The 55645-nt window shown below is 66.4% G+C and carries 60 protein-coding genes and 2 pseudogenes; 16 read left to right on the forward strand and 46 right to left on the reverse strand.

From position 1 onward, the window contains the following. From A5686_RS07850 to fadD5, 5 genes are all read right to left on the reverse strand, one after another. Window positions 1–950: virulence factor Mce family protein (locus A5686_RS07850; protein WP_067932801.1), on the reverse strand; the 950-nt coding region annotated here is incomplete at its 3' end. Beyond that, window positions 947–2254 (reverse strand): MCE family protein, encoded by a 1308-nt coding sequence (locus tag A5686_RS07855; RefSeq protein WP_067932804.1) that lies wholly within the window; start codon window positions 2252–2254, stop codon window positions 947–949. The genes A5686_RS07850 and A5686_RS07855, both read right to left, overlap by 4 nt. A gap of 5 nt (window positions 2255–2259) precedes the next feature. Next, a complete protein-coding gene (locus tag A5686_RS07860) occupies window positions 2260–3129 on the reverse strand; it encodes an ABC transporter permease (RefSeq protein ID WP_067932806.1) in 870 nt (289 codons plus the stop codon). Window position 3130: 1 nt separating this feature from the next. Continuing rightward, complete coding sequence (locus tag A5686_RS07865) at window positions 3131–3946, reverse strand: ABC transporter permease (RefSeq protein WP_067932808.1); 816 nt, start codon at window positions 3944–3946, stop codon at window positions 3131–3133. A gap of 302 nt (window positions 3947–4248) precedes the next feature. After that, on the reverse strand, window positions 4249–5835 hold the full coding sequence (gene fadD5 / locus A5686_RS07870) for a fatty-acid--CoA ligase FadD5 (RefSeq protein WP_067932810.1): 1587 nt from the start codon (window positions 5833–5835) through the stop codon (window positions 4249–4251). Between the two features lie 170 nt (window positions 5836–6005). Between fadD5 and A5686_RS07875 the strand changes: the two genes are divergently transcribed. Then, entirely contained in the window at window positions 6006–6698 is a 693-nt protein-coding gene (locus A5686_RS07875) for a GntR family transcriptional regulator (RefSeq protein ID WP_067932812.1), read from the forward strand. 129 nt (window positions 6699–6827) lie between these two features. On the opposite strand, the gene A5686_RS07880 is transcribed toward A5686_RS07875, so the two are convergent. After that, the gene (locus tag A5686_RS07880) at window positions 6828–7268 is read right to left on the reverse strand and encodes an SRPBCC family protein (RefSeq protein WP_067932813.1); all 441 of its coding nucleotides are present in this window, start codon (window positions 7266–7268) and stop codon (window positions 6828–6830) included. An 84-nt stretch (window positions 7269–7352) separates the two neighbouring features. Then, window positions 7353–7838, reverse strand: coding sequence for a thioesterase family protein (locus A5686_RS07885; protein ID WP_067932815.1), 486 nt, complete (start codon window positions 7836–7838; stop codon window positions 7353–7355). Between the two features lie 14 nt (window positions 7839–7852). Between A5686_RS07885 and A5686_RS07890 the strand changes: the two genes are divergently transcribed. Further along, a complete protein-coding gene (locus A5686_RS07890; RefSeq protein ID WP_067933014.1) occupies window positions 7853–8965 on the forward strand; it encodes an alcohol dehydrogenase catalytic domain-containing protein in 1113 nt (370 codons plus the stop codon). Here the strand turns inward: A5686_RS07890 and A5686_RS07895 are convergent. The 10 genes and pseudogenes from A5686_RS07895 to A5686_RS07940 form a co-directional block, all read right to left on the reverse strand. Next, the gene (locus A5686_RS07895; protein ID WP_067932817.1) at window positions 8962–9900 is read right to left on the reverse strand and encodes an alpha/beta hydrolase; all 939 of its coding nucleotides are present in this window, start codon (window positions 9898–9900) and stop codon (window positions 8962–8964) included. The genes A5686_RS07890 and A5686_RS07895 overlap by 4 nt on opposite strands. Then, a pseudogene (locus tag A5686_RS26500) lies at window positions 9897–10535 on the reverse strand (NAD(P)-binding protein). Before A5686_RS26500 ends, A5686_RS07895 begins: the two are co-directional and overlap by 4 nt. Beyond that, window positions 10517–11245, reverse strand: a complete 729-nt coding sequence (locus A5686_RS07905; protein WP_067932821.1) for an SDR family NAD(P)-dependent oxidoreductase — start codon at window positions 11243–11245, stop codon at window positions 10517–10519. Before A5686_RS07905 ends, A5686_RS26500 begins: the two are co-directional and overlap by 19 nt. Next, entirely contained in the window at window positions 11242–11643 is a 402-nt protein-coding gene (locus tag A5686_RS07910) for a nuclear transport factor 2 family protein (protein WP_067932823.1), read from the reverse strand. The genes A5686_RS07905 and A5686_RS07910 overlap by 4 nt, the downstream gene beginning before the upstream one ends. After that, window positions 11640–12398: an HpcH/HpaI aldolase/citrate lyase family protein gene (locus A5686_RS07915; protein ID WP_067932825.1), complete on the reverse strand. Its 759-nt coding sequence runs from the start codon at window positions 12396–12398 to the stop codon at window positions 11640–11642. The genes A5686_RS07910 and A5686_RS07915 overlap by 4 nt, the downstream gene beginning before the upstream one ends. A gap of 7 nt (window positions 12399–12405) precedes the next feature. Next, the gene (locus A5686_RS07920) at window positions 12406–13374 is read right to left on the reverse strand and encodes a zinc-binding dehydrogenase (protein ID WP_067932827.1); all 969 of its coding nucleotides are present in this window, start codon (window positions 13372–13374) and stop codon (window positions 12406–12408) included. Between the two features lies 1 nt (window position 13375). Beyond that, entirely contained in the window at window positions 13376–14551 is a 1176-nt protein-coding gene (locus A5686_RS07925; protein WP_067933016.1) for a cytochrome P450, read from the reverse strand. A gap of 62 nt (window positions 14552–14613) precedes the next feature. After that, window positions 14614–15318: an NIPSNAP family protein gene (locus tag A5686_RS07930; protein ID WP_067932829.1), complete on the reverse strand. Its 705-nt coding sequence runs from the start codon at window positions 15316–15318 to the stop codon at window positions 14614–14616. A 4-nt stretch (window positions 15319–15322) separates the two neighbouring features. Continuing rightward, the gene (locus A5686_RS07935) at window positions 15323–15886 is read right to left on the reverse strand and encodes a hypothetical protein (RefSeq protein WP_067932831.1); all 564 of its coding nucleotides are present in this window, start codon (window positions 15884–15886) and stop codon (window positions 15323–15325) included. A 148-nt stretch (window positions 15887–16034) separates the two neighbouring features. After that, entirely contained in the window at window positions 16035–17204 is a 1170-nt protein-coding gene (locus A5686_RS07940; RefSeq protein ID WP_067932833.1) for a CaiB/BaiF CoA-transferase family protein, read from the reverse strand. Between the two features lie 97 nt (window positions 17205–17301). On the opposite strand from A5686_RS07940, the gene A5686_RS07945 reads away from it, so the two are divergent. Further along, on the forward strand, window positions 17302–17988 hold the full coding sequence (locus A5686_RS07945; protein ID WP_067932835.1) for a DUF427 domain-containing protein: 687 nt from the start codon (window positions 17302–17304) through the stop codon (window positions 17986–17988). Here A5686_RS07945 and A5686_RS07950 read toward each other — a convergent pair. From A5686_RS07950 to A5686_RS07960, 3 genes are read right to left on the reverse strand one after another with little or no spacing between them, the layout of a single operon-like run. Further along, window positions 17972–19147, reverse strand: a complete 1176-nt coding sequence (locus tag A5686_RS07950; protein ID WP_067932836.1) for an acyl-CoA dehydrogenase family protein — start codon at window positions 19145–19147, stop codon at window positions 17972–17974. The two genes, A5686_RS07945 and A5686_RS07950, sit on opposite strands and share 17 nt — an antisense overlap. After that, window positions 19147–20067, reverse strand: coding sequence for an LLM class F420-dependent oxidoreductase (locus A5686_RS07955; protein WP_067932838.1), 921 nt, complete (start codon window positions 20065–20067; stop codon window positions 19147–19149). Before A5686_RS07955 ends, A5686_RS07950 begins: the two co-directional genes overlap by 1 nt. Window positions 20068–20071: 4 nt before the next feature. Then, window positions 20072–20962, reverse strand: a complete 891-nt coding sequence (locus A5686_RS07960; protein ID WP_067932840.1) for an acyl-CoA thioesterase II — start codon at window positions 20960–20962, stop codon at window positions 20072–20074. Window positions 20963–21115: 153 nt separating this feature from the next. Here A5686_RS07960 and A5686_RS27880 point away from each other — a divergent pair. Next, window positions 21116–21205, forward strand: a pseudogene (locus A5686_RS27880) (SRPBCC family protein); the annotation flags it as partial. Window positions 21206–21373: 168 nt separating this feature from the next. Here A5686_RS27880 and A5686_RS07965 read toward each other — a convergent pair. Next, the gene (locus A5686_RS07965) at window positions 21374–22216 is read right to left on the reverse strand and encodes a carotenoid biosynthesis protein (RefSeq protein WP_231986316.1); all 843 of its coding nucleotides are present in this window, start codon (window positions 22214–22216) and stop codon (window positions 21374–21376) included. A gap of 237 nt (window positions 22217–22453) precedes the next feature. Between A5686_RS07965 and A5686_RS07970 the strand changes: the two genes are divergently transcribed. The 3 genes from A5686_RS07970 to A5686_RS07980 are packed head-to-tail and all read left to right on the forward strand — an operon-like array spanning window position 22454 to window position 24728. After that, window positions 22454–23281 carry an SMP-30/gluconolactonase/LRE family protein gene (locus A5686_RS07970; protein WP_067932844.1) on the forward strand — a complete coding sequence of 276 codons (828 nt, stop codon included), beginning with the start codon at window positions 22454–22456 and terminating at the stop codon, window positions 23279–23281. Window positions 23282–23296: 15 nt separating this feature from the next. Further along, window positions 23297–24130, forward strand: coding sequence for a thioesterase family protein (locus A5686_RS07975; RefSeq protein WP_067932846.1), 834 nt, complete (start codon window positions 23297–23299; stop codon window positions 24128–24130). Between the two features lie 52 nt (window positions 24131–24182). Continuing rightward, entirely contained in the window at window positions 24183–24728 is a 546-nt protein-coding gene (locus tag A5686_RS07980; protein ID WP_007769268.1) for a TetR/AcrR family transcriptional regulator, read from the forward strand. Here A5686_RS07980 and A5686_RS07985 read toward each other — a convergent pair. The 5 genes from A5686_RS07985 to A5686_RS08005 form a co-directional block, all read right to left on the reverse strand. Further along, complete coding sequence (locus tag A5686_RS07985) at window positions 24725–26065, reverse strand: FAD-binding oxidoreductase (protein ID WP_067932848.1); 1341 nt, start codon at window positions 26063–26065, stop codon at window positions 24725–24727. The genes A5686_RS07980 and A5686_RS07985 overlap by 4 nt on opposite strands. A 58-nt stretch (window positions 26066–26123) precedes the next feature. Then, a complete protein-coding gene (locus A5686_RS07990; RefSeq protein WP_231986317.1) occupies window positions 26124–26729 on the reverse strand; it encodes a DNA-3-methyladenine glycosylase I in 606 nt (201 codons plus the stop codon). Between the two features lie 213 nt (window positions 26730–26942). Further along, entirely contained in the window at window positions 26943–27683 is a 741-nt protein-coding gene (locus tag A5686_RS07995) for a glucose 1-dehydrogenase (RefSeq protein WP_067932850.1), read from the reverse strand. Window positions 27684–27699: 16 nt separating this feature from the next. Further along, the gene (locus tag A5686_RS08000) at window positions 27700–28800 is read right to left on the reverse strand and encodes a diacylglycerol kinase (protein ID WP_067932852.1); all 1101 of its coding nucleotides are present in this window, start codon (window positions 28798–28800) and stop codon (window positions 27700–27702) included. Window positions 28801–28961: 161 nt separating this feature from the next. Next, window positions 28962–29597 (reverse strand): TetR/AcrR family transcriptional regulator, encoded by a 636-nt coding sequence (locus tag A5686_RS08005; RefSeq protein ID WP_067932854.1) that lies wholly within the window; start codon window positions 29595–29597, stop codon window positions 28962–28964. A gap of 159 nt (window positions 29598–29756) precedes the next feature. Between A5686_RS08005 and A5686_RS27140 the strand changes: the two genes are divergently transcribed. Further along, window positions 29757–29882: a hypothetical protein gene (locus tag A5686_RS27140; protein WP_003874194.1), complete on the forward strand. Its 126-nt coding sequence runs from the start codon at window positions 29757–29759 to the stop codon at window positions 29880–29882. Window positions 29883–29945: 63 nt separating this feature from the next. On the opposite strand, the gene A5686_RS08010 is transcribed toward A5686_RS27140, so the two are convergent. From A5686_RS08010 to A5686_RS08025, 4 genes are all read right to left on the reverse strand, one after another. Beyond that, window positions 29946–31373, reverse strand: coding sequence for an NAD(P)(+) transhydrogenase (Re/Si-specific) subunit beta (locus tag A5686_RS08010; RefSeq protein WP_067932856.1), 1428 nt, complete (start codon window positions 31371–31373; stop codon window positions 29946–29948). Further along, window positions 31370–31699: an NAD(P) transhydrogenase subunit alpha gene (locus A5686_RS08015; RefSeq protein ID WP_067932858.1), complete on the reverse strand. Its 330-nt coding sequence runs from the start codon at window positions 31697–31699 to the stop codon at window positions 31370–31372. Before A5686_RS08015 ends, A5686_RS08010 begins: the two co-directional genes overlap by 4 nt. A gap of 9 nt (window positions 31700–31708) precedes the next feature. Beyond that, a complete protein-coding gene (locus tag A5686_RS08020; protein WP_067932860.1) occupies window positions 31709–32854 on the reverse strand; it encodes a Re/Si-specific NAD(P)(+) transhydrogenase subunit alpha in 1146 nt (381 codons plus the stop codon). 317 nt (window positions 32855–33171) lie between these two features. Next, entirely contained in the window at window positions 33172–33633 is a 462-nt protein-coding gene (locus A5686_RS08025) for a nuclear transport factor 2 family protein (RefSeq protein WP_067933020.1), read from the reverse strand. Between the two features lie 115 nt (window positions 33634–33748). Here A5686_RS08025 and A5686_RS08030 point away from each other — a divergent pair, with 115 nt between their 5' ends. Together A5686_RS08030 and A5686_RS08035 are read left to right on the forward strand one after the other, a co-directional pair. Continuing rightward, window positions 33749–34969: an acyl-CoA dehydrogenase family protein gene (locus A5686_RS08030; RefSeq protein ID WP_067933022.1), complete on the forward strand. Its 1221-nt coding sequence runs from the start codon at window positions 33749–33751 to the stop codon at window positions 34967–34969. Next, window positions 34962–35783 carry a tyrosine-protein phosphatase gene (locus tag A5686_RS08035; RefSeq protein WP_067932862.1) on the forward strand — a complete coding sequence of 274 codons (822 nt, stop codon included), beginning with the start codon at window positions 34962–34964 and terminating at the stop codon, window positions 35781–35783. The genes A5686_RS08030 and A5686_RS08035 overlap by 8 nt, the downstream gene beginning before the upstream one ends. 27 nt (window positions 35784–35810) lie before the next feature. On the opposite strand, the gene A5686_RS08040 is transcribed toward A5686_RS08035, so the two are convergent. The 9 genes from A5686_RS08040 to A5686_RS08080 all read right to left on the reverse strand — a co-directional run bounded on the left by A5686_RS08040 (window position 35811) and on the right by A5686_RS08080 (window position 45339). Beyond that, complete coding sequence (locus tag A5686_RS08040; RefSeq protein ID WP_067932864.1) at window positions 35811–36674, reverse strand: SDR family oxidoreductase; 864 nt, start codon at window positions 36672–36674, stop codon at window positions 35811–35813. Between the two features lie 59 nt (window positions 36675–36733). Continuing rightward, window positions 36734–38158 (reverse strand): aldehyde dehydrogenase family protein, encoded by a 1425-nt coding sequence (locus tag A5686_RS08045; protein WP_067932866.1) that lies wholly within the window; start codon window positions 38156–38158, stop codon window positions 36734–36736. Window positions 38159–38325: 167 nt separating this feature from the next. After that, entirely contained in the window at window positions 38326–39891 is a 1566-nt protein-coding gene (locus A5686_RS08050; RefSeq protein ID WP_067932868.1) for an LCP family protein, read from the reverse strand. Window positions 39892–40035: 144 nt separating this feature from the next. Continuing rightward, a complete protein-coding gene (locus A5686_RS08055; RefSeq protein WP_067932871.1) occupies window positions 40036–40977 on the reverse strand; it encodes a class I SAM-dependent methyltransferase in 942 nt (313 codons plus the stop codon). Between the two features lie 27 nt (window positions 40978–41004). Further along, window positions 41005–41946 (reverse strand): class I SAM-dependent methyltransferase, encoded by a 942-nt coding sequence (locus A5686_RS08060; RefSeq protein ID WP_067932873.1) that lies wholly within the window; start codon window positions 41944–41946, stop codon window positions 41005–41007. 74 nt (window positions 41947–42020) lie between these two features. Next, entirely contained in the window at window positions 42021–42656 is a 636-nt protein-coding gene (locus tag A5686_RS08065) for a TetR/AcrR family transcriptional regulator (protein ID WP_082947532.1), read from the reverse strand. A gap of 2 nt (window positions 42657–42658) precedes the next feature. Next, window positions 42659–43645, reverse strand: coding sequence for a pirin family protein (locus A5686_RS08070; RefSeq protein ID WP_067932877.1), 987 nt, complete (start codon window positions 43643–43645; stop codon window positions 42659–42661). A 146-nt stretch (window positions 43646–43791) separates the two neighbouring features. Further along, window positions 43792–44340, reverse strand: coding sequence for a Dps family protein (locus A5686_RS08075; protein ID WP_067932879.1), 549 nt, complete (start codon window positions 44338–44340; stop codon window positions 43792–43794). 87 nt (window positions 44341–44427) lie between these two features. Then, on the reverse strand, window positions 44428–45339 hold the full coding sequence (locus A5686_RS08080; protein WP_067932881.1) for a DNA-3-methyladenine glycosylase: 912 nt from the start codon (window positions 45337–45339) through the stop codon (window positions 44428–44430). 63 nt (window positions 45340–45402) lie between these two features. Between A5686_RS08080 and A5686_RS08085 the strand changes: the two genes are divergently transcribed. Next, window positions 45403–45801 carry a nuclear transport factor 2 family protein gene (locus tag A5686_RS08085; protein ID WP_067932883.1) on the forward strand — a complete coding sequence of 133 codons (399 nt, stop codon included), beginning with the start codon at window positions 45403–45405 and terminating at the stop codon, window positions 45799–45801. Here A5686_RS08085 and A5686_RS08090 read toward each other — a convergent pair. The 4 genes from A5686_RS08090 to A5686_RS08105 all read right to left on the reverse strand — a co-directional run bounded on the left by A5686_RS08090 (window position 45795) and on the right by A5686_RS08105 (window position 48653). Continuing rightward, the gene (locus A5686_RS08090) at window positions 45795–46175 is read right to left on the reverse strand and encodes a DUF427 domain-containing protein (protein WP_067932885.1); all 381 of its coding nucleotides are present in this window, start codon (window positions 46173–46175) and stop codon (window positions 45795–45797) included. The two genes, A5686_RS08085 and A5686_RS08090, sit on opposite strands and share 7 nt — an antisense overlap. A 48-nt stretch (window positions 46176–46223) precedes the next feature. Then, the gene (locus tag A5686_RS08095) at window positions 46224–47051 is read right to left on the reverse strand and encodes a class I SAM-dependent methyltransferase (protein ID WP_067933024.1); all 828 of its coding nucleotides are present in this window, start codon (window positions 47049–47051) and stop codon (window positions 46224–46226) included. A gap of 79 nt (window positions 47052–47130) precedes the next feature. Further along, window positions 47131–48150, reverse strand: a complete 1020-nt coding sequence (locus A5686_RS08100; RefSeq protein ID WP_067932887.1) for an NAD-dependent epimerase/dehydratase family protein — start codon at window positions 48148–48150, stop codon at window positions 47131–47133. Next, the gene (locus A5686_RS08105) at window positions 48147–48653 is read right to left on the reverse strand and encodes a nuclear transport factor 2 family protein (protein WP_067932888.1); all 507 of its coding nucleotides are present in this window, start codon (window positions 48651–48653) and stop codon (window positions 48147–48149) included. The genes A5686_RS08100 and A5686_RS08105 overlap by 4 nt, the downstream gene beginning before the upstream one ends. Before the next feature lie 88 nt (window positions 48654–48741). Here A5686_RS08105 and msrA point away from each other — a divergent pair, with 88 nt between their 5' ends. Next, a complete protein-coding gene (msrA, locus tag A5686_RS08110; protein WP_067933026.1) occupies window positions 48742–49254 on the forward strand; it encodes a peptide-methionine (S)-S-oxide reductase MsrA in 513 nt (170 codons plus the stop codon). A 39-nt stretch (window positions 49255–49293) separates the two neighbouring features. Here the strand turns inward: msrA and A5686_RS08115 are convergent, their stop codons facing one another. Continuing rightward, on the reverse strand, window positions 49294–50613 hold the full coding sequence (locus tag A5686_RS08115) for a cytochrome P450 (protein ID WP_067933028.1): 1320 nt from the start codon (window positions 50611–50613) through the stop codon (window positions 49294–49296). 142 nt (window positions 50614–50755) lie between these two features. Here A5686_RS08115 and A5686_RS08120 point away from each other — a divergent pair, with 142 nt between their 5' ends. Next, complete coding sequence (locus A5686_RS08120; RefSeq protein WP_067932890.1) at window positions 50756–51373, forward strand: TetR/AcrR family transcriptional regulator; 618 nt, start codon at window positions 50756–50758, stop codon at window positions 51371–51373. Window positions 51374–51478: 105 nt separating this feature from the next. Further along, window positions 51479–51691: a molybdopterin-binding protein gene (locus A5686_RS08125; RefSeq protein ID WP_067933030.1), complete on the forward strand. Its 213-nt coding sequence runs from the start codon at window positions 51479–51481 to the stop codon at window positions 51689–51691. 1 nt (window position 51692) lies between these two features. Here the strand turns inward: A5686_RS08125 and A5686_RS08130 are convergent, their stop codons facing one another. Both A5686_RS08130 and A5686_RS08135 read right to left on the reverse strand, forming a co-directional pair. Continuing rightward, window positions 51693–52577, reverse strand: coding sequence for an alpha/beta fold hydrolase (locus A5686_RS08130; protein WP_067932892.1), 885 nt, complete (start codon window positions 52575–52577; stop codon window positions 51693–51695). Between the two features lie 25 nt (window positions 52578–52602). Then, entirely contained in the window at window positions 52603–53832 is a 1230-nt protein-coding gene (locus A5686_RS08135; protein ID WP_067933032.1) for a sulfotransferase, read from the reverse strand. Between the two features lie 28 nt (window positions 53833–53860). Between A5686_RS08135 and A5686_RS08140 the strand changes: the two genes are divergently transcribed. Then, window positions 53861–54436, forward strand: coding sequence for a TetR/AcrR family transcriptional regulator (locus A5686_RS08140; protein WP_067932894.1), 576 nt, complete (start codon window positions 53861–53863; stop codon window positions 54434–54436). Continuing rightward, window positions 54433–55536 carry a DUF1214 domain-containing protein gene (locus tag A5686_RS08145; RefSeq protein ID WP_067932896.1) on the forward strand — a complete coding sequence of 368 codons (1104 nt, stop codon included), beginning with the start codon at window positions 54433–54435 and terminating at the stop codon, window positions 55534–55536. Before A5686_RS08140 ends, A5686_RS08145 begins: the two co-directional genes overlap by 4 nt. Window positions 55537–55645: the final 109 nt, after the last annotated feature.

The following is a 55645-nucleotide window of genomic DNA, read 5'->3' on the forward strand; positions in this document are numbered from 1 at the left end:
ATGTCGCAGGCGTAGAAGTTCACGAAGTCCCCGTAGGAACCGATGGCACGCCCGATCATGTTCAACGCCGTCGGCACCTTCTTGAGGTAGTCCTGCAATTGGTCCTGCTGATCGATCAGCGGCTGTTGTACCGCATCCAGGTAGTTCAGCGTCTGGTGCAGCAGCCCGCGGTCCTCGGCCAGCAGGTCGGCAACCGTGCCGGCGGCGTTGCTGATGTGTGCGGTCCCGCCGGCCAATTGGTCCCCGTGGTCCTTCAGACCGGTGATCAGCACCTCCAGGTTGTTGATGGTCTGGTCGAACTGCTGCCGGTGCCGAACCGTCGTGTCCAGGACCGTGTTCAGGTTCTTGATGACCTCGCCGATGGCCTGGTCGCGCTCACCGAGCTGGCTGGTCAGCTGGGCGGTCTGGTCGAGGATGTCGTTGATGGTGCCGCCCTGCCCCTGGAAAACGGTGACCAACGCACTCGCGATGGTGTTGACCTTTTGCGGGTCGAGCGCCCGGAACAGCGGCTTGAACCCACCGATCAGGGCATCGAGGTCGAGTGCCGGCTGGGTGCGTGACACCGGAATGAATCCGTTGGGCGGCAGAACCTTGTCGGCCCCTTCGCCTTGACCGCGCTTGAGTTCGAGGTAGCGATTACCGATCAGGTCGAGGTAGCGGATCTGGGCGGTCGTCGACTGGTACAGCGGGATGGAGCGGTCGACGTTGAAGTTCACCTTCGCCCGCTTGCCACCGTCGACCAACTCCACGGTGTCGACCTTTCCAACCTCAACCCCGGAGGCGCGGACGAACTGACCCGCGCGCAGGCCGCTGACGTTGGTGAACTCCGCCGAGTACTTGTTGGTGGTGTCGAAGCGCATCTGGCCGAACACCACGATGATCATCACAGTGAAGACCAGCAGCACCACCGAGAAGATGCCGAGTTTGACGAGGGTTCCGGTGATTTTCATGGGTTGATCGTGTTATCCCCTACCTGACGGCCCCAGACGTACTCGATCGCATACGGCGATCCGGTGTCGAGGTGGTTGTACGGTGCGAGGCTGTTGCCGGTGTCCATCACCAGCTCCGGTGCGGGCCACAGGTCGTGGGTGAGGGGTTGCCAGCACCCTGGCGCACCGCCTGGGCCGCCGCGCGCGTTCACCCGCGGCAGGTTCTCCGGGTAGACGTAGGGGTTGGGCGCACCGCCGATCAGGCCGGCCGCGCCGCCGAGTCCCATCGTGAGCGCGGCGACGGCTACCAGGGACAGGGGGTTGGCGACCAGTCCCAAACCGGACAGCGCCTCGGTGTGGGCGACCAGCGAGTAGCCGTTGCCGCCCAGGAAGGATGAGGCTTTGGGCTCGATGTCGTGGTAGTTGCGCACCGTGCAGAACAGCTCCGGGCTGTAGGTGTCCAGCAGTTCCGCGGTCGGGACCAGGTCGGCCGCCCCGCGCGCCAGATACGGGCCACCCTTGTTGAACAGATCCGCGCCCGTGTTGCCGAACCCGGCCGCCGACAACAACGCCTGATCCAGATCCTTTTGCTGGGCATTGATCGTGCGCGAGGTGATCACCGCATTGTTCAGGAAATCCAACAGATCCGGCGACGCGTTCGCGTACGTATCACCCAATGCGGCCAACTGCTGAATGTCCTTGCGCGCCTGTGGCATCTGCGGGTTCACGTCATCGAGCAGCACGTTGGCGTTGGTTATCGACTGGCCGAACTTCTCCCCCAGCCCCGACAGAGACTGCGCGGCGGCACTCAATGTCAGATTCAGCTTGACCGGATCGACCTTCTCCGAAATCGAGGTGATCGTCTGAAACAGGGTGTTGATCTCGGTGGTCACCGAGCGCGCGTCGATCACCGTGCGCGGCGTGATCTTCTGCGGCGACGGGTTGGCCGGGGTAGTCAACGACACATACTTGCCGCCGAACACCGTCGTCGCCTTGATGTCGGCGTTGACGTTCGACGGAATCAGCTTCAAGTACCGGGGATACACCTCGAGGGTGAACTTCGCCGCCGGCTTACCGTCGCGCACCGTCTCCGAGATCGACCCCACCCGCCCGATCTCCACACCGTTGTAAGTCACCTTCGAACCCGGATCCATCACCAACCCGGCCCGCGACGCCAACATCGTCAGCTGCGTCTTAGGGGTGAAGGAACCTCGGAACTGCCCATACACAAGGGCCAGCGCCAGTGCGAAGACGACCAGGAGCGCCACGCCAGCCAGCTTGTACGGCGGGGTCCGCGGTGAATTGATCTGAATCGGTCGGGCCATGGCGGTTACACCGTGAGTGCGAAGTTCGGGTTGACGCCATACAGCGCCAACGCGGCGGACAGCACGACAACCTGTACCGACACCAAGGAGAAGCGCATCGACCGACCGACGGCCTCACCCACACCGACCGGACCACCGCCAGCGTTGTAGCCATAGAAGCAGTGGGTGATCATCACGACCGCGGTGATGAGGATCGCTTCCACGAACGACCAGAACACGTCCTCGGGGCGCAAGAACGTCCGGAAGTAGTGCTCGTAGGTGCCGTTCGACTGCCCGTAGATCACCGTGGTGGTGATCTGTGGGGACAGGAAAGTCATGATGATCGCCATGGAATAGATCGGGATGATGACGACCAGCCCCGCCATGATGCGGGTGGTCGCCAGGAACGAAATCGATTTGATGCCCATCACTTCCAGGGCATCGACCTCCTCGCTGATGCGCATGGCGCCCAGCTCCGCCGTGGCGCCGGCACCGACCGTGGCGGCCATGGCGATGCCGGTGACGACGGGCGCGGCGATGCGCACGTTGATCAGCGCGGCGAAGAAGCCGGTGAACGCCTCGACGCCGATGTTGCCGAGCGAGGCGAAGCCCTGGATGGCGACCAGCGAGCTACCCGACAATGTCACGAAGCCGACGATGGCGACGGTGCCACCGATGACCGCCATCGCGCCGGTGCCCATGCCGATCTGGGCGATCAGTCGCAGGGTCTCTTTGCGGTAGTTGCGCAGCGCGTGCGGAATGCTGCCGAGGGCGGTCGCGCCGAACCACGCCATCTGACCGATGTCGTCGAGGCCGCGGGCCGCGGCGAGGCCGTAGCGGTCGAGGTTCTCTGCGGCCCGCGGGAAGCGGGAGCGAAAGACGGCGGTAGTCGACACGTCAGTGCCCCGTCCCGAACCGCACGCCGATCGTCGTCAGCACCACGTTGACGGCGTAGAGCGCGACAACGCAGAGGACCACGGTCTCGTTGACCGCAGTGCCCAGGCCCTTTGAGCCACCGCTCACGGTCAGGCCGCGGTAGCAGCCGACCAGGCCGGCGATGAGGCCGAAGACGGCGGCTTTGACCGTCGCGATGACGACCTCGGGCAACCCGGTGATGGTGGTCAGGGTGGCCAGGTACGCACCGCCCGATACGTTCTGCAAGTAGACGCCGAAAAGGTAGCCACCGACCAACCCGACAGTGATCACCAGGCCGTTGAGCAAAGTGGCGACCAGGGTCGCGGCGAGCACTCGAGGTACCACCAGGCGGTGGATCGGGTCGATGCCGAGCACCTCCATCGCGTCGATCTCTTCGCGGATGGTGCGAGCTCCGAGGTCCGCGCATATCGCCGTCGAGCCGGCGCCGGCGACGACCAGCACCGTGGTCAGCGGGCCGAGCTGGGTGACTGCGCCGATTGCCGCGCCGGCGCCAGACAGGTCGGCGGCTCCGAACTGAGCGAGCAGCACGTTGAGCGTGAAGATCAGCAGCACGGTCAACGGGATCGAGACGAAGACGGTCGGCAGGAACGCGACCCGCATGATGAACCAGCACTGCAGGATGAATTCGCGCCACTGGAACGGCCGCCGGAACAGCGCCTTACCGGTCAGGACGCACATCCGGAAGAACCCTCCGACGAGCGTCAAGGGCGTCTGTACCTGGTCGCGCACGTAGCTGACCAAGTAGGGGCCTTGCCGATTCGTCGGCGTTGAAGTCACCGCTGCCCCCTCTGGCCGTCACCGCGCGCCTCGTGGCGTCGCGGCGAATCGTGTAGCACGCTTCGCCCCCTCACCGCTATGTAGCTGGGGGTGCCTCCACCTCGCCCCGGCTTGCTGCCTGTGACCATCGGCTCCCTACCGGCAAGTAGTAACGGAGACCACAGGAATGTACCCGATGGCCAAGCACGTGTGAACCGCATCCGCACAATTAACCCTTCGCCGACAGCTGGCAAACGTTACAGCTCCCGTCAACCTTCCTCTCTACTCCTAAAACCCTTTGCCCGAGAATGGATTTAGTCGATTCATCCGACTCCGTACCGGACGCGTAGTTCAGTCTTGAGCACCTTCCCGGCCGGGTTGCGCGGCAGCGCATCGACGATCTCGAGCGCCTTGGGGTGCTTGTATCGCGCCAGCCGCTCGGTCAGAAACTCGTCGAGTTGATCGAGCCGCAAATTGTCGTCCGCGACAGCGGCCACCGCGATGGGCACTTCGCCCCACTTGTCGTGGGCCCTGCCGATCACGGCAACTTCCACGATGGCGGGGTGGCTGGCGAGGACGTTTTCCACCTCGGCGCAGTAGATGTTTTCGCCACCGGAGATGATCATGTCCTTCTTGCGGTCGACCACCCATACGTAGCCTTCCTCGTCCATGCGGACGAGGTCTCCGGAGTGGAACCAGCCGCCGGCGAACGCTTCTGCCGTGGCCTCCGGGTTGTTCCAGTAGCCGCTCATCAAAGTCGGTGCGCGGTAAACGATTTCGCCGACGTCACCGATCGGCACGTCATTCATGTTTTCGTCGACGACGCGCGCGGCCACGGTGGGGATGACCTTGCCGACCGACCCGCGTTTACGAATGGCGTCTTCGCCCAACAGCATGCACGTGACCGGCGACATCTCCGTCTGGCCGAACGCGGCCAGTATCTGGGCGCCGGGGAACGTCGCCGACATCTCCCGCAGCAGCGCGTCGGGAGCCGGCGCGGCCCCCCACGAGATCACCCGCAATTTCAGGTCACGCGGACGGGCCTGCTGTTCGGCGCAGACCGCCTGCCACTGGGCGGGTACCAGGAAGATGCCGGTGACCTTCTCCGCGGCGAGCACGTCGAGCAGCTGCCCGGGCTCGAACGCGCCCAGCGGGTAGATCACCGTCGGGATGCCGAGCAGCATCCCGGTCAGCATGTTGCCGATGCCGGCGATGTGGAAGAAGGGCACGCCGATGAACCCGACGTCGCTGTTGATGTCGGCGCCGTTGGTGTACAGGCCGGTCATCGTCTGGCCGGTCAGGTTGGTGTGCGTCAGCACGGCGCCCTTGGGCCGCCCGGTGGTACCCGAGGTGTACATGATCAGCGCCGGCGAGTCGTTCGGAATGTCGACCGGCCGGTGTTGTTGTCCGGATTCGTTGATCAGGTCCTCGTAGCCGAGCACGCTGTCGTCGGTCTGACCACCGGCCACCACGACGGTGCTCAACAACGACTCGATGTCGCGGACTCCGGTGGCCACCGGAGCCAGCACGGATTCGGTGACGATGAGACGCGCCTCGCAGTCTTGGACCAGGAACGCGATTTCGGCCGCGGTGAGGCGGAAGTTCAGCGGGACCGCGATCGCGCCGAGCATGTTGACGGCCAGCACCGACTCGACGAACTCGGTGCGGTTGAGCATCAGGATCATGACCCGGTCACCGAATCCGACACCGCGGCGGCTCAACGCATCGGCCAGCGCCGCCACCCGGCTGCGCAGGTCGCCCCACGTGAGGGTTTTGCCCAGGAACCGCAGCGCCGTCGTTCTGGGCTGCATCAGCGCATGCCGTTCCAATTGGTTCACCCAGTTCTGTCGCCGGGCCAGGTACGGCTGCTCGTCCGCCTGCGTCTGATGGTTCACCAATTGCGCGGTCAACCTATGCACTTCCCTTCACTCGCGCACCGCTTGCGCCAGGTTGATATTTGATAAAACTTAGTGTTGTGTGGGTCACACTAAGGCGTTGACGGCCCACTGACAAGTCCGCGTTAACACCCGTCAAAACTCAAACCCCGTCCCGCCAAGCCCACGAAAGCCCTGGCAGTCCCGTGAACGCACCGATATCAATGCAGCCGAGGAGTCGGCGGCCGCTGCGTCGTGCGCAGTTGTCCGACGCCGTGGCGGGCCATCTGCGGGCGGCCATCATGTCCGGCGCGCTGCGCCCGGGTACGTTCATCCGCCTCGACGAGACGGCGGCCGAGCTTGGCGTCAGCGTCACCCCGGTGCGTGAAGCCCTGCTGAAGTTGCGCGGCGAGGGGATGGTGCAGCTCGAACCGCACCGCGGCCACGTTGTGCTCCCCTTGACCCGGCAGGACATCGAGGACATCTTTTGGCTGCAGGCATCGATCGCGCGTGAGCTGGCGGCCGCGGCCACCGACCACATCAGCGACGCTCAGATCGACGAGTTGAACCGGATCAACGACTCGCTCGCCGCGGCCGTCGCGTCCGGAGACGCCGAGACCATCGCGGGCATCGAGTTCGCGTTCCACCGCGTGTTCAATCAGGCGAGCGGCCGCATCAAACTGGCTTGGTTCCTGCTCAACGCCGCGCGCTACATGCCGGTGCTGGTCTACGCCGCCGACCCGAACTGGGGACAGGCCGCCGTCGACAACCACCGAAAGCTGATCGCCGCGCTGCGCCGGCGCGACACCGCCGCCGTGATCGAACACACCGTGTGGCAATTCACCGACGCGGCCGCCCGGCTGACCGAGATGCGCGACCGCACGGGAATCTTCGACTAGCGGCGATCGCGAGCGCGGCGAAGCCGGGCGAAGCGGGTCGCCGCCATGAGGACGCGGCGATCGCGAGCGCGGCGAAGCCGGGCGAAGCGGGTCGCCGCCATGAGGACGCGGCGATCGCCGCCAAGAGACCTAGCTTGCGGCCAGCTGCTCGGCGCGCTGCTTCAGGCTTTCGGCCAGATGATCGAGCACGTTATTGAGGAGTTGCTTCACCATCGGCGCCGGCACCGGCATCGAGGTTTCGACGTCCAGATCCACCGTCAACAGGCTCGACGCTCCCAGCGATACGACGCTGAACAGCTGCTCCTGCTTGGTGAAGAGGTCGCCCTGCTGCAGGACGGTCTGGATCTGGTTTTCACCGGGGTAGTACACGGCCTGGATGAACATGCTCTGCATGCCTTGGTAATCGGTGTCGAGCCGCAGCTGGCTGGGGCGCCCGTCGTCGTAGCGGGCGAGCACCCAGAGGCCCTTGATCTCCTCGTTCCACTGCGGGTAGGCCTCGAAGTCGCCGACGATCTTCATGATCAACGTGGCGTCGGCGTCCACCTCGACGGTCTTGCTCATGACTGGCATGCGCGAAGCATAGCCGGGCCGACGAGGCCTCCTTGGGATGCCGTCGTTGACCCCTTTGCTGACGAAAGCCCTGATGCCAGGCGGTTATTGGTCGACGGCGGCGGTCGCCAGCAGGGCGCGCACGGAGTCGGGGATCGGGACGGACTTGCGGGTGGCGCGGTCGACGTAGACGTGCACCCAGTGCCCCAGCGCGGTGATGGGTTGTCCCTGGCCTGCAGCGGGCTGGTTCGGGGCGGCCCGGAACACGCCCAGCCGGTAGGTGACGCTGCTGCGGCCCAGCCGCGTGACGGCCAGCCCCACCACGAGGTTCTGTGGGAATTGCAATTCGGAGAAGTAGCGGCAGCCCGATTCGGCGACGATGCCCAAGGCGGGCGTGGTGATCGGGTCCAGCCCGGTGCTGGTGTTGATCCAGGCGTTGATCGCCGTGTCGAACAGCTGGTAATACACGGCGTTGTTGAGGTGGCCGAACATGTCGTTGTCGGCCCACCGAGTTCCGACCGGCCACTGCACCGGAAAGTCGTTGCTGGTCAGCCCGTCCGGTGCGGGCGGAACTAAGGAAGCCGACGCCATGGTTGTATTCCAACATGTCTGGAATTCGGGGCGCGGTACTGGAGCACATCGGGTCACCTCGGCCCTATGCCCAGTCGCGACCGATCACCGTCACAGAACTCGACCTCGCGCCCCCTGGGCGCGACGAAGTTTTGGTCCGCGTCGAGGCGGCCGGCATCTGCCATTCCGACCTATCGGTGGTGGACGGCAACCGGGTGCGGCCGATGCCGATGCTGCTCGGCCACGAGGCCGCCGGGATCGTCGAGCGCCTCGGCGAGGGCGTCGACGATCTCGCCGTCGGGCAACGGGTGGTGCTGGTGTTCTTGCCGCGGTGCGGTCATTGCGCTGCGTGCGCGACCGAGGGCCTGACGCCGTGTGAACCGGGCAGCGTGGCGAACGGCGCCGGCACCTTGCTCGGCGGCGACATCCGGCTCAGCCGGGCCGGCCATCCGGTGCATCACCATCTCGGTGTCTCTGGCTTCGCGACGCATGCGGTCGTCAATCGGGCCAGCGCCGTCGCGGTGCCCGGCGACGTGCCGCCCGAGGTCGCCGCGCTGCTGGGTTGCGCGGTGCTCACCGGTGGTGGCGCGGTGCTCAACGTGGGTCATCCGCGTCCGGGCCAGACCGTGGCGGTCGTCGGGCTGGGGGGCGTGGGGATGGCGGCGCTGCTCACCGCACTGACCTACGACGGCGTTCGCGTCGTCGCCGTCGATCAGTTGCCGGAGAAGGTGGCCGCCGCCCGCCGCCTGGGAGCCCACGACGCCTACACGCCGCGGCACGCCACCGACGCCGGGGTGAAGGCCGCGGTGGTGGTCGAGGCCGTCGGTCATCCGGCCGCGCTGGAAACCTCGATCGCCCTGACCGCGCCCGGCGGACGCACCATCACCGTGGGTCTGCCGCCACCGAGCGCGCGAATCAGCCTGTCGCCATTGGGTTTAGTCGCCGAGGGCCGGTCGTTGATCGGCAGTTACCTGGGTTCGGCGGTGCCCAGCCGGGACATCCCCCGGTTCGTCGAGCTGTGGCGGTCAGGCCGGCTGCCGGTGGAATCACTGGTGTCGTCGACGATTCCGTTGGAGGGCATCAACGAGGCGATGGACAACCTGGCCGACGGCATCGCCGTACGACAGCTGATCAGGTTCGACGGCTAGTCGCCGTGCAACGCGCTGGACAGGGCGTGGCCTTGCAGCGCAAACAATCGTTGCGAGCCCGCCCAATCGGGCAGCAGTGAATCGAAGCCGTGACAGGCGCGCGTGAAAACGTGCAACTCGGCCGAGACCCCGGCGCGCAGTAGCTGCCACGCGTAGCCGATCGCCTCGTCGCGGAACGGGTCGATCTCGGCGCAGGTGATCAACGCCGGTGGCAGTCCGGCGATTTCGTCTCGACGCGCGGGCACCGCGGCATCGGACGCCTCGGCAGGTCCCAGGTAATGGCGCCACATCAAGTCGGCGGCCTCGCCGTCGAACGCCGGACTGGTGCGAAACTCCACCTTCGATGGGGTGACCCGGTCGTCAAGCACGGGTTGGTGGAGCAACTGGAACGTCACCGGCGGCAGTGCCCCGTCGGCGGCCCGCTGCGCCAGGCATGCGGCCAACGCGCCGCCGGCGCTGCTGCCCGCGACGGCCAGACGCGCCGGATCAACCCCGAGATACCCCGCGTTCGCGGCAACCCACCCCAGCACGGCGCTCGCGTCCTCGAGACCCGCCGGGAAGGGGTGTTCGGGGGCGAGCCGATAGTCCACCGAGACCACCGTGCAGCGGCCGCGGCGCGAAAGCTCAACGCATTGCCGGTGATCGGTGTCCAGGTTGCCCAGCGCGAAGCCGCCGGCGTGGCAGTACACCACGCCCGGTGCCGGGTCCTGGGGCCCACCACAATAGATGCGCACGTTGACGCCGCCGGCTTCCGTTGGCACGGTGTCCTCGACGATCCGCACCCCGTGCACATCTGTCTGGGTGGCGGTCAGCCGGCGCCGTTCGTTGAACGGCGCACGGATGAGTTGTATTGCGGCAAGCGAAAACTCGGTCCGTGTCACAGCGATGTCGCGCAGCATCACATCAAGTCGGTCGGCGCCGTCCAGCCCCGTCATTGCACACCCCGCTCCGAACCGGTGACCGCATCGGCTGCCGACGCGGTTGGTGCGGCGAAGCGGAAGCCGGCCGGCCTGAGCCTGCGCGTCATGCCCCAGAAGGGGCGCGCGCTGCGCCGCCACTGGGTGACCACGCGTCCGTTGGGAGCACGGAAGTAGTTGCTGCACTGCGTGGTCCAGACGGTGCCGCTCATCCATCGATCGACCTCGGCGACGAAGTCGGCCAGCGCGACGGGTCGCACCGCGAGGTAGCGCTTGCCCCTACGCCGCACGTATGTCAACGCCCGCACGATGTAGCGCTCCTGCGCCTCGAATTTCGTTGCGCAGCCGCAGCCGCAGGTGCGGGTGCAGGCCGTATCTGTCGGCGCAGCGCTGGAAGTAGTCCAGCAGGATCTCGGGCTGCAGGGACCACAGTCGCGACCACTCGGCGTTGAGATCGAACGAGTGGGAATAAAGGTGCGATTTGACGCCGCATGCCAGTCCGGAATAAGTGTTGATCCGCCAGGTTCCCCCGCGCCGTCTTCCCGGTCGAAGATGGTGAAGTTGTCAAACCCGCCCCGTGACAACATGATTCCCGGTGCCAGCCCGCCGGGCCCGGCGCCGATGATGCCGACGCTCATCGGGTCTGCAGGCATTGCCCACCATCGATGACGAGTTCGGAGCCGGTGATGAACGATGCCTCGTCCGACACCAAGAAGGCCACGGCGTCGGCGACTTCACCGGCCTCGCCTATCCGCCCGAACATCGATGCCGCCGCAAGCCGTGCCTGGGTGACCTCGTCGAGCATCGCTGTGGCGATCGGCCCGGGGAAGACGGCGTTGACCCGGACGCCCGAGGGGGCGAGTTCGGCCGCGACGGTCTGGGTCAGGCCGCGCAACGCCCACTTCGACGACCCGTAGGCGCTGTGTTGCGGGAAGGGGCGAATAGCGCCGGTGCTGCAGATGTTGACGATCGACGCGTTCGGCGCCTCCCGCAGCTGTCCCAGGACGGCGCGCATCCCGAGAAACGGGCCCAGACAATTGACGCGCCAAGCGGTTTCAAAGCCGGTGGGAGTCTCCTCGGTCAGCGACGCCCGATGCAGCACGCCGGCGCAGTTGACCAGCGTGCTCAGCGACCCGAAGCGACCGACGGCCGCGGCGACCACCGAGTTCCACTGCTCGGCTGAGGTGACGTCGAGCTCGAGGGCGATCAGGCCGTCGTCGCCCGCTTCGTCGACCGCGGTGATCAGTTCGCCGGTCCGGGTGTCGCACGCGGCCACCGAAAATCCTTTGTCGCGCAGTCGTTGGACAATGGACCAGCCCTGCCCGCCGGCGGCACCGGTCACCAGTGCGACGCGTTCATTCATGCTGAACTCACCTCCGGGCTATCGGCCAATCCGGCCTCGGTGATGAAGCGGCAGCGGCGCCGCGTAAAGCGCCACTGCCCGCCGACGCGGTCCAGCTCGTCGTCGTAGATCGCGGGCCGCACCTGAAGATCGCCCGCGCGGACGAACAGCACCTGAGATCTGGCGGTGGCGCGCTCTCCCTCGACCTCGATCCGCGCGCTGCCGGTCAGGTGCAGGCCGCGGGCCGCCGCGCGGAACATGCCCGCGATGCCGTCATGGCCGGCGAAGGTCTTGCCGTAGACCAGGAATTCGCCGTCGGGTGCGAACAGCCGGACGCATGCGTCGACGTCGCCGACATCAAGTGCCAGGGCGTAGCCGGCGAGCAGCTCTCGGATCCTTGCGTGGTCGTCGTCGATCATCGCGTGGCCTCGCGCAGGTGCTCCGCCGCGCCTCGTCGCAGCGCCTGCGCCTCGGCCGCCAGGGTGATCATGTCGAATCCCAGCTGCGCCATGGCATGCCCCGTCTTGCCGTCCCCAGCGTGAATGCCGGTGACCAAGCCCGCGTCCGAAGCCGCCCGGTGGATGCGCACGATCGCGTCGAGCACGTCCGGGTGCCGGGTGGCGCCGACGACGCGGACGCCCAGCGAGATGGCCAGATCGGCGGGCCCGACGTAGATTCCGGTCAGCCCGTCGACGGCGCAGATCTCTTGGATGCCGGACAGCGCCGCCGCAGTCTCGATCATCGCGAACACCCCGACCCGTGACTCGTGGGTGGCGGGGTCGTGCCCCAGGCTGGCGCGCAGCGGACCGAAGCTGCGCACGCCCCTCGGCGGGTAGCGGGTGGCGCCCACCGCGGCGGCGGCCTGGTCCGCAGACTCGATCATCGCGATGACGACGGCGTCGGCGCCCGCGTCGAGCACCCGCCCTATCGGCGCCGCCTCGGCGTTGGGCAGGCGCACCACGGTGCCGACGGGCACGTGCTCGATGCGGCGCAAGATGCCGGCGATGCCGGCGTCGTCGAGATAGCCGTGCTGCGCATCGAAGCCGACGTAATCGTAACCGGCGCGGGCGAATTCCTCCGGGCCCAGCGCCGTCGGGCCGGTGACCCAGCCGCCGAATATCGGGGTCTTACCGCGCAGCGCCAGCTGCAGGCTGCTCGGCGAGGTGTCTGTCATGGTCGGCTCATCCGGCGATGGCGATCTTGATCCGTTCGACGACCGGCCGGCAGGCTAGGTCGAAGGCGTCCTGCACCTGGTCGATGCCGAAGGTGTGGGTGAGGTAGGCGCCCAGCAGCCAAGGGTGCTCGGCGGCGAATTTCCCGGCAAGCTCCAGCATCCGCCGCCGGTCCAGCGTCACACCGGATTTCAGCGTCAAGTTGTTGCGCAGCATCCCCCGCATGCTGATCGGATACATTTCGTCGTCGGCGACACCGAAGTAGAACACGGTGCCGCCGGGGGCGGCCGCGTCGATGGCGTGGTTCAGGGTGGCGACCTGGTGACCCACGGCCTCGATGACCACGTCCGCGCGGTCCGCGGGCCCGAGGTGACTCACCCAGCGGTCACTGGTGGCGCGCACCAGGTCGTCGACTCCGAAAGCCGTTGCCAGGTCACGGCGATCGATCGGGTCGACCCCGGTGACGCGTCGCGCGCCCGCCGTTTTGGCGACGTAGGAGAACAACAGGCCGATCGATCCCTGGCCGATGATCGCGACGTGCCGGTCGGCCAGATCGCCGAGTTGCTCGCAGGCGTAGAGCACACAGGCCAATGGTTGCAGGCCGACCGCCTGGGCGGGGGTCAGCGCCGGGTCGTAGGGCGCCAGTCCGTCACCGTCGCTGACAACGCGTTCCATCATGCCGTCGAAACCGGATGCCCAGCCAACGACGTGATCGCCGGGACTGTGGGCGGGATGCCGGCTGGCGATCACCTCGCCGGCGACCTCGTGTATGGGGAAGCCGTCTTTTTCGGGACCGCTTCGGCCGTCGTCTCCCGGGAGCCGTCCCTTGGCGCCGCGAAACGCCGGAAGATCGCTGCCGCAGACGCCCGCGGCCGAAAACCGCAACAGCACCTGCCCGTCGGCCAGGCACTCGGGTGTCTTGTCGTCGATCGTGGTGCGCTCGAACAGATACGGCGCGATGATCCGGTAGGACCACACGTCAGACCTCCACCGGGATGTTGTTCCAACCCCATTGGAAGCTGGACGGCAGCCGAGTGGCGGCTTCGGCCTGGATCGCGTAGTCGGGCACCCGGCGGAGCCATTCGGCCAGCAGCACAGCCACTTCCAGGCGCGCCAGATGATATCCGATGCAGAAGTGCTGGCCACGGCCGAACGCCAGCGAGCGGCGGATCGGCCGATCCCAGATGAACTCGTCAGGGTAGGGGTATTCCCGCTCGTCGCGGTTGGCCGATGCGAGCAGGGTGATCACACGCTGTCCCGGATTCAGAGTTTGGCCGTGAATCTCGAAGGGCTTGCGCACCGTTCGCGCAAACCATTGCGCCGGCGCACAGAATCGGATCATCTCATCGCGTGCGATGAGCACGTTGTTCTCCAGGTCGGCGCGCAAGGCGGCAAGCTGCTCGGGCCGCCGGTGGAGCTCCCACAGGCCGTGGGCGACGATTTTGGGCACCGTCTCGGTTCCCCCGATGAAGATGCACAGCATCTGTGTCGCGACTTCCATGTCGTCGAGCGCGCTGCCGTCGGGCAGGCGATAGTCCAGCAGACCATCGACCACGTCGAGCGGCGCCGCGGACGGATCGGCCCGGCGGCGGGCAACCGCCGGCAGCAAATATTCGAAATAGTTGGGTCGCGCCTGCCCGGTGTCCACGCCGACGCCGGGCTGGGCGAGGCTGCCGGCGTTGACGGTGGCAAGGACCTGCGGTGCGAGATCGGCGGGGATGCCCAGGAGTTCGCAGACGATGGCGGCCACCACGATGCCGCCGTAGTCCTGGGTGAGGTCGAAGGTGCCACCCGCAAGCAGCGCATCAAGGCGCTCGTTGGCCAGCGTGCGGATCCGGCCTTCCAGGTCTTTGACCGACCGCGGCCGAAACGGTCGGGAATGGGTACGCCGGATCTCGCCGTACAGGTCGGCGTCGAACATGGCGTGAAACGGCAACGGGTGCAGGGGCGGATCGGGGACCGGGCCGCTGTTGTGTTGCGCCAGAACCGATGCCGGCGGCAGCGTGCCCTCCGAGGCGACGAACGTGCCGTTATTGACTTCCAGCACCGTCCAGATGTCCTCGAAGCGCGACAGCGCGAACGTGTCCCACTGCGGCATGTAGTACACCGGATGGTGGTCGCGCAGTATCCGGTAGTACGGCAACGGGTTTGTCATCACCGCCGCGTCGAAGGGATCGTAGCGGAAATCGTTGACGTTCACAGCGTTCGGTCGTTTCGTCACTGTAGCGGCGACGGCGGGAGGGCCTGCAGAATGGAATCCTCCCAGCCGTCCCGCAACGCGGGAGCCACGCTCATCCACGTGACGATCTCGGCCGGGGGGCTCTCCTTCCAGGACGGATAGTGCTCGGCGAAGCAGTCCCAGCCGCCGTCCAGCGCCCAGTAGTGGATGACCTCGTTGTAGCGGAAGGTCGTGGTGAACGAACCGAGCCAGCGTTTACCCGTGCGTTCCGACCACGGAACGTAGAGCCGTTCCAGTTCGCGGATGTAGTCGTCCTGGCGTCCCGGTTTGGTCTGCATGATCTCTTGAATCACCAGCGGCGCGGTGAAATTGACCTCGCGCAGTTGGGCGAGCGTCTTGTTGCTGGGCCCGGGGTACATGATGCGGCCCTCCCCCGAGGCGCCGATGTCGGCAAGGAATGCCGACCACTTACCGGACGCGGCATCGTGGCTGCCGCCGCGAGCCTGCGCGGCACCGATCCTGGCGTAGTCGGCGAAACCGTCGATCTCCCAGATGACCGTCGCCTGCGGCCAGTGACCGTTGTACGGCGTGGATTCCCAGATCGCGAAAAGCCGAGCGCCGAGCTGCTCCATCATCGGTTGATAGGTGTCGGCGAAGATCTCGGTGAACCGGTCGCTTCGCCCGGACCCCAGCGAGATCGTTTCGTGCAAGTAGAGCAGCGTGTGTCCGAAGTATTTCTTCATCGGGCTAGTCGAGCCGGATGAGCTCTGCGTCAACCCCCAGGCCCACGTCACACAGCAGCGTCTCGGTGGCATAGACCGTCGCTCGCGGAATGCCCGCCGCCGCAAGCGCATAGCCCTTGAACATCCGGGCCGCACCGCTGAGCAGATGCTGCGCACGCGTCGTCGCGCGGTTCACGCTCAAAGGCCATCCTTCACCCCATAAAGCGACCTCGATCAGTGGGTTGCTCAGCGACTCGAGCACCGCCTCCCGGACCCGGTCGTCGGCAGTGAATGCCTGCGCGCTGACGGCCAGGCCCGTCGAGCGCGCCCCCAGCTCGTCGAGCTCCGGCTCGAGCTCCGCTGCCCGTACCCCCAGGATTCGCAGCGACGGGGTGTCGCAGCGTCGCGGGAGCAACACGGTCACTTCCCAACCGGCCATGGCCCGGTCGTAGAGCCAGCCGCCGGCCGATTGCACGACGTCGACGGCGCTGGCCGCGACGACGTCGAGCCGGTAGCGCAGACCCTCGCCGTTTGCGCGGGTTGCTTTCGCAGCGCTGCTGTTGCTGATATCGAATGTTGGAGCGGCCATCGATCCATTCCTCACCGCCACTTCGCTGACGGGTCTCAAGCGCTTGTCATGGGCTTTCTCAAGGGCTGGAGCCGCTTCACGCGCCGGCGATGCGACTCACCGCACAGGGTGACACTTCTGACGAAATTTGTAAAGCTTCCCTGGTTCGTCAGGAACCGCGGCGCGCCTTGAGGTCGGCTAGCACTTCCTCGGTGTGCTGCCCGAGTTCTGGTGCCGCAGAACGCGGTGCCCACGGAGTCCCATGAAAATCCGCCGGTGTGGCCACCATCGGCACGGCGGCTTCGCCGTCCGGGACGTCAACGATGCCACCCGCGGCGTGGAACTGCTGGTCGGCGACGACGTCCTCGAGGGTGTTGATCGGTGACCAGAAAAAGTCCGGTTCGCCGGCGAACACCTCTGCCCACGCGTCGAGTGGCCGCGAGGCGAAGATTTCATCCAGCGCGGCGATCAGCATGGTCGAGTTGACGGCGCGGGCACGGGCATCGGCGAACCGCGGATCGTCGCGCCACTCGGGCCGGCCGACCGCGCGGCACAACGCCGGCCAGTGCCGCTCGGGCTCGAGGCCGACGATCCAGAACCGCCGCCCGTCGGCGGCGGCGTAGTTGTTCATGCACGGGTTGCCCATCGTTTCGCGCTGGCCGATCGCGATGGGCTGCCCGCTCATCAGATAGGTGTTGAGGTCGAAGCTGACCGTGTAGGCACCCTGCCGGTAGAGCGAGGTGGACACCAGCTGACCCGTCCCGGTCCGTTCGCGCGCGAGCAGGGCCGCGCACACGGCCGCGGCCATCGTCATCCCGGCGGAGTGGTCGCCCATCCCGCCGCGCTGGAATGGGGGCGTGTCGCCGGGGCGGGTGAGCAGGTGGGCCACCCCGGCCCGGGACCAGAACGCGGCGACGTCGAAGGCGGCGCGGTCGGCGTCCGGGCCGCTTTCGCCGTATCCGGTGATGAGCCCATAAACCAGTCGGGGGTTGGCCGCCGACACCGGCCCGAAGTCCAGGCCGAGCCGTTGGAGCGCGCCGGGTCGCACATTGGTCAGGAAAACGTCTGCGTCGGCGAGCAATTCGAACGCGGTGTCACGTCCCTCCTCGGTCCCGAGGTCCAGTACGACGCTGCGCTTGGACCGGTTGTCCATCTCGAACGGCGGGTTCAAGCCCAGATCGCAGCCCAGCATCCGGCCGAACATGCGCCCCGGATCACCGGTCGGTGGCTCGATCTTGATCACGTCGGCGCCCCAGTCCGCCAAGATGCCGCCGGCGGCCGGTCCGGCCACCCAAACCCCGAGTTCGACGACTTTGACGCCTTCCACCGGTCCCGCCATGGGTTTACCCTAAGCGCCGACCTTGGGCGCCAAGCACCGGAACGGCCCCGATTTGGTCTACCCGCCCCACGCTCGACGGCCTTATAGGCTTTCAAGCATGACTCTGGTGGCCGGTCGCGGTCCGCTCAGCAACGATCCCGCGGGGCGCTTCTCGCCCGCAATACCCGACGACGTCGTCTACGTCGAACCGCATCCGCGGCGCGTGCAGGCCGTCAAGGACGGCCGCGTGGTGATAGACACCGAGCGGGCGCTGATGGTGCACCGGCGCGGCCGGCCGCTGAGCTACGCCTTCGCTGCCGACGAGGTCGGCGACTTGCCGAGCGAGCCGGAACCCGAAGCGCCGGGCTTCGTCCACGTGCCCTGGGACGCGGTCGATACCTGGATGGAAGAGGGACGCAAACTCGTGCACTACCCGCCCAATCCCTATCACCGCGTCGACTGTCGTCCCACCCAACGCCGCTTGCGCGTCCGCGTCGCCGGCACCACGCTGGTGGACACCGACGACACCGTGATCCTGTTCGAGACCGCGCTCGCCCCGCGGCTCTACGTCGATCCGGCTCACGTGCGCACCGATCTGCTGAAACGTTCCGAGACGTCGAGTTACTGCAATTACAAAGGGTTTGCGACGTATTGGACGTTCGTGTCGGGCGACCAGGTTGTCGAGGACGTCGCTTGGAGCTATCCCGGCCCGCCCCCGGAAAGCCTGCCCATCAAGGGATTCCTCAGCTTCGACGACACCCGCGTCGAGGTGTCGGCCGAGCTGCCGGTCAGCGGCCGTAGCTAGGGCGCCCGAGACCCAGCTCGTGCTGGGCGATCATGTTGCGGAACACCTCCATGGTGCCGCCGTAGATGCCGGCGGGCACGCCGTGCCGATAGATGAACTCGATGGCACCGTCGTCCGCGGAACCCGGTGTATCGGTGGGCAATGTCGACGCCGTCCCCAGCAGGTCCATCAATTCGTGGGAGACGTCCCGCATGGTCTGGATGATCGCTACCCGCCCGTACATTCCGGGCGTCGACATGGCCGCCTCGATGCGGGCCATGCTGCGGCCTAGCCGGTATTTGGTCGCTTCGTCGTCGATGAGGCGCCGACCGGTCGCATCGGGCGTGGCCAGGACCGCCGCGACTCCGTCCGCCGCCTCGGCCATCAGGTGGCCGTGCTCGGATAGCATCGAAATGTTTTGCAGGCCATGGTCTTCTGGGTCGGTAATGCCGTGTTCCGCGTCGAGCGCAGACCGCATCACCGTCCAGCCGCCGTTGACCTCCCCGATCCGATACAGATCATCGACCCGCACGTCGCTGTAATACACGATGTTGGTGCGGTCACCGTCCAGCGTGCGGATGCCCTGGATCTCGATGCCGTCGGAATCCAGCGGTACCAAAAACATGGTCAGGTTCTTGTGTCTGCGTCCGTGCGGATCAGTGTTGGTGAGCAGGAAGACGTACTTGGCATTCTGTGCGTTCGAGGTGAACATCTTCGAACCGTTGATGACCCAGCTCGATCCATCCCGCACGGCCCGGGTCTTGCAGGTGGCGACGTCGGAGCCGCCTTCGGGCTCGGTGTAGCCCAGGCAGAGCCGGATCTCCCCGGACAGCACGCCGGGCAGTATCGCGTCGGCGAGTTCGGCCGCCCCGAATTGCTTCACCAACCGCGCGACGGTTGCGGTGGTGCCCCAGTGGAACCACGGCGTGTGAGCGCGGCCGATCTCGAGGTGGAAGATCCGCCGGCGCACCGGATTGAATCCCCCTTCGGACTCCAGCTTCCAATCCGACGCCAGATAACCCGCCTCGCCCAACGCCAAATGCACTTGTTCGCTGAAGTTTTCGCCAGTCTCGCGATCACGTTGCCGCACTTCGTCGGTGACGTGTTCGGCGATGAACGCCCGGGTCTCATCGAAGAATTTCTGATCCTCGGGCGAAAGCTCGACGCGGGAGAAGTCCATCAGGCGGTATCGACCACGAGGGTGCGGAACCTGTCGAGCGTCTCGAGCGCGTGCGCCATGCTGTCGCCGGGCAGGTGCATGCCGACCCAGGTGACACCCAGCTTCGCCAACTCCTCTAGGCCCTCGAGGTAGGCGTCGGCGTTGAAGTCGTCGCTCGCGGGACTGCCGCCCTCGAAGTTGGTGAAGGTGATGTCGATCGCCGACCAATCCCGGCCCGCCGCATCGCATCTGCGGCGCAGATCGTCGATCCCGCGTGCGAGCTTCTGCACCGAGTCGATGACGGCCGTGCCGGCCGTCTGGGCCAGCTGCGGCGGCGCCGGGAACGGGCACCAGCCGTCGCCGTACCGGACCACCCGCTGCCGCGATGACGACGTATTGCCGCCGATCCAGATCGGCGGATGCGGATCGCTCACCGGCCTGGGATGCGCGGTGATGCCGCGCGCGCTGAAATGCTTGCCCTCGAACGAGATATCGTCACCGGTCCAGATGGCCCGGATCACCTGTAGCGATTCCTCGAACAGCTCGGCCCGCTCGTCGAAGCTCACTCCGAGTGCCGCGAACTCGCGCTTGAGGTAGCCCACGCCCACCGCGAGCGTGAAGCGCCCACCGGAGAGCAGGTCCAGGGTGGCGCCGGACTTGGCCACCACGAACGGGTTTCGGTACGGCAGCACCACGATGTTGGGGATCAACCGCAGCGTGGATGTCGTGGCTGCCGCGAAACCCAATGCGACAAAGGGATCCAACGCATCGTGTCCGCCGGCCTCCAGCCATCGCTGCGAGGGCGCCGGGTGATCGGTGAAGCCGAAACCGTGAATCCCGGCCGCCTCGCATGCCGCGGCCACCTTGCCGATACCGTCCCCGCTGACCAGCTCCGGGTTGTAGGGATGGCTGTGCATCGGGTGGGTGATGGTGAACCGCATGGTCTTAGAACCGCGCGCGCGAGTCGATCGCCGTGTCGCTGGTGCGCAGCGGCCGGATCAGCGCCTCCTGGGCGAACGATGCCAACAGCTCGCCCTCTTGCGCGTGCACGGTGCCGCGCACGTACGACATGCCCGCGCCGACCTGGGTGCTCTCGTGCGTGTAGAGCAGCCAACCGGTCCAGTCCACCGGTTCGTGGAACGCCACCGAGATGCTCATCGGCGCGGTGGACACGGTCAGGTGCGCCTGGGCGGTGCCGATGCCCTCATGCGCGCGCATGGTGGTCGAGATCCCAAGATGCCCGGTGAAGTACGCGAGCAGCGCCTTGGCCAACTCGTCGCGGGTCGGGATCGGATCGTAGTGCAGCCACGCGTAGAGTTCCGGCGGGCCGACCTCGTCGGGGCTGTTGACGTCGACGACGTCGACCAGGCGCAGCTCGCGACCGATCATCGGCATCGGCGAGGGGTGCGCGTCGGCCGGGGCGGCGACCTCCGGGCGCGGCAGGTGGTGCCGGATAACGTCGTCGGTCGGGACGTCGGCCAGCACGGTGACGCTCAGGCAGCGCCGGCCGTTCTGGTGCACGGCGACCACCGCGGTGGCGGTGGACCGGCCTTCGGATACGACGTCGAGGACCAGTTCGATCGGCGGACCGACGACCACGGCGCGCGAGAACACCGCGTGCGCTGAGCGCACCGATTTATCGGGAAAGCGCTTCGCCACCGCGACAATCGCCTGTGCCAGCACCTGGGTGCCTTCCACCACCTGGCGTTCGTCGCCTACGGCGATGCCGGTGTCACCGGTGAATCGGTCGTCCCCGTCGGCCTGCACGTCGAACAGATCCAGCAGGCCCTGCACGGTCCATTCGGTCTGCGCGGATTCCTCAGACGCCTTCGTCAATCCAGTTCACCTCTCGCGCTCGCAGCTCAGCGCTCAGCGTGACACTTTGAGCAGCTTTTGTAAAGCTTGGCTAACAAGACGGCGGCCCGGCCGGACGGCGGAACGGCTGAAAGCCCAGGGAGGCAACGCCATTGGACATCGTGACGACCACTTCACATCGCCAACTTGCCGCAGCTGCCGCTCAAGGTCGGCGACACCCGGGAGGAAGCCGGTCCCGACGGTGACCGCGTCTTCAGCTGGCGGTCCACATCCAACTCCTTCATTGGCGCAGCAGAACCACTCGGCGGTAGCCAAGTCGCCCCTCGATGACCGCCTCATTGTTGGTGCGCAACACGCACTACGACGCGCACCGTTTCCAGATGGTGCCCCTCACAAGTCTGTAGCGCGAACACCGTGTATCGGCAAGGCGAATCAGCGAAGCGACGGCTGACGGCCGTAGAGCCGGAGCAACGCGGTGAGCCCGCTGAACACAATGGTGAATAACGCCGCCGACGCACATGATTCGTAGACGTCGGCGATCGCGATCGTCTTACCGCCGCGGACCGCGACGCCGTCGGGAGGATGGATCAGGCTGGTGAAGACCTGGGTGGTGGTGGAAAGCCAGAACAGGCACGGCAGTAGCCAGTAAGTGCGGGTTCGGATGACGGGGCGTCCGGGGAATCGCGTCTCGATGAGCGCGACGAGCTGAAAGATCAACCAGCCCGTCAGAAGCCAGCCGAGAAAATTCGTCAGCGGGACACCCAGCGCGCCGGTCGGGTGGTCATAGGAGTACCAGTCGTGCGCCGTCGCCCCCAAGGGGTCGTACACCAGGTCATAACCCCCCAGGATGAATGTCGCCACGATGGGTGTCGTAAATCGTTCGGCCTTACCGACAGCCACACCAGGTGCGGGTCGCATGATCACGCGGGCAAGCGCCCAGGCCAGCCAGCCGAACATGATCCAGCTGGCGATGGCCACCGGGGGGACGCCAAGGGGTTTCGGACCGGGTAGGTGATGGGTGTAGGAGCCGAAGGGGAAACCGGTCGCGACGCCGATTGCCTCCAATGCGAACGCAACAACGCCGGCGATGACGACGAATGCGGCCATGCCTCGTGCGGAGTAGCCCAGCCACGCATGGACGATGACAAACAGAATGAGAAATCCCATTTGGGCGGCCCCGGCTTGAGTAGCCAGCGACGGACGCACCGCCGTGACCGCCGCCGCGAGCAGCGTGAGGACGAGCAAGACCCAACACGATGCCCTGAGAATTTTCAACCGTGCCTCCGTTGGCCGGGCGGTCGCGTCAGCGTATCGACTGCTACCAACCTTGTCGAGCGCGGTGAAACCCCTCGCTGTCGGCGGCCAGCAACGTGGTATCGCGGCGCCGACGTGCCAACGCCGAGCACACGATCGTCGCGTGCGAACTCGCAGGAGATTGACACCGGCACCCGCGGTGCATGACACTTTTGCGATGTTTTGTAAAGCGGACCGATTTGCCGAAGGCGGGGACGAATGATTCCCGAGCCGCTGGCCAACGGATTCTGCTTCGGCGAGGGGCCGCGCTGGTTCGAGGGCCTGCTGTGGTTCTCCGACATGCTGGGCGAGGCCGTCCACACCGCGACCATGGGTGGCTCGCTGACCACGCTGCCGCTGCCCGGGCACTCGCCGTCGGGCCTGGGCTTCCGGCCCGACGGGTCGCTGTTGATCGCCTCGACCGAAGACCGGCAGGTGCTGCGCTATGACGGCGAAACCGTGGTCACCATCGCCGATCTGGCCGACCTGGCACCCGCGGCACTCGGCGACATGGTCCTCGATGACGCGGGCCGCGCCTACATCGGCTGCCAGGCATTGCGCGGTGGGGTCATCATTCGGCTGGACCCCGACGACAGTGCGACCAGGGCCACCATCGTGGCCGAAGACCTCGACTTCCCCAACGGCATGGCGATCACCCCGGACCGCGGGACGCTGATCGTCGCCGAATCGACGGCCCGGCGGCTGACCGCATTTTCCATCGCCGGCGACGGCGGGCTATCCGATCGCCGGGTATTCGCCGACGGCCTCGACGGGCCGCCCGACGGCATCGCGCTGGACGCCGAGGGTGGGGTGTGGGCGTCCATGACCCTGGCCCATCAGTTCGAGCGGATCGTGGCGGGTGGCACCGTGACCGATCGCATCGACATGGGCGACCGGGTCGCCATCGCCTGCGCCCTGGGCGGTCCGCAGCGCCGCACGCTGTTTCTGTTGTCGAGCACGGAGGCCTATCCTCAACGCCTGGTCGGCACCCGGCTTTCCCGGTTGGATGCCGTCACGGTGACCACTCCCGGCGCCGGCCTGCCCTGACCCGAGAGGCTGACGATGACCGACGCCTACTACGAGCTGATCGATCCGGCCGGCGACGACGCCACCGCGCTGGGTGAGCAGTTCCGGGCGACGGATCTCGCGCGCGGCACCTGGTCGGCGGCCATCCAGCACGGCGGTCCGGTGTCGGCGCTGCTGGTCCGGGCGCTGGAGCGGTGCGAACAGCGCGACGACACGCGCCTGTCCCGGGTGGTCATCGACCTATTGGGCGGGGTGCCGGCCGAAGGTGATCTGTGGGTGCGCGCGCAGGTGCAACGTCCGGGCAAGCAAATCGAGCTGCTCGGCGCCGAGATGCTGGCCCCCGGACCCGACGGCACACCGCGGCCGGTGGCGCGCGCCAGCGGGTGGCGGTTGCAGCACCAGGACACGGAACCGATCGCGCACGCCGCGGCGCCACTGCCCCGGCGGCGGGCCGAGGCCTTCAACCGCAACCTCAAGGCGCGGGACTGGGACCGCAATTACGTGCACAGCCTGGAGTGGCTGTGGCTGACCGAGCCGCTCAGCGAGGGCCCCGGCGAATCCTGGATCAACCCGACCGTCGACCTGGTCAACGGCGAATCCATGACGCAGCTGGAACGGCTGTTCGCGGTGGCCGACTGCGCCAATGGCATCGGCAGCAAGTTGGACATCACCAAATGGACATTCCTCAACACCGATCTGGCCGTGCACGTATTTCGTGTACCTGACGGCGATTGGATCGGCATTCGCGCGGAGACCAGCTACGGGCCGGACGGCATCGGGACGACGATCGGCACGTTGTTCGACGAGCAGGGCGCGGTCGGCGCCATCCAGCAGTCGGTGCTGGTGCGCCGGCGTCCCCCTCGGGCCTAACGTGGGAGCGAATGACCATGACACCTCGGCGACACTTCGAAAAGTTTGAATCATGAGCCAGCCGGCCCGGGCGACGACGATCGCCGACACCGACACCTCGACCCGTCAGCGCATTCTGGCGGCCACCGCCGAGGTGCTCGGCCGAAACGGCAAGACCAAGCTCAGCCTGTCCGACGTCGCCACCCAGGCGGGCGTCTCCCGCCCGACGCTATACCGCTGGTTCGCGTCCAAAGAGGAGTTGCTGTCGGCGTTTTCGAGCTACGAGCGCCAGATCTTCGAAAGCGGTCTGGTGAAGGCCACCGCGGGCCTCAAGGGCGTGGACAAGCTGGACGCCGTGCTGCGGTTCATCGTCGAATATCAGCATTCGTACTCCGGTGTGCGCATGGTGGACGTCGAGCCCGAGCACACCATCGCCCAGTTCTCCTGGGTCATCCCGCAGATGCGCGAGGGTCTGCAGCGCCACCTGCCCGGGCCCAACGCGGCGGTGAAGGCGGCGACGGTGATCCGGATTGCGATATCGCACTACATCGTGCGAAGCGACGACGCCGACCAATTTTTGGCACAGCTGCGGCACGCGGTGGGGATTAAGGGCAGCTAGTCGAACAACACCGCGGCGTTGAGGAATCCAGTTGGATCCAGCGCGGCTTTGACCGTGCGCATCGCCGCGATGTCGGCGGCCTCGCGGGACATACCGAGGTAGGGCCGTTTGCGGCTGCCGACGCCGTGTTCGGAGCTGACGTTGCCCCCGGATCGCGCGATGAGGTCCATCATCGGCTCATACAGGGCCCGTTCCCGGTCGGCCGGGCAGCGCAGCACGTTGAGGTGCAGGTTGCCCTCGCCGATGTGGCCGAACAGCACCGGCAGCGCGTCGGGGGCATGCGTGTCGATCAAATCGATTGCGCGTCTTTCGAATTCGCCGATCGTCGCCAGTGGCAGCGAGACATCGAACTTCAGCGGGGGCCCGTACACACCGAGCACCTCGGCCAGCGATTCGCGGATCTGCCACAACCGTTGCTGCGCAGCGACATCCACGCCGACCGCGGGATCGGCACACGTCGGCACCTCGTCGAGCAGGTCGGCGAGCCGCTCGGTCTGGTCGTGATCGGCGGCCAGTTCCACCAGCAGCAGATAGTCGCCGGGGACCGGGGCGCCGACTCCGCGGTGCTCGGTGGTCAGCGCGGCGGCGCGGCCGTCGATCAGCTCCAGCGCCGCGATGCCGTCCACATCGCGGAAGGTGCGCCCGGCGGTTACCAGCGCCTCGAGGTCGGCGAAGCCGCAGATCGCCGTCACCCGGTGTGACGGCGTGGCGTGCAGCCGCAGGTCCAGCTCGGTGATGACGCCAAGCGTGCCCTCGGCGCCGACGAACAGCGCCGGCAGGTCGTAGCCGGTGTTGTCCCGGCGCACCCGGCTGTGTCGGCGCAACAACGTGCCGTCCGGCAGGGCCACCTGGACGCCGACCACCTGCTCACCCATGTTGCCGTAGCGGACCGTGCGCAGGCCGCCGGCGTTCGTCGACGCCATGCCGCCGACGGTCGCAGTGTCGCGGGCCGCCAGATCCACGCCGAACACCAGACCGGCCGTGCCCGCGGCCCGTTGCACCGCGGCCAGGGTGGCTCCGGCGCCGGCCTCGATGCGGCGTTCGACGGTGTCGACGTCGCCGACGGCGTTCAGCCGCTCGGTGGACAGCAACACGTCGTCGTGTTCGGGGACGGTGCCTGCCACCAGCGAGGTCCGGCCGCCCTGCACCGTAACGTGCGCACCGGCGTCCCGGCACTCGCGCAGCACCTCGGCGACCTGCTCGGCGGTGCCCGGCCGCACCAGGGCGCTCGCCTTCCCGCGGTAGCGGCCGGTGTGGTCGACGCTGCACGCCGCCAGCACATCGGGGTCGGTGACGACGTGATTCGATCCGACCAGGCTCGCCAGGCTGCGCAGCATGATCGCGGTTATAGCACCGCCGGCGCGCGTCGCTCACACCGGCCGCGTGTGTGCGGCTTCAGTCCGACGGCGGTGACACTGCACGAAAACACCCTTCGAAATGACCGTTTTCGATTCCCACGGTCTGCATGAACGAGTGGGCGACGACGGGGCCGGCATGCCGAAATCCCGTCTCCCGCAATGCTTTCGCAAGCTGATACGACTCCGGGCTGGTCATCCGGCCGTCGGCCCAGCTGCGCAGTCGATGGTGTTGTCGCGGTTGATGTTTCCACGCCAATTGCGCGAGCGATTGTGCGGAAAGCAGGCGGGCATTGTGCAGCGTGGCCTCAATCTTTCGCCGGTTGCGAATGATGGAGGCATCGGCCATCAGTCGCTCGACATCGTCGTCAGTCATCGCCGCCACCGCCGCCGGGTCGAACCCGTGAAACGCGGCGCGCAAGTTCTCCCGCTTGTCGAACACGGTTGCCCACGACAGGCCGTTCTCGAAGTAGGTCAGCACCAGCGCCTCGAACAGCGTGACCTCGTCGTGAGTGGGTCTACCCCATTCGACGTCGTGATAGACGGTCAGATCGCGGCCCGTCTCGGTGGCCCAGCGGCAGCGCACGACGCCGTCGGGACCGGACAGCACGGTCGGCAGGTGTGGTGGCATATCGACACCCGCCATGGCCTTCACCGCGCTTAATCCCTTCGACCGGTCCCCGTTAAGGTTTATCTTCCACATGCCGCAGACCGCGCATATGCGTAAATGCCCGCCTCTGAGCGACAACCGGTCACGCGCGGGAGCGACCGGGAGCCGGCACCGCCGGTTGTCGCTCAAAGGCGGGCAACAGCAACATTGCCTCCCGTGAGGAAAACAGCCTGCCTACAGCGCGGCGCGCTAGAACTCCTTGTGATTCACGTCGGTGACCAGCCCGCCGTCCATCACGTACTCGCTGCCGGTGGAGTAGGACGACTCGTCGCTGGCCAGGAAGAGCACAAACGTCGCGACTTCCCGGACCTCGCCCGGGCGCCCGAGCGGAATCGTCACCATGTCCTCGGGCAAATGGGCGGTCATCGGGGTGCGGATGAACCCCGGGTGCACCGAGTTCACCCGAATGTTGTGCGGCGCCAACTCCAAAGCCGCCGACTTCGCCAGCCCGCGCACACCCCACTTCGACGCGACGTAGGGGTGCACCATGGGTGCGCCGCGCAGGCCCTCGATGGACGACACGTTGATGATCGAGCCGCCACCGGCCGCGATCATCGGCTCGACCGCTGCCCGCATACCCAAAAACGTCCCGGTCAGGTTGACGTCAATCACCCTCTGCCACTTGGCCAGATCGAAGCTTTTCAGCGGCCCGAGCGCGACGGTTCCGGCATTGTTGACCAGCACGTTGAGCTTGCCGAATTCGCCGATCGCTGTGGCGACCGCGGCGTCCCACTGGTCCGGCTGGGTGACATCGAGGTGCACGTAGCGCGCGGAGTCACCGATCTCGTCGGCGAGCGCCTTGCCCTGGTCGTCGAGGATGTCGCCGATAACAACCTTGGCGCCTTCCTCGACCAGCAGGCGAGCGTCTTCGGCACCCATCCCGCCGGCGCCACCGCTGATCAGCGCTACCTTGCCGTCTACCCGACCCACGCGGGTCTCCTTTCGTTTAGGTGGTAACCAAAGTGCTTGGTGCGTAAAGGCCTTTGCCCGTTACCAGCGGCAAATCGAGTGTGGTGCGAATGCCGGGCGGCGCCGCGATCACGGCGGGGATGGCGTTGACGACGCGGCCCGCGGCGCCCGCGATGGCCGCGTGGTTGTGGTCGCCCTTGCGGCTGCTGGGAATGATGTCGACCGCATACGAGGGCTCGCCGGTGATCTCGACGCGGTAGGAGCCGTCGCCCGCGGCGGGCTGGGGCAGGTCGGGACGCAGGTCCGGTCGCAGCCTGGTGACGTGCTCGATGACGATGGCGGGGTGACCCTTGACCATGCCGCGAATCTCGAACTGCAGCACCGCCACGGTGCCCTTGGCCACGTGACCGACCGCGATGTCGAAGTCCTCGGGTGCCGGCTCGCGCTGGTAAGACTCGGTGATCTCGTCGACCTCGATGCCGAGGCCGGCCGCCAACTGGCGGATCGCGGTGCCCCACGCGATGCTGAGGATGCCCGGCTGAAGCAGCATCGGAATCTCGTCCATGGGGCGAGCGAAGCCCATGTAGTCCATGACCTCGGTTCCGTTGTACGACGCGTAGTCGTGAATCTCCATGCAGCGCACCTGCTCGATGCGCTGACAGGTCCCCGCGAGCGCCAACGGAATCAGGTCATTGGCGAATCCCGGATCTACACCGCTGATGAAGATGCTCGAATTGCCTTGCTTGGCAGCGTCTTTTACGCGGGCGATGTACTTGTCGGGCATGACACCCCACGGGTATTGCAGCAGCCCGGGCGACGACCCGACGACGTTGATGCCCGCTGCCAGGATGCGCATGACGTCGGCCATCGCCTCGGGCAGTCGGGTGTCGCCCATCGCGCAGTAGACGACACAGTCGGGTTTGGCCGCGATGATCGCGTCCAGGTCATCGACGGCCGCAACGCCCGTGACCACGCCGGCGTCCAGACCGACGCCACACAACTCGCCGGCGTCCTTACCGACCTTGGCGGGCGTCGAGACGCACACGCCGACCAGTTCGAACTGCGGGTTGGTGATGAGTTCGGCGAGGGCCAGCCCTCCGACATTTCCGGTGCCGACGTGCGCGACGCGGATCGCCATGAGAGTCTCCGTCCGTTGAGCGCTCAAACTTTTCTAGACACTAGTCCACTAATTTAGAAGCGCACCGGGCGGAGCGTGGTCCGGTCGCCAACGAGATTGCCGTGAGGGCTGTTCCGGCCGCAGCTTTCACTGCCGTGGCGGGAATCTCGGCGGGAAGCGCGCTAAGGCCCCAGCGGAGACGTCGTGCGGATGCCTTCGTCGCGGATCAACCCGCGCAGCAGCGCGGTGCTGAACTCGGCGGCGATCTCCTTGGCCGAGCGCCGGCCGCTGGGACGCAGCCAGCGGTAGCTGCCCAGCGTCATGCCGATGTAGCCCAGCGCCAGCACGTGCGAGTCGCAGGGGTAGAACTCGCCGCTGGCGATCCCGCGGTCGATCAGGCCGTGCACGTGGTGGTAGACCTGAGCTTCCTTCTCGCGGACCTCGGCTACCTGCTCACTGGTGAACCATTCGGTGATGTACGGCTGCTCCTGGAAATACACGGCCGCCCGCTCCGGATCGCTGGCGATGCCGGTGAGCAGGCGAACCGTGTACTGGTAGAGGGCCTCGCGCGCCGTCCAGGACGGGTCGTCGTGCACGGCGGCCAGCGTGCCCTCGGCGGCCTGGCGGTAGATGTCGAACAGGATCAGCGACTTGCTGGCGTAGTAGTGGTAGACGGTCGCCTTGTTCAGGCCGATCACGTCGGCCACGTCGTCCATCCGGGTGCCGTGATAGCCGCGGGCCGCAAACAGCTTGGTGGCTACCGCCAGCAGCTCTTGGCGCCGGGTTTGCCCATTCGGGGTGGTGCTGTCGGTGGGCATCTGTTCTCACTATCGTCGTATGGCCTGGCCAGGGGCCAGTCCGGCCCAGAATAGCTATCAATCAACTGGTTGGACAGTTTATGCAAAACGCCGGGTGTCACGTGCACGCGTATGCGACTAGACTCCTCATCGAACGCGATGAGTCGAGAGGTGGGGCCGATGGATCCGAGTCCGGATTACGACGGAAGCGACGAGATCGAGTTCTTCATGCGGTACCTGACCTGGGGCCTGCGTGGGGTCACCGACGGAAACGGATACCCGCCCCCGGCGTACCCGCCTGTCTAACCCCATCTTTGTCGTGGTGACCCGCCGCGCCCAGCTTCGCTGCGCTTGCGATCATCACGTTGCTTATAGCGCCTTGAGTTCCTCGGCGACCTCGGTCACCGATTTCTTCGCGTCGCCGAACAGCATGCTGGTTCCCTCGCCGTAGAACAGCGGGTTGTCGATGCCCGCGAAGCCGGAATTCATCGACCGTTTGAGCACAATCACCGACTTGGCCTTGTCGACGTTGAGGATCGGCATGCCGTAGATCGGGCTGGACGCGTCGTTGCGGGCTGCCGGGTTGGTGACGTCGTTGGCGCCGATGACGATCGCGACGTCGGTGCGGGCGAATTCGTCATTGATGTCGTCCATGTCCTTCATGGCGTCGTAGTCAACCTCGGCCTCGGCCAGCAAGACGTTCATGTGCCCGGGCATCCGGCCCGCCACCGGGTGGATGGCGTACTTGACCTCCACGCCCTTGTCCTCCAGCAGGGCCGCCATGTCCTTGACGGCGTGCTGGGCCTGCGCGACGGCCAGCCCGTAGCCGGGCACCACGATCACCTGGTTGGCGTAGGCCATCTGGATCGCGGCGTCGGCGGCCGACGTGGCCTTGACGGTCTTGTCGCCACCTTGACCATCGGGGCCGCCGCTGACGACCACTCCGCCGAAGCCGCCCGCGACGATCGCCGGGATCGAGCGGTTCATGGCCTTGGCCATCAGGTTGGTCAAGATCGAACCCGACGCGCCGACGATCATGCCGGCCACGATCATCGCCGTGTTGTTCAGCGCCAGGCCCGCGGCCGCGGCCGACAGGCCCGTCATCGCGTTCAGCAGCGAAATGACCACCGGCATGTCGGCGCCACCGATCGGCAGCACCACCATCAGACCCAGCACGCCCGCGGCGGCCAGCAGGCCGACCATCCACCACAGTGCTGCCCCGGCACCGCCTGGGTGGGCGTGCAGCCCGATCACCACCGCGGCGATTACGGCCGCGGCCAGCAGCAGCAGGTTGATCGGCTGCTGCGCCTTACCGAAGCCGATCGGCGACCCGGAGATGATCTCCTGCAGCTTGCCGAACGCGATGATCGATCCCCAGAACGAGATCGAGCCGATGATCGCGGCGAACAACGAGGCCACCACGATGTGCACGGTCGGTGACTCGCCGTGCCGGAATGCCGAAAAGCCGCTGGTTTCAATGAATTCCGACAGCGCGATCAATGCGACCGTGCCACCGCCGACGCCGTTGAAGAACGCCACCAGCTGCGGCATGGCCGTCATCTTGGTGTAGCGAGCCGGCGGGACGCCGAGCACGACGCCGACCACCAGGCCGGCGATGATCAGCACCCACTGGTCGGTGTGGCGGATCTTGATCAGGGTCGCCGTCACGGCCAGCGCCATACCCACCGCGGCGATCAGGTTGCCCCGCACCGCCGTTTTGGGCCCGGTCAGGCCCATCAGGCCGTAGATGAAAAGCGCAAAGGAAATGATGTAGAGGCCGATCACCAAGTAGTTCATTTGGCCGCCGGCTCCTCGCTCGATGCGGGCAGGGGTTTCTTCTTGCCCTTGAACATGCCCAGCATCCGGTCGGTCACGATGAACCCGCCGATGACGTTCAGCGTGCCGAACACCACGGCGACGAACAGGATGATCTGCACCGCAAGCGACGGGTGCTCGACGGAGCCGAACACCACCAGGGCGCCCAGCACCACGATGCCGTGGATCGCGTTGGTGCCCGACATCAGCGGCGTGTGCAAGGTGTTGGGCACCTTGGAGATGACCGCGAACCCGACGAATCCGGACAGCACCAGGATCGCCAGGTTGGCCAATAGCTCGTCGTACATGTAGTCCTCTCAGCCTGTCTGGCGCCGGCTCTCGGCATCGCTCGGATCTGCGTCGCCGCCGGCAGCGGTCCGCGTCACGCAGGAGTCCGCAACGACCTCGTCGTCGAAGTCGGGCGCCAGCTTGCCGTCGGTGAGCAACAGGTCCAGCAGTGCGGTGATGTTCTTGCTGTAGAGCTCGCTGGCGTGTTCGGGCATGGTCGCCGGCAGGTTCAGCGGCGACGCGATGGTGACGTCGTACTTGACGACCGTCTGCCCGGGTTCGGTGAGCTCGCAGTTACCCCCGGTCTCGCCGGCCAGGTCCACCACCACACTGCCCGGCTTCATCGCCTCCACCGCTGCGGCGGTGACCAGGCGCGGTGCCGGCCGTCCCGGGACCAGCGCGGTGGTGATCACGACGTCGAAGCCGCCGATCGCCTCTTCGAGAGCCTTCTGTTGCTGGGCGCGCTCCTCGTCGGTGAGCTCCCGGGCGTAGCCGCCCTCACCGGCGGCGGCCACGTCTTTGTCGCCGAGCGACAACCACTGCGCCCCCACCGAGCGCACCTGATCGGCCACCTCGGGGCGCACGTCGTAACCGGTGGTGCGCGCGCCCAGCCGCTTGGCCGTCGCCAGCGCCTGCAGCCCGGCCACGCCCACGCCGAGCACCAGCACGGTCGCGGGCTTCACGGTGCCGGCCGCCGTCGTCAGCATCGGGAAGAACCGGGTGGACTCCGAGGCCGCCAGCAGCACCGCTTTGTAGCCGGCCACGTTGCCCTGCGACGACAGCGCGTCCATTGCCTGCGCCCGCGAGATCCGGGGAATGGCCTCGAGCGCGAATGCCTGCACGCCGGCCTGCTTGAGGGCCGCGATCGAGTTGTCGGCGTTGCGCGGCGCGAGGAAACCGATCAGCGTCTGGCCGCTGTGCAGCTTGGCGACCTCGGCCTGGGTCGGCGGCGCGACCTTGACCACCACGTCGGCGGCCCAGGCGTCGCCGATGCTGGCACCGGCCTCGGTGTAGAGGGCGTCGGGCAACAGCGCCCGCTCGCCGGCACCGGGCTCGACCACCACCGCGACGCCGCTGCTCACCAGCGACGCGACCGCCTTCGGCACCAGCGCGACCCGCCGCTCGTCGACGCCGGATTCGGCGACCACTCCTACCGTCGTCTGCGCATTTGTCATGGCGCGTACATCTACTTTCCGTACTTTCCCGTACTGTCCCTGCCGATGGGCGTGGCGCTGGCTCGGCCGCGCGCTTCGCTACCTTAACCAGGTTTCACCCTGGACGTGTGATCGGCTCCGGGCCACGCCAGGGCGCGCATACCCCGGCCGCGGCGATCGATCCTGCGGTCGATCGTTCGCCGCCGCGAGGCGATGCAGTAGCGCCCGTGCCGTTGTGAGGTCACAAGATGAGGTTGTTGCTCCGAATTCGGTTGCGCGCCTCTTCCGCACTCCGGTTACGCCGGCCGCACCGCCGTCGCGCCAGATCCGCTTGCCCGCTACCACAGCGGCATGTCCTGACCGTGTTCGGATTCCGGCCGGCGCCCGAAGTAGCGGCGCTGCGATTCGTCGATCGGCACGTCGTTGATACTCGCTTCGCGGCGCGCCATCAGTCCCGACTCGGTGAACTCCCACAACTCATTGCCGTAGCTGCGATACCACTGGCCGGACTGGTCGTGGCATTCGTATTGGAAGCGCACCGCGATGCGGTTGTCGGTGAAGTCCCACAGGCTCTTGCGGAGCGAGTAATCGAGCTCGCGCTGCCACTTGCGGGTCAGGAACGCGATGATCTCGTCGCGGCCAACCACGTGTTCGCCGCGATTGCGCCACTGCGAATCGACCGTGTAGGCGAGGCTGACGCGTCGGGGATCGCACGTATTCCACGCGTCCTCTGCGGCCTGAACCTTCTGGATCGCCGTTTCCCGGGTGAACGGCGGGAACGGCGGGCGCAATTCACTCATGCCGTCCATCGTGCGCCTGTACCGACGCGTTTTCATCGCGGCGTAAGCATTGCGCTGACGACCGCAACACAGCGAACTCGACACGTGTCCTATCGTGACGGGCATGGACTTCGCGATGTCGGCCAAAGCCAGCGACTACCACAAGCGACTGTCCGACTTCATGACGGAATACGTGTTCCCGGCCGAGGCCGAATACGACAAATACCGCGACGAAGCCGGCCCCCACGACCACACGGTCCCGCCCGTCATCGAAGAACTCAAAGTCAAAGCCCGGGCGCAAGGGCTGTGGAACCTCTTCCTGCCGGCGGAGTCGGGCCTGACCAACTTGGAATACGCGCCGCTGGCCGAGATCACCGGCTGGAGCCTGGAGATCGCCCCCGAGGCGCTCAACTGCGCGGCGCCCGACACCGGCAACATGGAGACCCTGCACCTGTTCGCCACCGAGGAGCAACGCCAGCAATGGCTGGAGCCATTGCTGGCCGGCGAAATCCGCAGCGGCTTCTCGATGACCGAGCCCGCCGTCGCCAGCAGCGACGCCCGCAATATCGAGACCTCTATCGTCCGCGACGGCGGCGACTACGTGATCAACGGTCGCAAGTGGTGGACGTCGGGCGCGGCGGACCCCCGCTGCAAGATCCTGATCGTGATGGGTCGCACCAACCCCGAAGCGGCGAGCCACCAACAACAGTCGATGGTGCTGGTGCCCATCGATACGCCGGGTGTCACGGTGGTCCGCTCGACCAGCGTCTTCGGCTTCCAAGACCAGCCGGGACACTGCGAGATCATTTACGACAACGTCCGCGTACCCGTCACCAACCTGCTGGGCGAGGAGGGCGGCGGCTTCGCCATCGCGCAGGCACGGCTGGGGCCGGGCCGCATCCACCACTGCATGCGTGCCCTGGGCGGCTCGGAGCGAGCGCTGGCCCTCATGGTGGACCGGGCCTCCAAGCGGGTGGCGTTCGGCCGTCCGCTGGCCGACCAGGGCGTAGTGCGGGAGTCGATTGCCAAGTCCCGCAACGAGATCGACCAGGCCAGGCTGCTCTGCGAGAAGGCCGCATGGACCATCGACCAGCATGGCAACAAGGCCGCCCACACATTGGTTTCACAGATCAAGGCGGTCGCGCCGCAGGTGGCGTGCGACGTCATCGACCGCGCCATCCAGGTGCACGGGGCCGCGGGTGTCAGCGAGGACACCGCCCTGGCCCGCCTGTACGCCTGGCACCGAGCCATGCGGCTCTTCGACGGCCCCGACGAGGTGCACATGCGGACGATCGCCCGCGCCGAACTCGGCAAGGAAAAATCCGCGCTCGCCGCGGCGGTCACCACACATGCCTGAGGTCCTGCGAGAACTGTCCGGCGCGTGGAACTTTCGCGATGTCGCCGACGGGACGCCCGCGCTGCGGCCCGGGCGGCTGTTCCGCTCCGGTGAACTGAGCCGGCTCGACGACGCCGGGCGCGCAACGCTCCGCGAGTTGGGCATCACCGATGTCGCCGACTTGCGTGCGAACCAGGAAGTGGCCCGGCGTGGTCCGGGATTGGTTCCTGACGGCATCGAGATTCACCGGCTCCCCCTTCCCGACCTCGGCGACGATGAACCAAGCGACGAAGCGCCGCACGAACACGCATTCCGCCGCTTGTTCCAAGGCGACGCCAGCCAGTCCGACGAGTCCGTCAACGACGCCGCCGTCCGCCACATGATCGCGGAGTATCGGCAGTTTCCGACGCGCAACGGGGCCCAACGCGCTGTGCGGCAAGTCTTTTCGTTACTGGGAGCTGGGCGTCCGGTGCTCACGCACTGCTTCGCGGGCAAGGACCGCACCGGTTTCGTGATCGCTACGGTGCTCGAAGTGGTCGGCGTCGACCATGACACGATCGTCGCCGACTACCTGCGCAGCAACGCCGCGGTCCCCCAACTCCGTGACCACATCTCCGAGATGATCCAGCAGCGTTCCGACGTCGAGCTCACGCCGGAGGTGATGACGTTCACCGAGGCCCGCCTGTCCGACGGAGTGCTCGGCGTGCGGCCGGAGTACCTGGAGGCCGCACGCCACACCATCGACGTGGAATTCGGGTCGCTGGACGGCTACCTGCGCGACGCGGGCGTCAGCGAGGCTGACGTGGAACGCCTGCGCGGCGAGTTGCTCGCCTGACTCGCTGACCGCCCTGTCGCAACCAACTCACCCCAGCTTGAAGTCGGCCTGCTTTGCCGTGGACAGATCGGTGATCTCGTCCCACTGCGAGGCGATGTCCTCCACCGACGGCGGCTTGTCGTAGTTGACGCCCTGGTTCTGGAACAGCGCGACGCGCTGCACCTTGCCGCCACCGACCACGAAAACCGACGCGCTGTTGGGATTTTCCTCGGTGCACAGGTACGCGACCACCGGAGCGACGTACTCGGGCGTCAGTTTCTCCAGAACTTCCTTGGGAAGGATGTCTTCAGTCATCCGGGTCGCCGCGATCGGCGCGATCGCGTTGGCGTGGATGTTGTACTTCGCCCCCTCCAGCGCCAGGCTGTTGATCAATCCGACCAGGCCGAGTTTGGCCGCACCGTAGTTGGTTTGGCCGAAGTTGCCGAAGAGCCCGCTGGTGGAGGTGGCGACCACCACGCGGCCGTAGCTCTGCTCACGGAAATGCGGCCAGGCGGCGCGGATGACGTTGTAGCCACCATAGAGGTGCACCTTGAGCACGGCATCCCAGTTCTCGAAGGACATCTTGTGGAAGGTGCCGTCGCGCAGGATGCCGGCGTTGCTGACCACGCCGTGCACCGCGCCGAATTCGTCGAGCGCGGTTTTGATGATGTTCTCGCCGCCCTCGGGCTCGGCGACGCTGTCGTAGTTGGCGACAGCCCGTCCGCCGGCGTCCTTGATCTCCTTGACCACCTCGTCGGCCATGTTGTGGCCGGCGCCGGTGCCATCGCGCGAACCGCCGAGGTCGTTGACGACGACGCTGGCACCCTCCTTGGCAAGGGTCAGGGCGTACTCACGGCCGAGTCCGCCACCGGCTCCGGTGACGACGATGACGCGATCCTGCACTCCGGGCATAGGTTTCCTCTCTAACTATCAAAAACTCGGTCTGGCAACGCGTTCGATGAAGCCAGCTGTCAGAACATCCGGCGGGCCATCTTGAAAGCCCGCTCGGTGTACGGAGGGTAGATGAAGCTGGACAGGTCGGGCCGAGTGGGTTTGGTCAAGACCGACTTGCGGTGGCTGAACTCGTCGAAGCCCCACTTGCCGTGGTAGGCCCCCATTCCCGAGGCGCCGACGCCGCCGAACGGCAGCTTGGCCGTCGACACCTGGAAGGCGATGTGGTTGACCAGCATGCCGCCGGCCGGCACTTCCTTGATCACCCGCTCGCGGGTCTCCCGCCGCTTGGTGAACAGGTAGGCCGACAGTGGTTTGGGGCGTGAGTTCACGAAACGTATTGCCTCGTCCAGGTTTTTGACGGTGATCACCGGCAGGACCGGACCGAAGATCTCGTTCTGCATCAGCGGCCCGTCCGGGTCAGGGTCCACCACCACGGCGGGCTGGATGCGCAGGTTCGACGCGTCGCAAGCCCCACCGACGGTGACCTTGCCGTCGCCGCTGGACAGGTAACTACTGATCCGGTCGAATTGGCGCTGATTGACCACCCGCATGCCGTTCGGCTTGTCGGAGGTGAACTTGGTGATGGCAGCACCGATCTTGTCGACCAGTTCGTCGCGGATCGCTGCGTCCGCCAGCACGTAATCGGGTGCGACACAGGTCTGTCCGGCGTTGAGCAGTTTCATCCAGGCGATCCGCTTGGCCGCCACCTCGACGTCGGCGTCCGCCGCGACGATCACCGGGCTCTTGCCGCCGAGTTCCAGGGTGCACGGGGTCAGGTGCGGTGCCGCACCCTCGTAAACCTTGCGGCCGATCTCGGTGCCGCCGGTGAACAGCACGCGGTCCAGGCCCTGCGCGATGAGCTCCTGGCTCGTCGCGCCGTCACCCTCGACCACCGCGATGGCATCGTTGTCGAGATATTTCGGCACCAGGTCGGCCATCACGTGCGCCGACGCCGCGGCGATCTCCGAGGGCTTGAGGATGACGGCGTTCCCGGCGGCGATCGCGCCCACCGCCGGACCCAGCGTCAGGTAGAAGGGGTAGTTCCAGGCGCCGATGATAAGCACGGTGCCGTAGGGCTCGTACTCCACCCAGCCACGACCGGGCAGCTGCGGCATCTCCAGCAATCGATACTTGCGCCGCGTCCACTTGCGCACCCGCTTGGCCGCGTACTTGGCCTCACCGGCGGTGGTGGCGATATCGGCGATATAGGCCTCAAAGGGGCTGCGGTCCAGGTCTTCGGCGAGCGCCGCGGAGATCGCGGCCTCATTCTCCTCCATCAACTTCACCAGTTGCAGCAGCTGGCGTTTGCGCCATTCGATGTCACGGGTGCGTCCGGTGGCGAAGGTCTGACGAAGCCGGGCGACGGTGGCGGGGATATCGGCCGGTGCGGTCCCGTTCGTGGAGGCCGATGTCTTCGATGCAACCGATTCGGTGGTCATCATTGTCCTTCCCGAGCAGAGTCCCGCTGCGCGGCCGCCGCTCATCGGTGATAACCGCGATACTAACCATCCGGTTGGGAGACCAATAGGAAGGATCCTGCCAACCCCCGGTCTCGCCGGGCCAGATGGTTTCGACCCCTGGGGGCAAGGCGCCCACCAACCCGGTCAGTTCACTTCACGCAGGGGACGTCCGCCGCACTCATCTGGCTGAGGTCGGTCGGGGCCGGAGCACGGTCGCCGGTGCCGCTGGCGGCCACGGCACTCACCTGGCCGGACCCGGACGGGTCGGTCGTTGCGCCAGGGTGGGCGAGGTAGTCGCCGGCAGGAAACTGCGCCCCCACGGTCAGCCGCACCGTCCCGGGGGCCACGTCGTCGTTCGCCGTCGCCGGCACGTGCAGCTGGTCGGCCAGGAACTGGGCGCCCCGCTCGGCCCCGGGGCCGTATTCGATGACGCTGTCGTCGGTCGGGACCGCCGCGGTCGTGGCGCTGCCGCGGGTGAAACCGCGGGCGGCGAAGGCCTCCTCGACGGCGCCCGCAAGCCCGTCTCGTGACGTCGCGTTGACGACGTCCAGAATCGCGGGTTCGGCCAACGACCGCGGGGGCTGGGTGTTCGGTGCTGCGGCCTCGAGCGCGACGGGTGTGTCCGACATGAAGCGCTCGCTGACGATGCGCCGGATGGTCGGAAGATCGACCTGGTTGATGTCGGAACCGTTGGCGTCTTGGCCGAAGCCGGCGATCGGCAGGGTATACAGCGACAGCGGACGCTCGCTCAATCGCGAGGCCCGGGAGGCGAATTCCATGACGTCCAGCCCGTCGTCGACGGCGACGTTGTCGCGAGCGACCTCCAGCAGTTTGCGCAGCCCGCTCATGCTGGACAGCGCACCGCCGCCGCGAGCCGCCTTGACCAGCGACACCAGGAACGCCTGTTGTCGCCGCGTGCGGTCGAAATCGGTGAATGAGCCGTCGTTTTCGTCGCGCCGCTGCCGCACGAAGGCCATCGCTTCCGCGGCGTCGATGCGCTGCACTCCTTGGTGGAAGTCGGCACCCGAATAACTGTCCCGCGTATCGGCGTTGAGGCACACGGTGATCGGCTCGACGGCTTTGGCGATTTGAAAGAACGCACCCAGGGTGACCTCGACGAAATGGTCGACCGAAATCCCCAGAAAGTCTTTGACCGCGTTGATTTCGGCCTTACGGCCCGCTTCGCGGGCGGTTTGCTCGCGAGCCGTCAAGTTGTTGGCGCCCGTACCACTCGAATTCCCGGCCGCCTGCGAATTCAACGACTGCTGGTAGGCCAGGCCGTACGCCTGCTTGATCTTGCCGGCGCACACCGACCCCGGGCAGCCCGGTAACTCCGCGTAATCGTCGCGCGGGATCGATATCGCGGTGAGTGGCCCGTCGCCATCCGAAATATGCACGACGATAAGGACATTGGCGTTGTAGCCGCCCGAGCTTTCGTCACCGGCATGCAGCGCCTCATAGATCTCTTGGGGCAGCGGCTTGCCGTTCTGGTCCAGCCGGCTGTCCAGACCCATCAGCAAAATGTTCTGGCTGCCGTCCAGCGTCGTCGCCGCATTCGGTAGGGCGTGCGAAATGATGATCTTGCCCAGGGCTGTGTGATAACCCGTCCACCCCATCCCGGTGATCGCCATGACGAACGCCGAGGCGGTGGCGGCGACGAGGCGGCCTCTTCTCAGCACCCAGCGGTGCGACCGGTCGGATCCGCCGCTGCCCATAATGAGTGACCATTGTCCCGGATGACCAGGCGAATTCCGGGTAACCGCAGCCGCGAGCCAACGGTGAACCTACGGCGGGTCGGCGAGGACGGCTCCTTACGCGTACCTACGACGGGTGTCGCCGTCAGGAAGCGGTGTGTGCCCTTACAAGCGCTCGGCGACCACGAAGTCGGAGAACGCGTCCTTGTCATCGGCCAGCGCGACGTTGTCGTTCCAGCGGCCCAGCCTGCGCATCGCGGCGGTCGAGTGCTCGGCCGTCGCACGCCAGCCGTGTTCGTTGAGCCATTCTGTGACGTTTGCGCGGTGCTCGTCGCGATACATCAGCTCACCTACGTCGAGGGTCTGCTCCAAGCCGATCTCGTCGGCCACCTTCTTGAACCGTTCCCGCATCTGCTGGCGGCGCTCGTCGGCGTGATTGGGTGCGGTTTCCGCCGAGACACGACTTCCGGGCGGGCTCAGCTCGCCGATCAGGGTGAACAACCGGTCCTGGGCTTCGGCCAGTAGGTACATCAGCAGGCCCTCGGCCAGCCAGGCGGTGCGCTGGGTGGGGTCGAAGCCCGCAGCACGCAGCGCGGCGGGCCAGTCCTGGCGCAGATCGATGGCGACTTCGCGGCGCTCGGCCGAGGGCGTGGCCCCATTCTCCGCCAGCGTGGTCGACTTGTAGGCCAGCACGTCGGGCTGGTCGAGCTCGTAGACCGTGGTGCCGGCCGGCCAGTCCAACCGGTATGCGCGGGAGTCCAGCCCCGACGCCAGGATCACGATCTGGCGGATCCCGGCGGTGACGGCGTCGGTGAAGAACGTGTCGAAGAAGTGCGTCCGCACCGCCTGGTAGCCGCGCATGTGGTGCAGGTGCGCCGCGGACTCTTCGTCGAGGGCTTCGACCTTGGCCGCGATCTCCGGGTCGAGCATGGCCTCCCACAGCACGCCGGCACCGGAATTGCTGACCAGCAGCTTGGCGTAGGGGTCGCGGATGAGCGCGTCGGGACGTTCGGTCTCGACGGCGCGCGCCGCGGCCACCATCACCGCGGTGGTGCCGACGCTGCTCTTGATGTCCCAGGTGTCATCGTGGGTGCGCAGTGAACTCATACCGGTGCTCCTCGGTTCGATCCTTGGTCAGGCGGCGGGCTTGTCGAAACGGGCCCGCAGCAACGTGCTGCGCACCGCTTCGTCGGTCAGGTCGTCGGGTACTGGACGGCCCAGCCGGGCCATCTCGTCGAGGTTGCTCACGCTGTGCACGCGCCAGCCGTGTTCGGCCAGCCACGCCGCGGCGTCGGAACGGTCCGGCTCGTGGTAGGTCAGCGCCTGGACGTTGACATCCAAACCGAGCCGGTCCCGCATCCGCAGCCAGCGCTGAGAGTTGCTCCGCGAGTTCATGCCGAACATCTCGATCGCGATCTGACTGTCCGGTGAGCTGAGGGCGGTGACCATGTCGAACAGCCGGTCCTGGGCGTCGCTGGGCAGGTACGGCAGCAGGCCTTCGGCCAGCCATGCGGTGGGTTGGGTGCGGTCGAATCCGGCGGCGGTCAGGGCTGCGGGCCAATCGTCACGCAGGTCCACCGGGACGGGACGCCGGATAGCGGATGGCACGGCGCCGTGCTGCTGCAAGATGTCGGCCTTGTATTCCAGCACCTGCGGCTGGTCGATCTCATAGACCGTGGTGCCGGCCGACCAGTCCAACCGGTAAGCCCTGGAGTCGAGCCCGGCGGCCAGAATCACCACCTGGCGGATCCCTGCTGCGACGGCGTTCGCGAAGTACTCGTCGAAAAAGTGGGTGCGCACGGCCTGGTAGTCGATACCGCAGCGATGCGCGCGCTGTCCGTGCTCATCACCGTCGAGCCAGGCGAGATTGGGGTCGGCCAGCCGCGCCCATGCCGGACCGGCGGACGACACCAGCAGACGCGCGAAGTCGTCGCGGATCAGCGGATCGGGTCCGGCACTTTCGGCGGCACGTGACGCGGCGACGCCCAGTGCTGTGGCGCCGACGAGTTCGGTGATGGTCCAGCTGTCGCCGGCGGACCGTACGGAAGGCGGCAACGAGGCATCCAGGTCAGTCATGTCCCGACCATGGTACCGAATAAGTTAGTTAGCCTATACGCTTTGTGCGCAACTTCACTGCGCGCCGACGGGTGCTACGTGGTTGGCTTCTGGAACGCACCTTCCAGGAGCTGACGCATCACACCGACGATGGCCAGCAGGTTTTCCGGGCTCTCGATGTAGCCCGCATAGAGCCCGACCCCGCAGACCAGCACCAGCAGCGCCTCGGTCAATGCCGACGCCTCGACGCCGGCGATGATCTCGCCGCGCTCGATCGCGTCGTTGATGACACCCAGCAGGAAATTTCGGGCAATCCGGACGGAATCGGTGTCGCTTCCCACCAAATCCGGATGGCGCTGTGATTCCAGGACGGCCGTGACTAAAAACGCGGATCCGGCCGGATTCTTCGAATTGGCACTCGTCGCTTCGGCAATGAATGCCGTCAACTGTGCCGCAAGGGTCGTTTCGCGTTCTGCCTGTTTGATGCCGGCTCCGATGACGGATTCGTTGGTGTCCGCCAGAACTTCGCGATAAAGCGCCCGTTTGCTGGAGAAGTAATGGTTGATCGCGGGCCGGGTGAGATCCGCGCGCGCAGCGATGGCCTGAAACGTCGCGCCGTCGTAGCCGCGTTCGCTGAACACCAAACGTGCAGCTTGGATTATTCGCTGCCGGGTCTCGTCGGCCTTCGCGGCAGGCGGCCGTCCCGGTCTGCGAGTCCCCCGTGGAAGCATTGCTAAAGTGTGCCACCGCCGTGGTGCGGCATTAGCGCATTTGGTGGAATGCTGCCAAACTTTCCGGCCTGGTAGTCCTCGAGCGCCTCGATCAATTCCGCCCGACTGTTCATTACGAAAGGGCCGTAGTGGAATACCGGCTCGCGAATCGGCTGCCCGCCCAGAAGTAGCAAATCAATGGCTCCCGGCGTCGTGTCCGAAGGCCGGACCTGCCGGGTTCCCACGGTGATCCGATCGCCGGGCCCCAGAACCGCTAACTGTCCCTGGTGGATCGGATGGGCGACCGGGCCGACGTAACCGCTGCCGGACAACACATAGACCAGGGCATTGAAGTCGCGCCGCCACCCAATGTTGAGCTGTGCCCCGTTCTCGATCGTCGCGTGCGCGAGGGTGATCGGCGTGTGAGTGATGCCGGGGCCCCGATGGCCGTCGACGTTGCCGGCGATGACGCGAATCAGCGCTCCACCGTCGTCGGAAGCGAGCAAGGCGACGTCGCCGCCTTCGATCGACTGATACCGCGGTGGCGCGAACTTGTCTTTCTTCGGCAGGTTCACCCAGAGCTGGACGCCGTGGAAGAGCCCGCCGCCCTCGACCAGCTCGGCCGGTGGCGTCTCGATGTGCAAGATGCCCGAGCCGGCCGTCATCCATTGCGTTGCACCGTCGGCGATCAGGCCGCCACCGCCATGGGAATCCTGGTGGGCAAACTTCCCGTCGAGCATGTAGGTCACGGTTTCGAAGCCGCGGTGCGGATGCCAGCCGGTGCCCCGCGGTTCGCCCGGCTCATATTCGACCTCGCCCATCTGGTCCATGTGCACGAACGGATCGAGCGCGACCGCGCTGACTCCCGCGAAGGCGCGCACGACGGGAAAGCCCTCGCCCTCGTAGCCACGAGGGCCGGTGGTGATCGATCGGACCGGGCGCTCGGTGTCGGCGGGGCCGGGACCGCTGACCCTTGGCAACGTCAGCGTGTTAGCCGTGACTGCAGGCATCTGGCCTCCTGGTGAAGTAGCTGCCTATATAACCGGACTATGGTCCACTTATTCCCCGAGGGCCGGGTCGCTCACGTCGACGAAACGCATTCGCCCCGGCATGAAGGTGCCGGGGCGAAGGTGCGTAGTTACGCGGAACGGATTTTCTAGGATTTGCCACGTGCGCTGCTCGCGGCATCCTTCTCGGTGCTCTTACCCTTGTGCGCCAGTTCTCCGCCGGCGCTTTCCAGGTGCGCCCGGACGAACCATTGGAACTTCTCCAACTGCCCCGCCTGGCCGATCAGCAGGTCCTGGGTCACCTGGTCGAGTTCCTCTGTCTCGTCGATGTATTGGCGGATGTCCTCGATGACGCCGGTGTAGACGAGATCCAGGGCGGCCAGGTGCGCCTGTACCGTGTCCCGGCCCACCGAGTAGTCGTCCCACGACCGGTCCTTGATGATGGCGCCGGGCGTTCCCTGCGGTGAAGCGCCAAGCGCCGCAATACGTTCGGCAACATCGTCGGCAAACCCACGCACCGCGTCCACTTGCGGGTCGATCATCTCGTGCACGCCGATGAAGTTCGGGCCAACCACGTTCCAGTGAATGTGCTTCAGCGTCAGGTGAAGATCGTTGTAGGTGCTCAGTTGCTTTTGCAGCAGTTCGGTGAGCCGTGCCGCCTGCTTATCGGTCAATCCCGGAATAGTGAACTGAGTCATCGCTTATTCCCTAGCTTCCTTTCATGGTTCGCACACAATTACTTGCACTGGTGGGTACCCGATGACCACGCTGAAAAACGCGACGCATCAAAGCGAGCGAATTTGCTGTACCGGCAACCGCGGGCCGCGGCGGGGTTCGTAGGCCAGTCCGCTGGCTTCGAGCAACCGGACCACGCGCTGGCGGTGGGGTCTCATCGGCGCGAGCAGTTCGAGCATGCCCGCGTCATCGACGGGCCGGCCCAGCAATGTCCAACCGATCATCTTGGGAATGTGATAGTCGCCCACCGACACGGCGTCGGCGTCGCCGAAGGCGCGTTGCGCGGTCTCCGCGGCGGTCCACTCCCCGACCCCCGGCAGCGACATCAACGCCTCACGTGCCCGCCCCGTCGGCCACGACACCAACCGTTCCAGCGAAGAAGCCCGCCGCGCACAGCTCACCACGGCCTGCGCCCGCCGCGGGTCGACATTGGCGCGATGAAACTCCCACGACGGGATGTGTCGCCATACCTGCGCCGGCGGCATGACGCGCATTCCCTCCGGCGCCGGCCCCGGGGCGGGTGTGCCGTACTTCGTCACCAGCAGCCGCCACGAGCGAAACGCATCGGCTCCGGGCACCCGCTGCTCGATGATCGCCGGGATCAGAGCCTCCAGCACCAGCCCGGTGCGGCCGAGGCGCAAGTGCGGAACCCGTTGGTACGCGGCCGCAATTGTCGGATGTTGCGGCACGAAGTCCGAGTCGTCGTCCTCGAGACCCAGCATGGCAGGCAGCGTTTCGATGAACTCCTGTGCGCCGCTGCCCCACGCCACACCCTGCACGGCATTGGTGGCGATGCGGCTGATCCGGGCCGTGACGGACCCGCTGGGCAGCAGGCTGGTGCGCCAGATCGAGCCGTCACCGGGAGCCCGGAAGCACGGATCGCCGCGGCCGCGGCGAAGGGGCGCCAACGTGTGCCCGAAGCTGACGGCCCCGGGAAAAACGACCGTGCGCGCGCTCTTCACCTGATGAGTCTCCGATTGATCTGATTGACCGTGAACTGCGGGCCAAGTCAATATTGCGTTGTGATGACGCCGTTCGATGACCCGCAGGGCGAACTGGCTTGGATGTTCCTGCAGACCGTAAGCGATGACGGGGATCTGGACGAGGGCTTCGCGCTGCTCAGTGACGACTTCACCTACTGGACCCTCTACACGCGCACTTCCTGCGACAAGGCCACGTTTCGGCGGGCCGTCGAGCGACGCAAGCAAAACCTCGAGCTGACCATCGACTTGGTGCGCTGCGTCAACGAGGGAGAGACCGTGGTGGTGGAGGCGCAAGCCACCGGCACCACCTCTAACGGCCTCGAATTCGATAGCCCGTTCGTATGCATCTTCGACACCCGCGACGGGCTGATCATCTCCATGCGTCTGTACAGCGACACCCGCGCGGTCGAAAATGCCCTTCCCGGGTGGATCCCTTACTGAGTAAAGACGCTGATGTCGGCCTTGGTCGGGTAGAACGCCACATGCCCGGCGATCGCCGCGACGGCCGGATACGGCTGCTCGTACGTCCAGATCACATCGTCGACGGTGTCACCGGCCGAAGTGGTCACGCTGTAGTAGCTCGCGTGGCCCTTGAAGGGACAGTAGGTGCTGGTCTCCGTCCGGCTGAGCCGATCCTGCACCACGTCGGCGAACGGAATGTATTGCACTGCAGGCAAAGTAGCTTCGCGTAGTTCCAATGCCGCGGTGGTGTCGGCGACGAGCTCGCCATTGACGTGCACCTGCACCCGTCCCTTGGTCGGCTCGATGGTGATCGGGTGTCCCGCGCTGGGTTCCTTGATTTCCGGGTGGGCCATGGTGGTTTCTCCTTAGACGAAGTTGTTTGGTTCAACGCGCGTCCGTGGTCAGGGCTTCCCGTCCGGCGGACCGAATGCGTAGCGGTGGTATTGCGACATGTTCGCAACCGCCCGGAACTGCGACATGATCTTGCCCAAGACCCGCGATGAGCGGGGCAACTGCGCGAAGGTATCCGACTCGAACCATCGTTCCCAGGCCAAAAGCCGCACCGTCGGCACGGCTTCGACGATGTCGTCGGGCCCGTTGATCGCCCAATGCAGCGTGGATCCCGACCGTCGCACCACTGTGTTCAGCCATTGCGACTTGATCCCGAGCCAGTTGAACGCGTCGAACTGCAGCTCACCTGAACCGAACCGGTCAACCACCCGGCGCAGTAGCGCGGTTCCGTCCTGCTCGGTGAGATACATCGTCAGCCCCTCCGCGATCATCAGCGTGGGACGGTCGGCCGGGATTTCGGCCAGCCACGCCGGGTCAATTACCGAGGCGGCAACGAGGCGATAGTGATCGCCGCCCGGGTAAAGCTGGGAGCGCAGCGCTATGACCTCGGGGTAATCGACGTCGTACCACTGGACGTCCGGGCCTGGCTGCAAGCGAAAAAAGCGGCTGTCCAGCCCGCAGCCCAGGTGCAGAACGATCGAACACGGATGCGCGGCAAGGAATTTGCGCGTCCAGTGGTCGAAGTGCGCCGACCGGGTGGTCACCGACGGCGCGCGCCGCGCGGTGATGGTCGTTCTCTTCCAGTCGTAGTCGATGCGCTCGACGATCTCCTTCGCGTACCGATCGCCCAGGATCGGTTTCGGGAAGTCGGCGTCCAGCGCCTTCGCGTAGAACGTCGCCAGCATGGTCTGGGGCGCTCCGCTGAGATCGACGGGCACTCGCGCGGTCGTCACACCGCCCGAGGCTAGTCCTACGCCGATCGCCGCGCAGCGTCCTGAACGGCGGTCGGCGTGGTGTTCAGCGCGGAGTTGCGCTCCTACCTTTGGCATCTCGCATCGCCGCCCAGAACCGGGCCGCCTCGCGGATGGACTCCTCGACCGGCCGCGGCTGCCAGCCCAATTCGCGCACGGCCTTGCTGTGGTCGACGGGCGCTTCGGCACGCATCATGCGCACCGAGGCGAGGCTGAGCTCGGCGTCCTTGCCGGTGAAGCGGGCCCGCAGGTCACTCAGCGCGCCAAGCGCATACAGCATCGGGACGGAGATGGAGCGTCGCGGCGCGGGCACGCCCGCCTCGTCGGCCGCGATCCGGACCACCTCTTTCAAGGCGATCATCCGCTCGGAAATCAGGTATCGCTCGCCGATGCGCCCGTGTTCGGAGGCCAGGATCATGGCCCGGGCCGCGTCGGTGACGCCGACGACTTCCAGCTCGATGCCCTCCATCGTGAAGGGCAGCTTGCCGAACACCGCGCCGGCGATGAACGCACCGTGCGGGGTGCGGCCCCAATCGCCGCTGCCGTATGTCGTCGACACGCACATCGCCACCGCGGGCAGCGCGGCCTCGGCCACATACCGCATCACCAGGTTCTCGGCCTGAACTCGGGATCGGACGTAGTCCGATACCCCGCGGGTGCCGACGGCGTCCGCTTCGGTCGCGACGTGTCCGCGACGCCGCCCGACGGTCGCGTACGTGCTGGTGAAGACGAACCGGCGCAGCCCGGATTGCGCAACGGCCACGTCGAGAACGTTGCGCAGCCCTTCGACGTTGGTGCGAAACAGCGGCGAGGTGTCGCGCAGCCAGGCACGGGTATCGACGACGCAGTAGTAGACGTCGTCGACACCGTCCATCGCCTCCTGCAGCACGGCGGTATCGAACACGTCGCCGTGAAACCGGGTCAGCGCAAGGTCATCGATGGCACGGGTGTTGGCGTTCGGCCGCACCATCGCCCGGACTTGCGCACCGTCGGCGACGAGCTGTCGGGTCACGTGCGAACCCAGAAAGCCGTTGGCGCCGATGACGAGTTTGGGCTTGCTGCTCACTGGGTCCCTCCGTACTGCGCCATGAATTGCGAGCCGGCCTCGTCGAGGGTGCCCAGCTCCTGGGCCTTGCGGCACCACTTCAGCGTGGCCTGCACGAAGCGCAGCGGGTTGTAGATGTCTTCCTGCTGACGCCACAGGCCATCGCCGGCGTAGGTGATGATCGAAATGTTCGTCGCGCCGATGACAGTGCCGTCGCCCGGATCGCGCATCGGGTTGTCGAGTTCCATGATGATGCGCCCCGTGGCCTCGTCGATCACCGACCACAGCGACGGGAACGCGACCATGTGGCTGCCGGGAAAACTGCCCATCGTCCGGCTGATCCACTCGCGGACCTCATCGCGACCATGCATGGTGCCCGCCGCGTGTTCGATGTACACGACGTCGGGTGTGTAGTGCTGGACCCACGCGTCCCAGTCGTGCGATCGCGCCGCCGCATCGACCGTCGCTTCGAACTTCTCGAAGGCGGCAGCCAGTTCGCTACGAGAGAATTTCGGCGTGCTCATGATTTCGCGGCACCGTTGCAGCTCATCGGCGGAGTGTAGCCTGGCTTTTGTTCCTGCCCGAGTGCTGGCCGGTTATGGAGGACGAACGATGACCAACCAGAAAGCGATTCTCGCCGGCGGCTGCTTTTGGGGGATGCAGGAATTGATCCGTAAGCAGCCGGGCGTGGTTTCGACCCGGGTCGGTTACACCGGCGGTGACGTGCCCAACGCGACCTACCGGAACCACGGCACCCACGCGGAGGCCATCGAGATCGTCTATGACCCGGCCGTCACCGACTACCGCAGGTTGCTGGAGTTCTTCTTCCAGATCCACGATCCGACAACGAAAGACCGGCAGGGCAACGACCGGGGTGCCAGCTACCGGTCGGCCATCTTCTATCTCGACGAGGACCAGAAGCGAGTCGCGCTGGACACCATCGCTGACGTCGAGGCGTCCGGGCTGTGGCCCGGCAAGGTGGTGACCGAGGTCAGCCCCGCCGGCGACTTCTGGGAAGCCGAGCCCGAACACCAGGACTACCTGCAGCACTATCCCAACGGGTACACCTGCCACTTCATCCGCCCGGGCTGGAAACTGCCGCGCCGGGCAACCGCGGGCCAGTAGCGACGCCGGGCTCCTCCCGGGTCCAGGCCCGCGCCGAATTCAGCGCTGGCGCACCACTATCCGGCCGCCGTCCTTCGGGGTGAACGCGACCCCACGGCAATGCCAGTGCTCGTCGGGCGCGTCCGTCGTCTCAATGGTCAAGCGGCGCAACACTGTCCGAAGCACGACGTCCATTTCCATGTTGGCAAACGCCGCTCCTACACAGCGGCGCGTCCCGCCACCGAACGGGATCCACGACAACGCCGACGGCTTGGTCCCGATGAAGCGTTGCGGGTCGAAACGGTCGGGATCGGGGAACACGTCGGGGTTGCTGTGAATCTGCCCGATTCCGACGATGATGGTATCGCCCCGCGGGATCACCCACTCGCCAAGGCGGAACGTCTCGGGGTAGACGTGGCGACCCGCGAGATCGATCACCGTCCTGGCTCGCTGGACCTCCAAGATCGTGGCCTGACGCAGCTCACCGCCGCCGTCGTCGGCCTCTTCGACGAGCGCCTTCAGCAGGTCGGGGTGCCGGCTTATCCGCTCGAACGCCCAGCCCAGCGTGGATGCGGTGGTTTCGTGTCCGGCCGCCAGCAGCGTGAGCAGCTCATCGCCAATGTCCTTGCGCGACATGGCCGAACCATCTTCGTAGGTGGTACGCAGCAGCATCGCCAGGACGTCGGTCCGCTCGGCGAAGTGCGAATCGGCCCGCTCGTCATCGATCAACCTGTCGACGACGTTGTCGTACCGGCGTCGCCATTCGGCCAGTCGGCCCCACGGGCTGTACCGACCGAACTGGCGTTTGGGCATCGGCACCGACGCCAATCGCGAGCCCAGGGTGACCCACGGCGGGATGAGCCGGCGCAGCTCGTCGAGCTCGGCGCCTTCTGCGCCGAAAACCGCGCGCAAAATGGCGTTCAGCGTGATTCGCATCATCGGCGGCAGCGTCGCGAAAGGGCTGCCGTGCGGCCAGTCGGCGATCTCGCGCAGTGTCTCTTCTTCGATGATGCTTTCGTACTTCTTCATGCTCTTGCCGTGGAACGGCGGGGCCAACAGCCGACGCCGTTGGCGATGTTCGTCGCCCTCGAGCGCGAACACGGAGCCGGTGCCGAACAGCCTGCTTAGATTGGGCTGAATGTTGCCGAGTTCGTCGGGGCTGGTCGTGAAGATCTGCTTGGCCAGCTGCGGGTCACCAATGGCGATGACGCGCCCGTACATCGGCAGGTTGAGCGTGAACGCGTCGCCGTGGCGGCGCGCCAGTCGCTGGATCATCCAGCGCCGCGACATCGAAAATCCAAGGCCCTGAAGCAACTTGGGGATTCGGACCGCCGGAGGCAGCTTGATTGCGGCCGGCGGGGCGGCGACTTGGTGGCTCATGGCGATGACGTCTCCCAATATCTGCCCCGGCACCGGGGTGGTACGGCGATGTACCGCAACATCTCCCTGTACGGTACTCTGATGTACCAAGCCTGACAAGGCGCCGCGTTCGTCGAAAGGGGGCGCCCGCGTGACACCAGCGGTGACGGCGGCTGCCGCCGATGCGGTTGCGGGCGACGCACCCGCCGAGCCGGATCCGTTTCGGCAACGGCTGCTTGACGGTCTGGCCACCTCGATCACCGAGCGCGGCTACCGCGCCAGCACGGTTGCCGACGTGGTCCGCCACGCACGCACGTCCAAACGCACGTTCTACGACCACTTCGCCGGCAAGGAAGAGTGTTTCCTGGAATTGCTGGCCGTGGACATCGAGAATCTCGGCGAGAAGATCGTGGCATCCGTCGATCCCGAGGCCGATTGGCACGTGCAGATCCGCCAGGCGGTCGAGGCCTACGTCGGCTCTATCGAGGCGCGGCCGGCCATCACGTTGAGCTGGATCCGTGAACTGCCGTCGCTGGGGGCTGCCGCTCGGCCGGTGCAACGCCGCGGATTGCAGTTGTTGACCAGCCTGCTGATCGACCTCAGCGCCAGTCCGGGGTTCCGCCGCGCAAAGCTGCCCCCGCTGACCGCGTCATTGGCCGTGATCCTGCTGGGCGGCCTGCGTGAGCTCACCGCACTTGCGGTCGAAGACGGAAAGCCGGTCCGAGAAATCGTGGAGCCGGCCGTGGATGCATCCGTAGCCCTGCTCGGTCCGCGGCATTAGAATCGTCCGTCCGCGTAACTGAAAGTGTGCCAAGCCATTCCGGCCCCGGTCCGACGGGGCTAAGCTCACCGCAGACCCCACCCGTCCAACATGGAGGATCCTGCGATGCGGCTCTCGACCCGAAACCAGCTCAGGGGAACCATCACCGAGGTCGAACTCGGCACTGTGATGGCCGTTGTGCGGGTGACGCTCGACGGTGGCGATCAGGTCATCACGTCGTCGGTCACCAAGGACGCCGCGACCGAGCTCGGACTCAAGGTCGGGCAGCCGGCCACCGTGTTCATCAAATCGACAGAAGTCACCATCGGGGTCGACTAGCTCACAGTTTCATAAACGCGCGCAATCGATCCAACACCAAGTCTGGTCGCTGGGCGACGATCCAGTGCCCGACGCCGTCGACCAGCTCTACTTTGAAATCGCTTATGTGGTCGGCATATCCGTCCAACAGCCGTGGAGTGATCACCGGATCATCAGTACCGCTGAGCCAGCGGACCGGTACATCGACTCGAAGATCGTTGTACTCACCACCCAGCCAGCTGCGCATCTCCGTCGTCTGGAAGCTGCGATACCACCGTGATCCGGCCTCCGCGTGGCCCGGCTGGCGCATGCACTCGCTGTACAACCGGGCGCTGTCCTCGGGCAGCGAAAACTCGCCGCCGACCCACGAACCCAGCATCCGCAGGAACCGCCAGTTGGGATCGCTGAGCACGCGAGGTCCCACGACGGGCAGCAACATCGGAACCTGATACCAGAACCGCCAGAGGTCGCGGATCGCCGCCAAATCGAATTTCGCCCACGGCGCCACCGTGTTCAGCCCGAAAAAGCCGGTCACCTTCTCCGGATGGCGCAGCATCATGATGAAGGCGACCGGCCCGCCCCAGTCGTGGGCGACGAGCTTCACCTTCGCGATACCCAAGTTGTCCAGCACGCCCGCAAGGTCCTCGGCCATCTCCGCTTTCAGATACCGCGAGCGGGGCGCCGAACTCCAGCCCGCGCCCCGCAGGTCGGGACACAACACGCGGTACCCGTCGGCGGCCAGCGGACCGATCAGTTCGTGCCACTCCCACCAGTTCTCCGGGAAGCCGTGCACCAGCATGACGGGCGGTCCGTCGGCCGGACCGGCGTCCGCGACATGGATCGTGACGTCGCTTCCCAGCTCGATATACCTGTGTTCGACACCGTCCAGCGCGGGCATTGTGACCATGAGTTGAGAAGTTAGCGCACTGCGCTTATTTGAGGAACCGCTCGACATACGGCGCGAAGCGCTCGCGCAGGTTGGCCTCGTCCAACCCGAACATCTCATAGGACGTTTCGACATTGCCCAGTCGTCCGCGCCGGTGGCCCGCGAGGTAGGCGCCGACTGCCGCGCGTGCCTCGTCGGTGAATGGTTCGTCGGCCAGCGCGTATACCCGTTGGGCCACGCCGAGTTCGTCGGCCATGAAGTCGTCGAAGCGGACGTCGATCGAGCGGTCCGGTCCGATGGTGTCGCGGTCGCGGATGAGTGCGGTGAGCATCTGATCGAGGCGGTCGATCCAAGAGCCGGCGATCTGCCGCACCGGCACCCGCGAGCGGTGCATGCGGGCGGAGTAGGTGATCATCGCGATCATCGACAGGGCAACCGGTACGGGATCGCGGTGGGTGAACACCAGGATGCTGTCCGGGAACACCCGATCCAGGACGGGCACCTGCTCGAGGTGCTGGGGCGACTTGAGCAGCCAGCGCCGTCCGCCGCGCAGATACTGCATCGCCCGCAGTTGGGTGGCCAGGTATTCGTAGTGCGGCGTCTGATCATGAGCCTGGTAGTAGGCGCGCCAGCGGGGCACCTCGGCGAGTGTCTCCAGCAGCATCGTCGACACGTCATTGGCCAACAACTGGATCTCTTCGTGGACGTGGTCGGTGGTCATCTCGTGCATGAGCGCGAAATGGGGCATCACCATGTTGATCACCCCGACCGCGACATCCATCCGGGTTCGCCGCGGATCCGGCTCAACGCCAACTTCATTCGGCATCGGGAACGGTTCGTTGCTTTCCCAGTACGGCATGGTGCGAAAGGTCGGCGGCGCTGCCAGCATGTTGTGCAGGTGTGTGGTACCGGTGCGGGGCAGCCCCGCAATCACCACGGGCGAGCGTAATTCGATTTCGTTGATCTCGGGATGGCGACGCAGCAGGTCTGTCAAGAGCAGCCGGTTCTTGAGCACCTGCAGCAGTTGGCCGTAGAAGTTCACCACCCCGGCGTCGTGCAGGCCGTCGATCTCGCGCAGCGCGGCGAGATACACCTCGAGGCGTTCGCGGTAATCGTTCGGACCGAAATCGTGCAGACCGGTCTCGGCGCTGGCCCTGGCGTGCAGCGCGCCGGCATCCAGCGGGCACTGCGGCGCCATCGTGGCCATCATGTCCAGAACCTGCTGGCCCTCGACGCTGAACCTGGGCGAGGCGAGGTCGTCAAGGCGAACGTTCACGGCCACTTATGTTACTCTGAGTTTCGTAATGGTAGTGGATTTTGGCAGACCCCGTGATCCCCGCATCGACGCCGCGGTGCTTAGCGCGACGGTTGAACTGCTGGCCGAGACCGGTTACCCCGGCTTGTTGGTCTCCGCCATCGCCGAGCGCGCGGGCACCAGCAAGCCCGCCATTTATCGCCGCTGGCCCAGCAAGGCCCACCTGGTGCACGAGGCGGTGTTTCCGATCGGCGCCGGTACCGCTATTCCAGATAGTGGGTCTACTCCCGATGGTCTGCGTGAGATGGTCCGCCGCACAATGGCTTTCCTCAGCACGCCGGCCGCCAGAGCGGCGCTGCCGGGTCTGGTCGGCGAGATGGCCGCGGATCCGACGCTGCATTCGGCGCTGCTGGAGCGCTTCGCCGGCGTTCTCGGCGGAGGTCTCGCCGACTGGCTCGCGGCGGCCGCGGCGCGCGGTGAGGTGCGGCCGGACGTGACCGCCGCCGAATTGGCCGAGACCATCGCCGGCATCACGCTGGTGGCCCTGCTAACCCGCGCCACCGAACTCGATGATGCCTGGGTCGATCGCACCACCAGGTTGCTCCTGAAAGGAATCGGCGCATGACGCACCAATCGACGGACGCGTGGCAGGAACTGCTGAAAACGCTCGGCGAACTGGACCACTCGTTCCTCGAGGGTGACCGTGCCGTCACCGACGACCGGCACATCGCCGACGGCTACCGCATGCTGGCCGCCACCCTGGGCGTCGCCCTGGACACCTATCTGTTTCCCGAGCCGGGTCGACCGCAATTCGTCGCGGTGAACACGCCGTCGCGCCGCGACCGTCGCTGGGGCGGGGACAACACCGACGCCTACTACTTCATCTGCCCGGTCGATCCCGGTCGCCGGTACCGCATCAGCGGGAATAAGGGTGACAGCGTCTACTTTTCGGTGACGGCGTACAACGAGCCATCGCCCGGGGCGTGGTCCGATCGGGTGGTCGCGATCGTCCGCGACACCGACCTCGACATCGACGCCGGCGGCAACTTCACGTTCGAATTTCCCGCGACGCCGGGCGCGGCTGTGCTGATGACCCGCGACTATCAGGCTGATCCCCTGACGGGCCGCCCGGTGACGTGGCACATCACGGCGCTCGAGGAGCCCGACCCGATCCGGCACGGCGACGCCGAGACCGCGGCGAGTCTGCGCGCCGCCGCGACCTGGTTGCGGACCATGTTCGCCATCGTCCCGCTGGCCGTTGGGAACCGCGTTGATGAGCGGCACGCGCTGGGGCACGAAACCGACCATGCCGCAAACGCATTCGCCGATCCCTATCAGGTGCCCGACGCCAACTTCGGCTGGTCGGCACGCGACGCCTGTTACTCCTATGGCAGCTTCGTGCTCGACCAGGACGAGGCGCTGGTCATCACCCACCGGCCGCCGCCATGCCGGTTCTGGAACCTGGTGGTGTGGAACCAGTTCATGGCGACCTTCGGCGCGCAGGATGCCCGCTGCTCCCTCAACGGCCACAGTGCCGTCGTCAACAGCGACGGCTCCGTGACGGTCGTGTTGTCCAACGACAAGACGACACATCCGAATTCGCTTACCACGCTGGGCTATCCGCGTGGGAACCTGGCGTTTCGGTGGTTCCTCGCCGACGGCGTGCCCCAGCGGCCCGAGGTGAAACTCCTCAAGGCGGCCGACGCCCCTACCGAGGTGAGCTGAGCAGTCCCCACTTGCGCCGGTGTGGTCCTATGGGCGCGAGACGCCTTGAATCGTCCATACGGCCCACGGTCGTGATTCAGCCGATATCTCGCACCAACTCGATGGCCGG

This window comes from Mycobacterium sp. E2479, from assembly GCF_001667925.1.
Lineage (GTDB): Bacteria > Actinomycetota > Actinomycetes > Mycobacteriales > Mycobacteriaceae > Mycobacterium.

Coding starts and splice junctions, on each gene's coding strand:
- A5686_RS07855 (WP_067932804.1), bottom strand. CDS start 2,254: ATGGCCCGACCGATTCAGATCAATTCACCGCGGACCCCGCCGTACAAG.
- A5686_RS07880 (WP_067932813.1), bottom strand. CDS start 7,268: ATGCCAGTCATGAGCAAGACCGTCGAGGTGGACGCCGACGCCACGTTG.
- A5686_RS07885 (WP_067932815.1), bottom strand. CDS start 7,838: ATGGCGTCGGCTTCCTTAGTTCCGCCCGCACCGGACGGGCTGACCAGC.
- A5686_RS07890 (WP_067933014.1), top strand. CDS start 7,853: ATGTCTGGAATTCGGGGCGCGGTACTGGAGCACATCGGGTCACCTCGG.
- A5686_RS07895 (WP_067932817.1), bottom strand. CDS start 9,900: ATGACGGGGCTGGACGGCGCCGACCGACTTGATGTGATGCTGCGCGAC.
- A5686_RS07905 (WP_067932821.1), bottom strand. CDS start 11,245: ATGAATGAACGCGTCGCACTGGTGACCGGTGCCGCCGGCGGGCAGGGC.
- A5686_RS07910 (WP_067932823.1), bottom strand. CDS start 11,643: ATGATCGACGACGACCACGCAAGGATCCGAGAGCTGCTCGCCGGCTAC.
- A5686_RS07915 (WP_067932825.1), bottom strand. CDS start 12,398: ATGACAGACACCTCGCCGAGCAGCCTGCAGCTGGCGCTGCGCGGTAAG.
- A5686_RS07925 (WP_067933016.1), bottom strand. CDS start 14,551: ATGACAAACCCGTTGCCGTACTACCGGATACTGCGCGACCACCATCCG.
- A5686_RS07930 (WP_067932829.1), bottom strand. CDS start 15,318: ATGAAGAAATACTTCGGACACACGCTGCTCTACTTGCACGAAACGATC.
- A5686_RS07935 (WP_067932831.1), bottom strand. CDS start 15,886: ATGGCCGCTCCAACATTCGATATCAGCAACAGCAGCGCTGCGAAAGCA.
- A5686_RS07940 (WP_067932833.1), bottom strand. CDS start 17,204: ATGGCGGGACCGGTGGAAGGCGTCAAAGTCGTCGAACTCGGGGTTTGG.
- A5686_RS07945 (WP_067932835.1), top strand. CDS start 17,302: ATGACTCTGGTGGCCGGTCGCGGTCCGCTCAGCAACGATCCCGCGGGG.
- A5686_RS07950 (WP_067932836.1), bottom strand. CDS start 19,147: ATGGACTTCTCCCGCGTCGAGCTTTCGCCCGAGGATCAGAAATTCTTC.
- A5686_RS07955 (WP_067932838.1), bottom strand. CDS start 20,067: ATGCGGTTCACCATCACCCACCCGATGCACAGCCATCCCTACAACCCG.
- A5686_RS07970 (WP_067932844.1), top strand. CDS start 22,454: ATGATTCCCGAGCCGCTGGCCAACGGATTCTGCTTCGGCGAGGGGCCG.
- A5686_RS07975 (WP_067932846.1), top strand. CDS start 23,297: ATGACCGACGCCTACTACGAGCTGATCGATCCGGCCGGCGACGACGCC.
- A5686_RS07980 (WP_007769268.1), top strand. CDS start 24,183: ATGAGCCAGCCGGCCCGGGCGACGACGATCGCCGACACCGACACCTCG.
- A5686_RS07985 (WP_067932848.1), bottom strand. CDS start 26,065: ATGCTGCGCAGCCTGGCGAGCCTGGTCGGATCGAATCACGTCGTCACC.
- A5686_RS07990 (WP_231986317.1), bottom strand. CDS start 26,729: ATGGCGGGTGTCGATATGCCACCACACCTGCCGACCGTGCTGTCCGGT.
- A5686_RS08000 (WP_067932852.1), bottom strand. CDS start 28,800: ATGGCGATCCGCGTCGCGCACGTCGGCACCGGAAATGTCGGAGGGCTG.
- A5686_RS08005 (WP_067932854.1), bottom strand. CDS start 29,597: ATGCCCACCGACAGCACCACCCCGAATGGGCAAACCCGGCGCCAAGAG.
- A5686_RS27140 (WP_003874194.1), top strand. CDS start 29,757: ATGGATCCGAGTCCGGATTACGACGGAAGCGACGAGATCGAGTTCTTC.
- A5686_RS08010 (WP_067932856.1), bottom strand. CDS start 31,373: ATGAACTACTTGGTGATCGGCCTCTACATCATTTCCTTTGCGCTTTTC.
- A5686_RS08015 (WP_067932858.1), bottom strand. CDS start 31,699: ATGTACGACGAGCTATTGGCCAACCTGGCGATCCTGGTGCTGTCCGGA.
- A5686_RS08020 (WP_067932860.1), bottom strand. CDS start 32,854: ATGACAAATGCGCAGACGACGGTAGGAGTGGTCGCCGAATCCGGCGTC.
- A5686_RS08025 (WP_067933020.1), bottom strand. CDS start 33,633: ATGAGTGAATTGCGCCCGCCGTTCCCGCCGTTCACCCGGGAAACGGCG.
- A5686_RS08030 (WP_067933022.1), top strand. CDS start 33,749: ATGTCGGCCAAAGCCAGCGACTACCACAAGCGACTGTCCGACTTCATG.
- A5686_RS08035 (WP_067932862.1), top strand. CDS start 34,962: ATGCCTGAGGTCCTGCGAGAACTGTCCGGCGCGTGGAACTTTCGCGAT.
- A5686_RS08040 (WP_067932864.1), bottom strand. CDS start 36,674: ATGCCCGGAGTGCAGGATCGCGTCATCGTCGTCACCGGAGCCGGTGGC.
- A5686_RS08045 (WP_067932866.1), bottom strand. CDS start 38,158: ATGATGACCACCGAATCGGTTGCATCGAAGACATCGGCCTCCACGAAC.
- A5686_RS08050 (WP_067932868.1), bottom strand. CDS start 39,891: ATGGGCAGCGGCGGATCCGACCGGTCGCACCGCTGGGTGCTGAGAAGA.
- A5686_RS08055 (WP_067932871.1), bottom strand. CDS start 40,977: ATGAGTTCACTGCGCACCCACGATGACACCTGGGACATCAAGAGCAGC.
- A5686_RS08060 (WP_067932873.1), bottom strand. CDS start 41,946: ATGACTGACCTGGATGCCTCGTTGCCGCCTTCCGTACGGTCCGCCGGC.
- A5686_RS08065 (WP_082947532.1), bottom strand. CDS start 42,656: ATGCTTCCACGGGGGACTCGCAGACCGGGACGGCCGCCTGCCGCGAAG.
- A5686_RS08070 (WP_067932877.1), bottom strand. CDS start 43,645: ATGCCTGCAGTCACGGCTAACACGCTGACGTTGCCAAGGGTCAGCGGT.
- A5686_RS08075 (WP_067932879.1), bottom strand. CDS start 44,340: ATGACTCAGTTCACTATTCCGGGATTGACCGATAAGCAGGCGGCACGG.
- A5686_RS08085 (WP_067932883.1), top strand. CDS start 45,403: ATGACGCCGTTCGATGACCCGCAGGGCGAACTGGCTTGGATGTTCCTG.
- A5686_RS08090 (WP_067932885.1), bottom strand. CDS start 46,175: ATGGCCCACCCGGAAATCAAGGAACCCAGCGCGGGACACCCGATCACC.
- A5686_RS08105 (WP_067932888.1), bottom strand. CDS start 48,653: ATGAGCACGCCGAAATTCTCTCGTAGCGAACTGGCTGCCGCCTTCGAG.
- msrA (WP_067933026.1), top strand. CDS start 48,742: ATGACCAACCAGAAAGCGATTCTCGCCGGCGGCTGCTTTTGGGGGATG.
- A5686_RS08115 (WP_067933028.1), bottom strand. CDS start 50,613: ATGAGCCACCAAGTCGCCGCCCCGCCGGCCGCAATCAAGCTGCCTCCG.
- A5686_RS08125 (WP_067933030.1), top strand. CDS start 51,479: ATGCGGCTCTCGACCCGAAACCAGCTCAGGGGAACCATCACCGAGGTC.
- A5686_RS08130 (WP_067932892.1), bottom strand. CDS start 52,577: ATGGTCACAATGCCCGCGCTGGACGGTGTCGAACACAGGTATATCGAG.
- A5686_RS08140 (WP_067932894.1), top strand. CDS start 53,861: ATGGTAGTGGATTTTGGCAGACCCCGTGATCCCCGCATCGACGCCGCG.
- A5686_RS08145 (WP_067932896.1), top strand. CDS start 54,433: ATGACGCACCAATCGACGGACGCGTGGCAGGAACTGCTGAAAACGCTC.